Here is a 43,640-nt window from a genome sequence, read left to right as displayed (position 1 = left end):
AATAATATTATTATGAAGTTTAACAAGTATTTTATGCTGGGTTTGGCCGGTTTGGCATTCGCGGCATGTAGTAATGATGAAGACATTACAAATCAAAAAGATGGTGACAAGGTATTGCTTAAGTTATCATTGGGTAGAACGGAACAAACCAGAGCGGTAGAAACATCTGCTGCCGGATTATTCAACAATGTGTTGGATTTAAAAGCTTATTTTTTCACCTCTGATAGTAGAAGATTGGAAATTGATGCTGAATCGCAAGCAAAGAACGAAGCCGAACTTGCAGCAGCAGTTGCTACTTTAAATAATGCGGGGACAACCGAACGTGTTGCTACCATCGCTCTTACAGGTGTGCCTGCAACTGCCACCCAAATCTATGTGGTTGCCAATGAAAACACACCCATTCAAACAGGAAACTTGGATGCGGCAAGAAACACTACTATTTATTTGAAAGGACTGGTTAAAAGAGCTGATGAAATGGAACATGTTTTCGCTCAACAAAACTCTTTAATGACAGGACTTGCAGGTATTGCGGACGGAGGAGACGGCGCAGCAACTGCAAATGTACAGATTACTCCTGTATCATCTCGCTTGGAAATCCAAAAGCTTACAGCTATGAAAGTTGAGGGAGCCGATGTGGTGAACATTGAAGATTTCCAATTGAAGGGCATTTACGTTAATCGTTTTTATTCTGAAGGTAAATTGGATCCTGAAAAGAATGCACCTGCAGAAGACCGAGCAACTACAAGAGAAGAGCATGGTTCTGTTACGACAGAATACACAGCAGAGACCTACGAAACTGATGGTTTTGGCTTTATGTGTGACGAATATACGACTCCTATCGGAAGTACGGTATCTACAACAACAGGTGCTATCTGTGAAGTTAACTGCCCGACGGAAAATAAATGTTGGGGATATCCTGTGCTTGCAGGTAAACAAAATGGAGAGCAAGTTGATGGTGTTTATGACGTAGCAAATATCGTTATTGAGTTAAGTGTTAAAATGGAAGGTGTTGCTGAACGAAGAAATAAGTATCTAACTATCATTGGATATAAGCAAGCAGATGGACAGAATACACCTGTGTTGACATTCGCAAGACGTAACGTATATCGTATCAATGATTTGCAGTTCGATATCAATGATTTGACAGACGTTCCTTATGAAGGAACAAAGAGTGTAACTGCGACCGTAACAGTTATGCCTTGGATTGGTGTTCCTGTAACTCCTGATTTCCATTAATCCTTTTTCTTACAAAAGAGAAATTGACCTATAGACCCTAAAGGCGAGGATGCACCTGCCGGAAATCGCGGTGCATCCTCCCTTTCCAATCTCTTTATTTTGATTTACATAGATTTATACAACTACAGATAAACTACTTGCGATGAAATATTCAATCAAGACAATGCTTCTGACAACTGCCTTGCTCTGCGGCTTTTCGGGTTGCATCAAGGAAGACCGCTCCGAATGTAACCCCGGAGTGCTGCTGAAGTTTGATTACTCGCTTAACCCGGACTACACCAACCTTTTCGGGGACGAAGTGGGCAAGGTTACCGTTTACGTATTCGACGAGAATGGACTTTACTACGACCGTTTTTCCGATGAGGGCAAGCACCTCACCAACGACTGGAAGATGTTGCTGCCGCTACCGCCGGGAAACTACACCACCGTGACGTGGGGAGGTCCGCTGGGCACCATGTACCGCATCGGCGAGACCAATGCCGACGAAACGGCGTTTCAGAGCGAGTTGAAGAAAGGGGTTACACACATTAGCAACTTCATGCTCACTGCTGAAAACAACGGACAGCCTCTGGTAGAGCTGGATGACCTTTACCACGGAAAGGCTGACGTGACCTCGGTCTATTGGCCTGAAGAGTTCACCACCGTTGACCTGATGAAAGATACCAAACTGCTCACCGTCACCGTAAAGGATAAGAGGGTGGGGCAAAGCAGGGCAGACGCTACAGACGTGCCCTACGAAGTATATTGTACGGGTACCAATGCCCGCTACCTGGCCGACAACAGCTTCGGCAAGAAAGCGGAGACCATCACCAACCTCCCGTATAACACCTACATCACCCCCGGAAGAGCCATCTCGGAGCTTAATCTGATGCGCCTGACCATCGGCCGCTCCTTCCGCTTAGTGGTGAAGGACAAAGAAGGCAAGATCGTCTTTGACAAAGATCTGGTGGAAACCATGCAAGCCACCGGACACTACAACACGCAGGAGGATTTCGACCGCGAACCAAGGTACGATGTTGTCATCAACATGGATGGAGATACCAACATTGTTATTACTATCAATGGGTGGGAAGTAGTATATATCATACCGATTTTATAAAGTAAGGAAAGGAATTGAATTATGATCCATATATCCCCCAACAAATATGCTCCGCTGCTGCTTTTCTTGTCGCTGGCACTATGGCTGGCCGCATGCAATCAGGACGAATACCCCGACAGCGCGGAAGCCGCAAAGGAAAACATTACGATAAAACTTCAGGCAACGTCGCGTGCCACCGATAGCGACACTTGGATGCGCGATGACGATGACCAATTCTCAAGCCTGGCCATATACGTATTTGACCAAGCCGGAGATTTTCTGGCTTTGCATAAGGTTTCTCCCGAGGAAAGCGTCAACGTGTTGACGGAAGTGTTCACTTGCAGCCCGAAAGCACGCTCGCTCTATGTGGTGGCAAACTATGCTGCCTACACGGGGTTGGATGCCGCGTTGACCCCCAAATCGAAAAAACAGGTCAAGGCACTGGTCGCCAACCAGGCGGGCGGAACCCAATTGGGCAACCAAAACATCCTGATGGCGGGTGAAGCGACCATCGAGCCGTTTGCAGAGGACGAACGGGACGAGACAAGAAGTGTGGCGGTGGAACTGCATCGCCTGGCCGCCCGTGTGGATGTCTTCGTCTTCAAAGAAGCGGGTTGGGAAAGCGAGGTAAAGGTGACCAAGGTGGAGTTCAGCGGAGGCGTAAAGAACACCACGTTGGATACGGAAACAACGCTGCCTTCCACTCCGGCACCCGAAGCGACCTTGAGCGAGACCTTCGCCGACGGCAAGACTTTGGTAGAACATAGCGGTGAAGCGGAACGCTTATGGTTTACAGACGACTACCTGCGCGGACGCTTCTACACCTACCGCACTCCCGCAACGCAAACAGCCACCGTCAGCGTCAGCGTACTGATTAACGGTACGATTGCGCACACCTACTCGGCCGACCTCACTCCATACCTCACGCCTGACAAGGATGTCGCCCTCCAAGCCGGACATGTCTATCAGGTGAAAGCCGTCCTGACAAGTATCGGATTAATCATAGAAATCGCCATAGCCGATTGGGACAAAGCCGACGATTATACGCTTACGTTCGACTACCCTCAATACACACAGATGACTCCGCTTGTTGGTGGAGGAACCACGCCCTATGCGCAACCCACGGTCTATTATGCCAACGAAGGCTCCACAGAGGGAGCTTACACCTTCAACTTCCGCATCACCGGTCCCCAGGGGCAGGTATGGACTCCGACCCTGAACGGAAACCCCGCTTACTTTGACGTGGAGGTGTTGCAAGGCGGAGCGGTGGTAACTCCCGCGGACGGCAAATATCCGATATCCGATCAAGACTACCAAATCCGGGTAAAGGCACTGAAACCCTACGAGGGCACCGAGATGGAAACCGCGCTCGGCATCTCCTGTCCGCCCGCATGGGCTCCGCAGGAGAACCTTTTGCTCTTGATTGGAGGAACCACGGACAAGTTGAACTGGAAGGGTAGCACGATGCCCGAATTGATTAAAATAAAACAGATTGAACGACCGACTAATTAGAAGAGCTATGAAACGGACAGCAATATATAATATGATTATAGGATGTATGGCAGCCTTTTCTTTTGCCGCTTGTATCAGCGAAAACGACGCATTGGTTATAGACGGAAACGAAAAAGGGGACGGCAACAGCATCATACTCGATATCTCGTCAGCCGCATTGCCGGTAAGCCGTGCGGCCACCGAAGAAGCCGTTGGGGCAGAAGTGAAAGTCAGCCATATCGATGTGGTGATTTTCAATGCGGATGACGATCAACTGGAACATCACGAACGGGTGACAAGCCGCATCGACGGCAAGACCGGCACCATCACCATATCGGCTACGCGAAACAGCTTCGAAGCGGATAAGGCATACAAAGTCTATCTGATAGCCAACAGCACGCTTGCGAAGGATGTGTACGCCGGCATCACCGGTCTGAACGAACTGCGTGCCCTCGAACAAGAAGACCGGGAGATTCACATGACCGGTCTGGAAAATGTCACCAATGCACCGCAGACCTTCCTGATGGACGGCATGGCCCGCCTCAAAGGGACGGCAGAGACCGACAACCCTACCGTGGTGCTGAACAGCGGCAACCAGACGGACGACACCGTGCTGCAGGCCACCCTTCGCCGGGCAGCGGCTAAAATCGTCGTCCGCCTGATGCAGGGAGGCGACGTGCAATTCACCACTACTCCGACTGCCGATGGAGCCGTCTATTATCTCCGCAACATGCCTTATTCCACTTCCGTCCTGTCGGGAATAGATGGAGAAGCGAAATTGAGGGCTACCAGTCCCAGCCAAGGTGCTTACTTCAACTGGGGTACTCCCGATGAAATCACTCTCACCGCCTATGCCTACGCCCACGACTGGAACGACAAAAGTTCGTTGGAGAACGAGGTGCGTTTCATCGTGAATATCCCGCTGACCTACCAGGGAGTGGAAGTTAAAAGCAGCTACTACCAGATTCCGGTAAGCAAGGAGAAACGGTTGAACCGAAACACCTATTATTATGTCACCGCCACCGTGAACGCTCCCGGTGCGGAAGACCCGTCTGAACCGAAAACCTTGGAAAACATCCAATACTCTGTGGCTTCTTGGGAAGAGCAGACGGTCAATGTAGGTGGCGAGACCGACCGCCCCAGATACCTCTACGTAAACGAAGAGGAGATGGAGATGCACAACATCACGGATGACAACACAACGCTCTCTTTCTCTTCCTCGTCAGCCGTGCAGGCTCGTGTTGTCCGTGCTTACTTCATCGACAAGTTAGGCCAGACACAAACCATATCCACCAATGGGATTACCGCCACGCCCAGTGCGGGATTGAACGGAGGAATCGACATACACAGCCCGATACCTACCAACAACACCATCCGATATATAGAGTTGGAAGTGACCAACGAAGACGGTGTAACGCCCCGCAAGGTGACTGTTAAGCAGTATCCGTTGGAGTATATTACCAATATACAAAGTTGGTATTCGTATCGGGACGACTTTAAAAATAACAATTCACAACCAACGACGTATGAGTTTCAAGGAGATGGGATTGTGGGTATAAGCTATAATAGCCGAAATGAGACTTATTCGAAGAGCCAAAATTCTAGCGGTTTTTGGCGTTCTAAAGTGGCAAGTAGCCACAACAACGATGGTAGCTCTACCATTTCCTATTATCGATGGCAAGCAGGAGGAGGTTGGACTGGCTGGACCAACGATGGTTCAAACCGTTCCATCCAAACAGCGCAAAGTAATGGTAATGCCAGAATGTATCATATACGGATTACGGCTTCTTCCGGAGACTATACATTGGGTAAACCTCGTTTGACACAGGAGGGTTATACAGATTCCGGTGCAGATAATGCCAAGTTGGTATCACCCTCTTTCATGATTGCTTCACGTTTGGGCTTTTTGAATACAAGCGGCAATATTGACCTTTCACAAAGTTATGCACAGAATGTTGTAAGAGACCATTGCGCTAATTATGTAGAAGTCTATAAAGACAAGAACGGAAATACCGTAACGTTGAACGATTGGCGCCTGCCTACAGAAGCTGAGTTGAACATTATCATGAAGTTCCAAGGTGGAGAAAAAGATAATGCCGATGCAATTGACTACCTTCTGAACGCAAACTATTACTGGAGTGCCAGTGGACGGATTTTGAACTCTAAATCTAATTCCAGTGGAACTTCCGTCCGTTGCATCCGCGATGCCTACGACGACGAAACCGTCAACCAATAGTGATAAGATGATATATTAAAGATAAGAGCTATGATAAAGAAAACGATACATACAGCAATAGCCCTGCTGGCCTTGTCGGTGGCATTCGTTGCCTGTCAGGATGAGCGTGAACCGGAAATGCCCCGTGTGCCCGACGGTTATGTCAACTTGCAGTTCAACACCGATGTGCCGGCCATGCAGGAAGTGGTGACCCGCGCCGTGGACGATGACGGAAAAGGGGTGCAGGACATGACCCTCTTCTGCTTTGACAACTACGGGCTGTTCATATCCACAACGACAGCTACCCTGGCTTCCACCAGCGAAACAACCGGCAGCTTCAACGCCCAGGTGCCCGACCATACACGCACCATCCATTTTGTGGGCAACCAGAACATGAGCCAGTTTCCGGAGAACAGCTTCGCCAACAAGTCCGAAGCAGAAGTGATGGCCTTGCTGCAAGGCTCCTCCGGCAGAATGATTTATTGGGCGCGTTTCGCTTGCGCCCCGGACAATGAGGCAAAGATTGACGAACAATTGCGGGAGGCCGGTAATCAGATTACGCTCATCCGCAACCATGCGTTGGTGACGGTGGCCGAAAACGCCGCAGGGTTCACGGTAAAAGGGTTCAAGGTATATAACACGAATGCCTTCGGTACGGTAGCCCCCTACCACCCCACAAAAGGCTTCGACTTTGCATGGCCTTCGGCCGATGACGCCTTCGTCACCCTTCCCGACAACAAGGCGAAAATGAGCGATGTCCGCGAAGTGACTACCGAACTGGAACAATACGTGTTCGAATGCGAGAACAAAGAGGACGACCCTGTCAGCGTCATCCTTTACGGACGGAACAATGGAGATGCGCAGGACCTGTATTACCGTGTGATGATGGTGGACGCCAACGGCGAGCAAATCCTGATACGCCGCAATCACAAATATATTGTGACCATCACCGGCAAACTCTCTTACGGGCAGGCCACGTTTGAGGAGGCTTTGACAGCCGCCGCCACCAACAACGTGTGGGTGGCCATCTCCGACGATGTGAAAGAAGTGAGCAACGGGGCATACAGCCTCTCTGTGGAGCAGACCTCCTACGTGATAGACAGCGAGCAGGCTCCGGGCACGGGTTATAACAACATCCGCTACACGGTGACGGCCGCTGCCGGCACTCTGGATGCCGAAGCCGACAAACCCACGGTGACCTGGCTGGAAGGAAACAACGTGGCCTCCGCAACCATCGGAAACTCCTTCACCGTGAACGGTGCTACCGGAGAGGGACAAATCACCATCACCACCTTCCCGCTGGGAGAGGATGAAAACCGCCTGGAAGGTACGCTGCTCGTCAAGAAAGGACGGCTGCAACGCAAAATCAAAATCATCAAGATGAAGAAGCAGACGTTCAAACCGGCTTGGATGGGTGCCCAGCTGTACGGAAACATCGGCGATGCCACTCCGGACAAACGTCCCAAGGCGACAGCCGTATTCACCATCCCCGAGACCTGTCCGCAGGAGCTCTTCCCCATGAAGGTGTTGATTTCCGCCAACGACTTGGACGTGCGTGCCGCTTCCGGCATGAAACTGTCTGTCATCAATAAAGGAGACGAGGGATATGGTACGGACGGCACGCTGGAAGGATGGAACACGTGGGGATACAAGTATGTCTATATCGCGGAAGCGCCCGGCGTGCAACGCATCTATCTGGAAAGTATCCTGACGCAGACAGACGGGGCGGAACGACAGCTGACCATCGAAGCGGACCACTTCGAACGGATGAATCTGAAGTTCCGTTTCTCGGAGAAACTGGCTACCATCACATTGGACGGATTGAACGAGTATGACGGCAATGACAACCCCAACGCACCAAATGACGAACCTATCCTCTACCGGTTGGTTCCACAGAAGAAACACGCGAACGTACAGTTCAACATGCAGATGAGGAACCTGACCGCGACGTATCAGCCGGGCGAACCGTTCAATGCCGGCGCGAATGATGAGTTCCTGATTTACACGAGCAACCTGATGCACTATGCGGAGGGTGAGGAAGCGAAAGCGGGCGTGAAGGAATTCGAATGCGATTTCCATCATAGCGAGGCAACCGCCTGGTCGCAGATAAACAACGCCAATGGCGGAACGGCCTGTATGTTTACTCCGAAACGTCCGGACAATCCGGCACAGGGTACGGGTAAATACAGTGTGTTTATGTACACCGCCAAGGCTAAAAGTGCGGAAGTGATCCGTATCGCCTCCAACCTGAACACGTTGCCTGCGGTATTGGCCAAAAACAACGATAATGCGGGCAAGTATATGGGAAATACCTACCGCAGCGTGATTTTCGAGCTGGCCAACTACAATCCGTTCCGCTTTGCCGCACGCGTGACGTACAACAACACCGCCGCCGCGGGTACGGACGCCACCGGCGACGCCGCAGAGCCTACAGACGCTTTGGAATGGGATTACACCCCCGGACTTCCGGTGGACATTGAGATAGACGTGACCAGCTTCGCGGGTTCGGATGGCAAATCGGCCGATCCTTTCGGAGAGCCGTTCGATATCTACATCGACGCTCCGATGCTGGAGATTGACAATGCCCGCCTGGCCGACTGCAAGCTTACCACAGAAAAACTGCAAGCCGCTCCGGGCGTTCCGGGACGCTTCATCTACCGGGTGGATGCCGACAGAGAGAAAGAACGCGCGTTTGGCATATCCGCAGCCATGAAGACTGACAACACTGCCGGAAACCAATCCGGCGAGCGCAAGAAGCTGCCGTTCAAGGTAAAAGAGGCGGTAAGCGCGGGCGACATCACCGTATCTTCCGACAAAGAGTGGGTGGTTTATTTCGACAAGACGTTCCGCGTGAACAACCGTTCCATCACCGGCACCTTAAAGTATCGGAAAGCGGACGGTGCGGTATCGGATGTTCCGGCAAGGACATTCGTTCCTTTCGAGCGTGTGAGCAACAACAGCCGCATTGGTGCGGTGACGGTGCCCACAGACGGGACTTTCGATTTGCGCCTGCGTAAGGAGTATGAGTTCAATTGGAATACGGACAAGGTGGAATTCCGTTGCGAGATCGACGGAGTGACCTACAGAGCCGAAGTGGCAAGTCTGGCCATCCTGTCCGGCAACCGCCAAGTGGTGCTTGAACCGGCCGACTGACCGTTGGAATCACTGACAGAGAAATAACTTTGTATGAATATTCCACGTATTCTGCTCTTCGTATGCCTTTTCGGTAACCTCTTCTCCTGCCTGTATGCGCAGGTTCCGCAGGAGCAGTCGTTCCGCCTGCCCCATATCCCGGAGATATTGGTCACTCCGGAAGAACGCGCCGCCTACCTGTCGCTGCACTACTGGGACCACTTCGACTTTACCGATGCGGTTCTGATTGACCGCCCGGAGGTTACCGAACAGGCATTCGTCGATTTCATCGGCCTCCTGCCCTATGCCCCCAATGCGCAGGAGGCCGTCGATACCCTTTTCCGTCGTGCCTCAGCCGCAAGAAGAATGTTAGACCATTTCATCACGCTGACCGACAAGTATCTCTACGAGCCCAACTCGCCCATGCACAACGAAGAGCTGTACATCCTCGCGCTGCGGGCACTGGTGAACCATCCCGGCCTGAAGGAGACAGACAAGCTACGCCCCCGCCAACGGTTGAAGACAGCCATGAAGAACCGCCCGGGCGATGTGGCGGCGGACTTTGCCTTCATTTGCCGGGACGGCACGCGCCGACGCCTCTCCGAACTGAAAGCCGATTACCTCCTCCTTTACTTCAATGACCCGGACTGCGACAACTGCCGGCGTGTGAAGGCACGGCTCTCTTCGTCCCAACCGGTGGACCGGCTTTTGGCATCCGGCCGGTTGAAAGTGCTCTCCGTCTGCGTGGAGGGCAGGACGGACGTATGGGAAAAGACAGCCTTTCCTGCCCGCTGGATAGACGGCTACGATGAAGGACTGCAGCTCACCCGCAAACAGATATACGACCTGAAGGCCATGCCTACGCTCTACCTGCTCGATGCCCGAAAACGGGTAATACTGAAGGACGCCTCTGTGGAGCAGATTGAAGCACGGCTGAAATTTTAGCCTGCTGTTGAAAGAGAAACTTCCGCTTTCAATCGGAACGCAGGTGTCGGATTATTATATCATCACTATACAGGCGCTGTTTAAATCAAGATGCTGGTCGTGTGTGGAAACAGCAAATATTCGCAAAAGGAAACTGAAATTTTTGAAGTTTGATGCAAGGTTGTAAATGAATAAGAACGAGAAAACTCTCAGTAACAATTAATTTTCAGGGTTTTCTTGTATCTTATTGCAGCGTTATCACTATCGGGTCGGGAAGCGCCTTCACAAGATTGACCGGAGGAAGAATGATATTGGCAATTTCGGAACCTGCTTGCTCACAGCGTGCGTGTATTTCTCCTCGGGCTGCGCCCACGTTGATAGTGGATAGGTATTGCGAGAAAAACGGTTGAAGCGTGAATGTGTTTCCTTCAAGCATCGTTTGGAAGGCATCAGGCTTAACGTCGAAGGTGCTGACAAGTGTCATTTGTAATAGTTCAGTTTCGGCTTGAAGGTAGGTGTATGCAAGTCTGGCCATAACCAGGTGATTGTCGGGATTCACGCCGAACTCATAACCGGTACGTACTTCTACAGGTATCTCTTTCTGTAGCTTATTGCCTGTCAGTTGAAAAGATTCCACCTGAAGACCTACAACACGAAAAGGAATTTGTTCACTCATAAATATATATTATGCGGCAATGGCATAAAATGCCTCTGACTGGGTTTGACGGAAATTCTTGCCGGCAGGTGCGGTGGTGCGGACTGATGATGAAGTCCATGAAGCAACTGCCCGTTGTGGCAATGCTGAGATACTTGTAGAATAATGCAAAGGAGCGCTTGCGGAAACAAACGAACGGACTGCGATTGTTTCTGCATTAGGAGAAAGCGAGAACAAACTCTCTTCGTCAGTGAACAGGGGCGCTTCGTCGCCATAGGTGGCATTCATCTCATCAGCAAATTGCATGGCATCAAGATTGAACTCGTCTGAAAGTTCGATTTGGTTTAATGGTGAAAAAGATACCATAAACACACCGCGGCTCTCGCAGAATTCGAATTTGATAAAGAGCCAAGTGTATTTTTTAGTCATCCGGGAAGCCCAAGCACGTAACTGCTTCTCAATATTTTCTTTGTTCATAGGTTTCCGGAATATGTTTTGAGGTTGGTAATTAATGTATTCGCAAGGTCCCTGCAAGTGATACTCTCTTCATCGGAAAAATCTTTGTGATGATAGTCGGCATCTACACGGTTGTTTTTTAGCAGTCTTACCGTTTGAGTAAATGTACGAATCATTTGAGGTTTTGCATTGATTCTGTTCTTTATTTCCGTGAGGATATATTCATGTGAGGACTCTCCGCTATGTGCATCTTGTGTTGCAAATGTTATGGGCCTATCAGATGTATTGGCAAGCATGTATTTCATATACTGAAATACGGCATAATAAGAACAATGTACACTCGATGTGAATTGTTTATTATCAATCAGTATTTGAGCTGACAGCATATTATTATCAGACTTGTTTTTCATTACCTAATGAGCTCATTTCCTTTTTTATGCATACAATCGGCGCACAAATCTACTGCTTTTTTCTTGAGAAAAGGCGAAGATATGCTATTAATCGATTGATAATCACGTTTTTTAACATTATAAACTTTTGGAATGCTTTTTGTTGCTATTCAGCCGTTTACGTGGCTAAACTTCAATCCTTGTCGGACTATTCCCGATACAGCCGCCCTCATTTGCATGCCGGCAATCGGTGTCACGGATGCACCGGGGGATATCCCTGCATTGATAATGAATACGTTATATGCGTTGCGACGGGTGAATGTTGCCTCCTTCGCGAATCGTAAAAAAGAAAGGAAAACGCGTCTCGCATTGGAAAAAGCGCTATATTTGCACCAATCAACAGACATTGACTCAAGTTTCGCAAGTTTCTGAACTTGCTTTCAGTGAACAAGTAAACAAGGGTACAAGATTCTCCTATCTGCCTGTTTCATGAATAGGATGCAGATAGACTCCTGGGTGACTCCGCCTCGTAGCCTCGTCAACTTGTATCCTGACACCCTATCAGAGATATGCGAAACTTAGATTAAAGTCCCAAAATCTGCTAACTGATGAAACCAACTACTGCTTTCTCACTCTTTTCGATATGCCTCCTGTCTCTCCTCATCGGCAACATGAAGGCATGTCCTCTTTGGAAGGTTCCGACAACAACCGCCGCAGGCAGTCTCCCGCCCGATACCCTGGCTCTTGACCTGCCTCTGCCTGCCATCCCCTCTACCTTGCGCACTCCCCACGAGCGTGCAGCCTACCTGCTGGCGCACTTCTGGGACTGCATGGACTTTGCCGACACCTTGCGCAGCCGTCATCCCGACTTCGTGGAGCAGAATATCGTCAACTACCTCTCCCTCTTCCCTCATGCGCAAGCCGATGCACGCACCCAAGCTGTGCACTCCCTGATGCAGCGTGCCGAGGCCGACAAACCTGCCTACCTGCTGCTTGCCGAACTGGCGGAGAAGTACCTTCATACTTCCGATTCGCCCATGCGGAACGAGGAACATTTCATCCCTTTTCTGGAAGAACAGGTCCGCACCTCTCTGCTGGACGAAACCGAGAAGTCGCGTCCACGCTTCCTGCTTGCCGCCGCCCTGAAGAACCGTCCCGGCACCCCGGCAACCGACTTTGCCTACCGCACCCGGGACGGGCAGAGCCAAACGTTGCACACCACTCCTTCCGCCTCCCGGTTGCTCCTGCTGTTCTATAATCCCGACTGTCGCCACTGCCGTGAGACCATCGCACAGTTGCAAGCCGACCGTCTCTTAGGCGAGCTGTTGCGCGACCAACGCCTCACCGTACTTGCCATCAATACCGAAAGCGAGCACGAGACGGACACCTCCTCCGGATATCCCCTCCCTGCCGGGTGGATAGCCGGAACGGCCGACACCTCCTTCACCGACAAGGAATTGTACATCCTTCCCGCCATGCCTACTCTCTACCTGCTGGATAAAGAGAAAGTCGTGCTCCTGAAAGAAGCATCGCCGGTGGAGATACTGACACAGCTGGAGACGGAACCCCGATAGCACCTGAAGGGGCCGGACTCACCGTAGATTCCACCGGTTGATGCAGAGGTGTCTTCAGCGGCAAGGGTGGGGAAGACTAATCAACCGGCAATGTCCGCTTCGCCCCTTTGTCGCCCACTACCACATACTTGTCGCGCTCAATCAGCACCGCACGTCCGCGTTTCTTCTCGCGGTTCTCCTTGTTGTCCACATTGACACCGATGACCTTTCCGCCATAGAAGGTGGAGATGTCCTTGAAGATGGTGTGTCCTACGATGATGCGGCGCACCTTGTAGCGTTTCAGCAGCAGTTGCAGAGAGTCGGCAGGCAAGGGGTGGTACTTCGCGTCCTTCCTCACCAGCCCTCTGTACCAGATGGGACCGTTGTTTCCGTAAAGAAAGGCCGTGAGGGGCGACAATGCCTTGCGTTCCTTCTTGCTTAGGAACAAGGCACGGCTCATTTCGCGGTTCACTGTCGGGATGTCGAGGTTGCGGTCGTAGAACTCCTTTCCCAGTCCGGCGTGTACATAGAGGTCTTTCCCGATGACCTGCATCGTGTTGCGGGTGCCCAGCCAACGTCCCAGCTCCGTGTCGGCGCCGAACAGCTTGCGATAGCTGATGCCTAATTTCTCGGCAAGCGCCTTATACTTCTCCTTCGCATAGCGCAAATCTCCGGCAAGCACCATCGGTTCGTGGTTGCCCAGCAGGAACGAGACGCGCCCGCCTGCCTGCTCCGCTTCCGCCTCCAGTTTGTAGAAGAGCCAGAAGATTTGCGGCACGTCTTTGCCACGGTCGAAGATGTCGCCGATGACCACCAGGTGATTCTTGCCGAAGTCCCAGCGATACTCCTTGTTGATGATGCCGTTTCCTCGGAGCAGGCTGATGACGCAGTCCAGCCTGCCGTGCGGGTCGGACATCACAAATACCTTGTCCGGTTGACGGTAGTTCCAGTCGGGACATTTGATGGGATGCAGCTTGACATCGAACGACGATTTCCCTTTGTGGTCGGTCACGTGCAGCCGGAAGTCCTTCGGCAGCACCGTGTAGGTGGTGTCGCAGATTCTTCCTTTGACATCCACGCTGACGATGCGCGTCTTGCCGTCCGGGCGGTAAATCACGTAGGGACCGTCTGCCGACAGTTCCACTTCCTTCTTCTCCTTCTCTTTCTTCTTGCCGTCCAAACCAAGAGTTCCGGCAGAGATGCCGGAACTCATAAAGGTCAGAATAGATACCACAAGAGAAAGCTTCACTAAACTTATCTTGTTCATAGGTTATTTATTTAAGGGAGTGTGTCAGAAACATGCTTTTCATTTTCTTTTAGGCACGGAATTACACGGCTTTCTTCTTAATTAATTCCGTGAAATCCGTGCCTAAGATCTATCATTTCATTCTCTTTTTCGTGTTTTGAGACCTCCTTGAGTTATCAATAGCCGGGGTTCTGCACCATGTTGGGGTTCGCATCCATCTCGCGTTTGGGGATGGGAAGCAGGATTCTGAAGAAGTCCCAGTTGATGTCTTTCATGTACTTCGCGCTATGCTTGGTTTTCGACAGTTTCTTGTCCGTCTCGTTCAGGCGTTCTATCGAAAGTCCGTTTCTTACGGCATCGTACATGCGATGTCCTTCGCACACCAGCTCCTTGCGGCGTTCGTTCAACACGCGTTCCAGCGTGACGGTGGTTCCCTCTACCGTATTGTCGGGGTTCGCCCTGCGCACGATGGGGTCAAGGTATTTCACGGCAGCGGTGTTGTCGTTCAGCTTCACGGCAGCCTCGGCAGCTATCAGATAGGTTTCGGACAGACGGATAAGCGGGATGTTGGCATCCTCGATGTTCTCGCCCTCCTGCGGCTGGTACTTATTGACGTAGGCATAATAGGTCTTGTCGAAGCTCAGCAACTTCAGGCGCACATCGTCCGGGTCTTCCAGCAGGAAGTGATAGAAGGAGCAGGTGATGCAGATGTCATCGTAACCATCTTTGGAACTCAGGTAGCCCATGCTCTCCTTGCCCGGGCTGTCGGTGGTCAGGTTGACAATCTCGAACAGCACTTCGCCCGGTTTCGAGGCGGAAGCGTCGTTTGCCCAGATGGTGGGATACTCTTCGTTGGTCCACAACGCATACTTCTGCTTCTCGGCTCCCTTGATGGCTTCCGTCGCATACTTGAAGGCATTCTCATTGTCGTTTTTGTACAGATAGACGCGGCTCAGCAGCGACATGGCCGCCCACTTGTTGAACTTACCTTTCTTAAACTTTCCGCTCAACAGGCTGACGCTCTGCTCCAGGTCGTCTATCACTTGGGTGTAGCACTCTGCCACAGTATTGCGCTTCGGCTTGCTGTCGATGGTGGAGAGTCCTTCCACGATGGGCACACCGAGGGAGGCGCCGTTGTCCTTCGTATAAGGATAACCGAAGAGACGGGTCAGGTCGAACAGTGCCAATCCGCGAATGGCAAGTGCCTCTCCCTTCAGGTCGTCGCGATAGCTGGCATCATCTTCGTCAATGGCAATCTTGTCGATGTTCATCAGAATCAGGTTGCAGTTCTGAATGATGGAGTAGAGATAGGACCAGTGGCTGCTGGGACCGTTGTCGGCAGAAAAGCCGAACAGGTAGTAATTGCCCACACGCTTGGTGGAGCTGACTGCCTGCATGTCATCGCCCGTAGCGTCTGCATAATAGACCAATCTGCCCGAATAGGCATTCGAATTCTGCATCGTGCTGTAGATGCCGTTCAGCGTAAATTCCACGTCCGACAATATCTTGATGCTGGTTTCCGTATCCACCGAAGTAGAGGGTTCCAAATCCAGCCAGTCGTTTCCGCAGGAAGTGGCGGTAAACAGTACGGAACTAATCAATAAGTATTTAAATATCTTCATAACAGTTCGTTTTTTTAAGGGTTAGAAATTTACGTTTATACCGAAAGTAACCGTCTTCAGAGGAGGTGTTCCCCAGATGGCAGTACCGCTGCGCACGGCTTCGGGGTCGTAGTAGTCGAACGCCGCCCATGTCCACAGATTGTTTGCCGAAGTGTAGAGGCGTACATTGTCGATGCCAATCCGGCGAGTCCACTCCTTCGGCACGGTAACGCCGAATGTCAACGTCTTCAGACGGATGAAGTCCGTGCTGTGCAGACGACGTGTAGAGGTAATCTTGTTCATGGCGTATGCCGAAGACTTGTCATAGAACAATTCATATCGGGTTACATCGCCCGGCTTCTTCCAGCTGTCTCTATAGTAGGTAGGAATATTGGCTTCCAGGTCATAACCACCGTGTTCGGTCTTCTGCGCCCACGTGTCGTACGAATAACCGCCAAACTGATAAGAGAACATGAAACTGAAGTCGAACCACTTGTAGCGCAGCGTGTTCGTCAAGCCACCGATGGCGGTAGGTTCGGCATGCTTATCCAGTACGATGGCACGAGCCTCCGTGCTTTCCTCCGTGATGTCTTTCTTGTAGCGACCGTTTTCATCCAATTCGTTGGTATAGAATTGCGGAGCACCGGTCTCAGGATTGATGCCTGCAAACTCTTTCATGTAGAAGGTACGGTAGGAGTGGCCCACTTTGTGAATCTGCGTACCGCTGATAATCTCGGTCTGCATGCCGTCCAGCGTCACCACCTCATTCTTGTTGTGCGAGATGTTGAAGGTTGTGTTCCAGCTGAAATCCTTGGTACGGATGTTCGTGGAGCTTATTTCCAGTTCCACACCCTTGTTCTTCACCTCGCCGATGTTCATCAGGTAACTGCTGAAACCGGTGGTCATGGAAACGGGACGGTCCATCAACAGGTTCTTGGTGGTACGTGTGTAGTATTCCAGCGTCACGTTGATGCGGTTCCACAAAGCGAAGTCCAGACCTAAGTTGAAGTTATAGTTGGTCTCCCATTTCAAGTTGTCGTTCCTGATTTGAGACTGGCTGATGCCCGGTTGCTCCATATAGCCGTTGGTCAGGCTGCTGAGTCCCATATAGCCGAAATAGTCGGAAGGAAGCGTACCGTTCACACCGTAAGAGGCACGCAGCTTCAAGTCGGTCAGCCATCCCTTGACAGGCTCCATGAAATTCTCTTCGATGGCACGCCATGCAGCAGAAACAGACCAGAAGTTACCCCAACGGTTGTCGCGCTGGAAACGCGAACTGCCGTCGGTACGGAAGCTGGCGCCCAGGTAGTAGCGGTTCTTATAGTCGTAGTTCAAACGGAAGAGGTAAGACACCATACGGGTACGGGTGTCGCTACCGCCTACCGATTCGGTCTTCATACCGTTGCTGATTTCATTCTTGTCGTAGGTCGCGAAATTGGTGGCATAGCCCGACAGGTAGTCGCGATACTGGTCGTCAATCTCGTAACCGGCCAGGGCGTCGAAGTGGTGGTCGTTGGCAATGTTCCAGCTATAGGTCAAGCGGTTGGCCCATACCATTTTCTTGTATTCATAGAACTTCTTGCTCATACCTCCGTTGACATCGTCACCGTTGGAAGTACGTGGGTCGCTCCAATCCTTGCCCTTGGTATTCACATAGTCGTAGCTGAAGGTAGAACGGAACTTCAAGTTCTTCAGGAACTCGTATTCACCGTAAATGGTATTGAAAGAGCGGGTCACGTATTCGCGCTGGTAGTCGTAAGCGGCCGACAGAGCCGGGTTACGGTCTCCGTTGCGGATAAAACTGCGGTTCCAAGAGCCGTCCTCGTTGTAAACGGCATCCGAAGGAACTACCGCATTACGGGACGAGTAGAAAGGAGAAGTATAAGAAGTACCTTCGCCATACACATCCTGATTGACTGTGGCAAACAGCATGTTAGCCCCTACCTTCAGGCGGTTGGTAGCCTGGTAATCCACATTCAGGCGGCCGCTGATGCGCTCCAGACCTGAATTGATGGCAATACCCTCTTGCTTCAGATAAGAGAGTGAAGAGTAGTATTTAAACCGATCCGTACCTCCCGAAAGAGATGCCTCGTAAGATTCATGGTTTCCTTTCTGGAACATGACATCGTCCCAGTTCACATATCCGCACCAGGGCACGGGTGCAAAGTCATCGATTTCTTTATCGGCAGCTGCCGTAGCCTCTTCTTCGCTCTTTCCTTTCAGCAACTGGGCTGTCTTCAAGCCATCGTAGATATACTGGCGGCGTTCTGCTCCACCCATCACCGGACGGTAGTCCATCGCGAAGTCCGACTTACCCCAATCTGCCTTGAGCGAGATTTTGGGTTTGCCTGCCTGGCCATTCTTGGTGGTAATCACCACCACGCCGTTGGCAGCACGTGAACCGTACAGAGATGCGGCAGCGGCATCCTTGATGACCGTAACCGACTCAATATCGGAACTGTTGATGGTGGACATGATGTCGAGCCCTGCATCCGAACTCATGGTGTTGATGCTTCCCGAGCGCACAGGCACCCCGTCGATGACATAGAGCGGCGAGTTGCTGGCGTTGAACGAACCCATACCACGGATGCTCAGCGATGTGGAAGCACCCGGCTGTCCGGACGGAGAGGAGAACTGCACACCCGGCGCATTGCCTTGCAGCAGGTCCTTGAAAGAGGTGGCCGGAATGTCCTGCAACTTATCCGACTTCAGGTTGGAGGCCGAACCGGCGTATGCCGACTTCTTGAACGTACCGTAACCGGTCACCACCACTTCCTCCATCAGGTTGGCATCGGAGTGCAACTCCACCTTCACCTGCCGGCCGGCAGTGGCTTTCACCTCTTGGCGCACATAGCCCACATAGGATACCACCAATGTCACTGTAGCCTGTTCCACCTTGATGGAGAAATGTCCGTTCAGGTCGGTAATCTGTCCGTTGGCGGTTCCCTTCACCAGGACGTTGGCTCCGATGACCGGTTCGCCCGTTTCGTCCACCACAGTACCGGTGACAACGCGTTCCTGCTCCACCGCCTTCACTTCGTGGGCAGGACGGATGGCTATCGCACCGTCTTTCACCATATAGGCCAAACCGCTATCCTTGAGGCAGCGGTCCAGCACAGCCGAAATCTTCTCGTTCTTTACATTCAGATCCTCCACCTTCACCTTATTCACGTCACTGGTGCTGTAGATGAAGGTAAAGTCCGTCTGACGCTGAATTTCCCACAAGACGTCACTCAACGTGACATCCTTTAAATTTACTGTGACTGTTGCCTGCGCAAACGCCGTATTGGCAGCCTGCACAAAACCAATCATAATGAAACTGAAAAACAGGAATGCAATCCATATACGTTTTCCACTTTTCCAAAAACTGGTGTAGCTCTGTTCTTTAGTCATAATTGAACAATGATTAATGGTTAGTTATGAAATGTAATTGTTTTCCCGTCTATTCCGGCATGTATGTTTCCCGTCGCCTCCAGCAGTTCGAGGAAAGGGGTAATCTCTTCGTAACGGTTCACGTTACAGCCGAATCGTTTGTTCTTCAAAGCCTCGTTGGCATACTTCACCTCGATGTTATACCAGCGCGACAAGGTCTTCATGATCTCCTCCAATCTCCGGTCCTTGAAGTTGATTTTCCCCTTCACCCACGAGGTGTAGAAGGTGGTATCCACCGTACGCACCTGCATCTCTCCGTCGCCCGGCATCCACAAAGCTTGCTGTGAGGGACGCAGCACCAAACTCTCGCCTCCGTCGGCATTCACTTTCACCGAGCCGCAGACAAGGGTGGTCTGGTACTCTTCTCCCGGATAGGCCGAGACATTGAAAGCGGTTCCCAGCACCTCTATCTGCATGCCTTTTGTACACACCACAAAAGGAGTCCCGGCTTTGCTTACCTCAAAAAAGGCCTCTCCCACCAGCTCCACCTCCCGTTTTCCGGCCTCAAACGTAACCGGAAAACGCAGGCTGCTCAGTGAATTAAGATGCACTTTCGTGCCATCGCTCAATACCAGCTTATATTCTCCACCCTGAGGTATTTCCACCTTATTATACATAGGAGCTGACTGCTCCACCTTTTGCGCAGCATGGTAGCTCAATGTGGTAGAATCCACCAGCATCTGCTCGCCCAACAATCGTGCCTGCTGCTCACCGACGTTCTTGTCCAGAAAGACAGTCTCGCCATTGTCCAACGTAAGAATCGCCTTTGCCTCACCCGGCACTATCGACTGAGCGGCCAACAACGAATGACTTTCTGCCGACGGAGCTTCCGGACTGTTCTGAAGCGCCAGTGCCAATACCAAAACAGGCACCGCCAAAATGGCTGCATAACGCACCATCGTCAAGTACTTCCGCCTGAAATTCATACGCCTGATTCGCCGTTCCACTTCTTGCCATCCAGCTTGCGAATCATAGTACGTCTTGCGTGCCACTTGCTGCTTCCGGTACTCTTCATCGCAAATCCTTTGGAAAAGTGCTTCATGCTCCATGCTCTCTTTCCGCCATTCATCCAAATGCACACGCTCTTCCGGAGTGATGCTACCGGATAAATAACCGGAAATCAGACGGGCTATACGAAAATCCCCATTTATCATAATTTGACTAGTTTTAGAGTATCTTTTATTATAGAACAGGCTTATTTGAAAACATGGTGACTATTATTAAAACTTTTTTGTAGAGAAATAAATTCTAACCTATGGAAAACAACTTCTGTTTTGCCCAAAAACAAGTGGGCTGTCTATAGACAGCCAATTAGCTGTTTGCATACAGCCGATGGGCAGTCTATAAACAGCCTATTGGCTGGCTGCAAACAGCTCACTTATTTATAGGTAAAAGAGGAGTTATTTATCAACGTCATAACACTTGTTTTCAGGTACTCTGGAAGTTAGTAACGGCCTGAATGAAATTCGAATATTCTGCTTGATTCTAAGTTACAGAAAAAGAAGAAGGTAACAATAGTAGTAATCCGTAAGGTATTTACGCAGTTTCTTATAAGCTGTCTTTTTAAGTGTATGCACCGTTTCGGGAGAGATTTGGAGGGCTTCGGCAATCTCGGCATTCTTCTTTCCCTCCAACGCCAGCTGCATGATGGCCTTCATCTGCGGGGGCAGCTTCCCGATGGCTTTCGAAAGCATCCGGAGCGTCTCCTCTTCCACCACGGCATCATGGAAGAAAGCATCTGTCTGTTTCGCTTTGATTTTCTGTTCATATTCGTAGGCAACCTTGGAATGCTCCAGTTCGTTCAGCGAGCGGTTGCGCACTGTCGTGTAGAGAAAGGCTTTCACCTGGTGGCGGTAGTAGAAGTCGTTGCGCAGTTGCCACAGCTTGACAAAACCATCTTGCACAATGTCGGCTGCCAGCTCCGGGTCTTCCACATACTGGCAGGCAAACGAACAGAGTGAACCATAATATGCCTTGAAGACATCATGGTACTCCTGTTCGTTCAATTTGATGCTATTTCCCGGATTTAAAATCATTTTTTTCAGATTTAAGCCGCTAATATAAGGATTTATTGAGGAAAACCGCCTCTTTCCGGCAGAAAAACGGCACACTTCCGTACGACTTTCTCATTTGCCGGAGTATCACAAAAAGCCGTGTTTCTATCATGTATCTCATACAAAATCACTATCTTTGCGCCCCAAATAATAGGTATTTGTATGCAAAACATTCGAAACATTGCAATTATTGCCCATGTGGACCATGGGAAAACGACGCTCGTTGACAAGATGCTTTTGGCCGGAAACCTTTTCCGAAGCAACCAAAGCACAGGTGAATTAATGCTGGATAACAACGACCTGGAACGTGAGCGAGGTATAACGATTCTCTCGAAGAACGTCTCCATCAACTACAAAGACACCAAAATCAACATCATCGATACTCCGGGACACAGCGACTTCGGCGGCGAAGTGGAGCGTGTGCTCAACATGGCGGACGGATGCATCCTGCTGGTGGATGCCTTTGAGGGTCCCATGCCGCAGACCCGCTTCGTGTTGCAGAAAGCGTTGGAAATAGGACTGAAACCTATCGTGGTGGTGAACAAGGTGGATAAACCCAACTGCCGCCCCGAAGAGGTGTACGAAATGGTGTTCGACCTGATGTTCAGCTTGAACGCCACCGAAGACCAGCTGGACTTCCCCGTTATCTACGGTTCGGCAAAGAACAACTGGATGAGCACCGACTGGCAGCAGCCGACCGACAACATCTGCCCCTTGCTGGACTGCATTCTGGAGAACATCCCTGCTCCCGAGCAGTTGGAAGGCACGCCGCAGATGCTGGTGACTTCGTTAGACTACTCTTCTTATACCGGACGTATCGCCGTGGGCCGCGTGCACCGTGGCACGTTGCGTGAAGGCATGAATGTCTCTCTGGCAAAGCGTGACGGCAGCATCGTGAAGTCCAAAATCAAAGAACTGCATACCTTCGAGGGCATGGGCCGCGTGAAGGTGCAGGAGGTCTCCTCGGGCGATATCTGTGCGCTGGTGGGCATCGAAGGCTTTGAAATCGGCGACACCATCTGCGACTACGAGAACCCGGAGGCATTGCCGCCCATCGCCATCGACGAGCCTACCATGAGCATGCTCTTCACCATCAACGACTCTCCCTTCTTTGGTAAGGAGGGTAAGTTCGTCACTTCCCGCCACATCCACGAACGCCTGACGAAGGAATTGGACAAGAACCTGGCACTCCGCGTACGCAAGAGCGAGGAGGACGGCAAGTGGATTGTCTCAGGCCGTGGTGTGCTCCACCTCTCTGTGCTGATTGAGACCATGCGTCGCGAAGGCTACGAACTGCAGGTGGGTCAGCCGCAGGTTATCTTCAAGGAGATTGACGGCGTGAAGTGCGAGCCTATCGAGGAGCTCACCATCAACGTGCCCGAGGAATATGCCAGCAAGATGATTGATATGGTGACCCGTCGTAAGGGCGAAATGGTGAAGATGGAGAGCACCGGCGAACGGGTGAACCTGGAGTTCGACATGCCGTCTCGCGGCATCATCGGGCTGCGTACCAACGTATTGACCGCCTCTGCCGGTGAGGCCATCATGGCGCACCGCTTCAAGGAGTACCAACCCTACAAGGGCGAGATAGAGCGCCGCACCAACGGCTCAATGATTGCCATGGAGAGCGGTACGGCATTCGCATACGCCATCGATAAGTTGCAGGACCGTGGTAAGTTCTTCATCTTCCCGCAGGAGGAGGTATATGCCGGTCAGGTGGTGGGCGAACATTCCCACGACAATGACTTGGTAATCAACGTCACGAAGTCCAAGAAGCTGACCAACATGCGTGCCAGCGGTTCGGACGAGAAAGCGCGCCTGATTCCTCCCGTACAATTCTCTTTGGAAGAAGCGTTGGAATACATCAAGGAGGATGAATATGTAGAGGTAACTCCGAAGTCCATGCGCATGCGCAAGGTTATCCTTGATGAGTTGGAGCGCAAGCGTGCGAACCGCAGCTGATAATAATTTTTATTAGATATCAAGTATAAAAGAAGGAGGGTGTCGAAACAGCGGCATACCTCCTTTTTTCATTTATTTTAAGCTCTCCCGATAAACAAACTCTTCATTTATTTGTTAGATTTGTATTGGTTCTGGAGTGTACAAAGTGCTTTCAGGACTTGTGTATGAAATAAATAATAGATTTTCAACTCTAAAAAGAAAGAATCATGAAGAAATTGACATTCCTCCTTGTGTGCCTGTTCACCTTGTGCACATCAGTCCTTCGTGCCGACAACGAGAAGCCCATTCAGGTGAACCAACTTCCCGCCACGGCGCAACAACTCATCAAACAGCATTTTGCCGACCGTAAGGTGGCGCTTGCCAAAGTAGAGACCGAACTCATGTCGAAGAGCTATGAGGTAATCTTTACCGACGGTGCACACATCGATTTTGACAGTAAGGGCAATTGGGAAGAGATAGACTGCAAGGCATCGTCCGTCCCCTCTGCCATCGTGCCGGCCCAGATTCAGGAGTATATCCGGAAGAACTATCCCGATACTACGGTCAAAAAGATAGAGAAAAACCGCCGGGAATATGAGGTAAAGCTCTCCAACCGTGTGGAACTCTCGTTCGACCTGAAATTCAACCTGACGGACATAGATATGTAATCTGTTTGGATAAATTTGGATAAAACGAATCACCCTTGTCACAGCTGACTGCGGCAAGGGTGATTTGTTTTATAGTGGAATTGTTTTCCGCTTATTTCTTCGGATGTATATCCAGTTTCACGGGGTGCAGCATGTTTTCGGGGCTTAAGATGGTGTCGAGGTCTTCCTTGCTCAGGATGCCGTGCTCCAATACCAACTCATAAACGCTTCGTCCGGTTTCCAAGGCTTCCTTGGCTATCTTGGTCGAATTCTTGTAACCGATGACGGGGTTCAGTGCGGTGACAACGCCGATGCTGTTGTGCACGTATGTTCTGCAACGTTCCGCATTGGCTGTGATGCCTTCCACGCAGCGGGTGCGCAGGGTGTCCAGACCGTTAATCATCAAATCTACCGATTCGAAGCAGCATTGTGCCATGACAGGTTCCATGGCGTTCAGCTCCATCTGGGCGGCTTCGCCGGCCATGGTGACGCAAAGCTCGTTGCCGATGACTTTGTAGCAAATCTGGTTCATCACTTCCGGGATGACCGGATTGACCTTGCCGGGCATGATGGAGGAGCCGGGCTGCATGGCGGGCAGGTTGAACTCTCCGAATCCGCAGCGCGGACCGCTTGCCAAAAGGCGCAGGTCGTTGCAGATTTTGTTCAGTTTTACAGCCACTCTCTTCAAGGCAGAGGCGTAGCCTACCAGGCAGGAGGTGTCGGAAGTGGCGCCTACCAGGTCGTTGGATAGCTTGAACGGGAACTTTGTTATCTCTGCCAGTGCTGCCACGCATTTCTCGGCATAGCCCGGTTCGGCGCAGATACCGGTTCCGATGGCGGTAGCTCCCATGTTCACGGTCAGGAAGTCTGCTGCCGCTTCGTCCAGGTGGTGGATTTCATCTTCCAGGATGCTGGCGAAGCCGTTGAATGTCTGTCCCAAAGTCATGGGAACAGCATCTTCCAACTGGGTGCGTCCCATCTTGATGATGGAGGCAAATTCCGTTCCTTTCCGGCGGAATGCCTCTATCAGTGCCTGCAAGTGGGGCAGGAAGCGGAGGTGTGAATAGTACATGCCGATGTGGATGGCGGTGGGGTAGGCATCGTTGGTGGATTGCGAGCCGTTCACGTGGTCGTTGGGCGAACAGAATTGGTATTCGCCGCGTTGGTGTCCCATGATTTCCAGTGCGCGGTTGGCAATCACTTCATTGGCGTTCATGTTGGTGGTGGTTCCTGCGCCGCCTTGAATCATGTCTATGGGGAATTGTTCATGGTGTTTGCCGTCGATGATTTCTTGGCAGGCGGTAATGATGGCATTTTTTTGTGTTTCGGTCAGCAAGTCCAGTTCATAGTTGGCTTTGGCGGCAGCCATCTTGGTGATGGCAAGTCCGTTGATGAACAAAGGGTATTCGTTCAGATGAAATTTGCTGATTGTGAAGTTTTCAATGCCTCTGAGCGTTTGAACTCCATACAGGGCACTGGCGGGTATTTCGCGGGCGCCGATTAAGTCGCTTTCTATGCGAGTGGCTTCTATTCTTTTTGATTCCATGATTAGATTGTTTTAAAGTTTCATTCTTATTTGTACGGCAAAAGTATGAACTATCATTTTGAAATCAAAATATAAATGAAATATTTAATTTTATTGTGTGTTGTTTCTTTGTTGTACTGTCTGGCGGCTTGTCTTGTTGCAAAATGTCAGTCCGACCGTCTTTATACTGCCGGCAGACTGTTTCCGTTTATCTTTCGGTAGAGGTCGAGCGCGAAGACGTCGGTCATGCCGGAGATGTAGTCCAGTACGGCCTGTATCCTTTCGTAGAGCGCGGTTGCCTTTATGTGATATTGGCTCGATACACGGTTGATGAGCAATTGTGAATACGCCTTTTCCGGTGAGGCGACCGCGTCCATCATCAGTTCGAGCAGGGTGCTGATGATGCGGAATCCGGCAAGCTCTATGTCCAGCACATCGCGTGAGCGGTAAATCCTCTCTTGCGAGAGGGCGGAGCAGTGGCTGTAGGCATTGGCGGGCAGTTCGGAGATGTGTTTGATGAGGCTTCCTTCGAACTCCCCTTCCAGGATAGCCTCTTCGTTGTTGACGAAGGCCTGCACGCACTCTTCGATAAGCAGTCCGATGACGCTGGAACGCAGGTAGGCTATCTGCTCGTTGGTGTCGCTCACAATCTCCATTGTCCGGAGCCGATGTGCCCGGCGCTCTTCCGAGAAGTAGGAGAGAAGCAGCTCTTTGGTCTCCTGCGTGGTCAGGATTTTCAGCTTGTGGGCATCTTCGATGTCCATCATCTGGTAGCAGATGTCGTCGGCGGCCTCTACGAGATAGACCAATGGATGGCGGGCATATTTCAGCGGAGAGTCGTTCTGCTTCTTCATGCCCAGCTCTTCGGCGATGCGGCGGAAACTCTCTTCCTCGGTGGTGAAGAATCCGAATTTTGACTTCTTGCCGGCAAGACTTGCCGAAAAAGGGTATTTCACGATGCTTGCCAGGGTGGAGTAGGTGAGGACGAATCCTCCCTTCCGTCTTCCTTCAAACTGGTGGGTGAGCAGGCGGAAGGCGTTGGCGTTTCCCTCAAAGTGGGTCAGGTCTTCCCATTGGGCGGATGTCAGTTGCTCTTTCAGGGAGATTCCTTTCCCTTCGGAGAAGAAGGTGGAGATGGCGCGTTCGCCCGAATGTCCGAAGGGCGGATTGCCCAAGTCGTGTGCCAAGCAGGCGGCGGAGACGATGGAGCCTATCTCGGTGAGGTAGCTGTTTTGCAGTTCCGGGTGGCAGGCAATGAGGGCTTTGGAGACATCATTGCCTAATGAACGGCCTACGCAAGAGACTTCCAGACTGTGCGTCAGTCGGTTGTGTACAAAGATACTGCCGGGCAGCGGGAATACCTGAGTCTTGTTTTGCAATCGTCGGAAGGGGGCGGAGAAGATAAGGCGGTCATAGTCCCGTTGAAATTCCGAACGGTTTTCGTGACGTTCCTGGTGAAACTCTTCCAGTCCGAAACGTTTGGCAGATAGGAGGGTATTCCAATTCATCATGGTTCTTTTGCGTTGAAGTTACTATTATTTAACTGCAAATGTATCACTATTTTCCTTTAAAAGCCGTATTTTCGCCCAATTAAATAAAGAATAAGAACTTACAAAGAAGAAAACATATCATGCTGAACGTGCAGATCATCAATAAATCGAAGCATCCGCTTCCGTCATACGCCACGGCGTTGTCCGCAGGGATGGACCTCCGTGCTAACCTCGATGAACCTCTATTACTGGCCCCTATGCAGCGGTGCCTGGTGCCTACAGGCCTTTATATAGCCCTGCCCGCAGGCTTTGAGGCACAGGTGCGCCCCCGCAGCGGACTGGCTATCAAGAAGGGAGTGACGGTGCTGAACTCCCCCGGGACGATTGATGCCGATTACCGCGGCGAGATTTGTGTCATTCTAGTGAACCTTTCTGCCGATACATTTGTGATTGAAGATGGAGAACGTATCGCCCAACTGGTGATAGCACGCCACGAACAGGCGGTGTGGCAGGAAGTGGAAACACTGGACGAGACGGAACGGGGTGCCGGAGGCTTCGGTCATACGGGCAAGAAATAGGTATATATTGACTCGTTTGACAGACACTTGTGTCTGTCGTCTCAAACACTTGCGTCTGTCTCGTCAAACACAAGTGTCTGTCGTCTCAAATACAAGTGTTTGTCAAACGCAATATTATGGTCTAAAAAACTTATAGCTAAACAGATGAAAATCAGTCTGAAAACAATACTCTTTCTTTTGGCCTGCTCTTTCAGCCTCTCTTCGTACGGAGCGTTGTTGGGCGGGGTGACAGGCGGCGTTGTCGGCGGAGCGGCTCCTCTGGCTGCGGCGAATGCGCCTGGAAAGGAGAAAAAGAGAAGCAAGAAACCGAAAAAGACGGTTGTGCCTACCATACAGGAACTTACTCCCGAACAGCAACGGCGCTACGACTACTATTTTCTGGAAGCGGCACGTCTGAAGGTGAAGAAGGAGTATGGCGCCGCTTTCGACCTGTTGCAGCACTGCCTGGCGATTAACCCGAATGCATCGTCGGCCTTGTATGAGGTGGCGCAGTATTATATGTTTCTCAAGCAGAAGGCGTTGGGACAAACCGCTCTGGAGAAAGCGGTGGAGAATGCACCCGACAACTACTGGTACAGCCAGGGATTGGCGAACCTTTATCTGCAACAGAACGAAACGGAAAAGGCCGCCGCTCTGCTGGAAGGGATGAAAAATCGCTTCACCGACAAGCTGGATCCGCTGTACAGCCTGCTGGACATCTACAACCGGCAGGAGGAGTACGACAAGGTCATCGGCATACTGAACACGCTGGAGGAGCGGATGGGTAAGAACGAGCAGCTCAGCATGGAGAAGTTCCGCATCTACCTGCAAAAGAAGGACGACAAGAATGCCTTCCACGAAATAGAGAGCCTGGTGGAAGAATACCCCAACGACATGCGCTACCGGGTGGTGTTGGGCGATGTCTATATGCAGAACGGCAAGAAGGAGCAGGCCTACGAAATCTATAAGACAGTGCTGGCGGAAGAGCCGGATAATGCGATGGCGATGTATTCGCTCGCCTCCTATTATGAAGAGACGGGGCAGAAGGAGCTGCACGAGCAGCAGCTGGATGCCTTGCTCCTGAACAAGAAGGTGGCTTCGGCCACCAAGCTGAACGTGATGCGCCGGTTCATTGTGCAAGGCGAGCAGGAGGGCAGGGACAGCACACGTGTCATCACGCTTTTCGACCGAATCCTGGAGCAGGAAGCCGACAATGCCGACCTGCTGATGCTGTATGCGCAATACCTCCTTTCCAAAGAGATGAACGAGGAGGCCGCTCCCGTCCTGAGGCAGCTCCTTGCCGTGGAGCCTACCCATACGGCGGCACGCATGACGCTGCTGGGCGAAGCCGTGCGGCGGGAAGACTACAAAGAGATAATAGCCCTCTGCGAAGCCGGTGTGGAGTCCAATCCCGATATGTTAGAGTTCTATTTCTACCTTGCCATCGGCTATAACCAGGCGGAGCGGATGGACGATGCCCTCGCCGTCTGCCAAAAGGCACTGGCACACGTCAACGAGAACAGTAGGAAGGAGGTGGTATCCGACTTCTATGCGATTATCGGCGATGTCCATCACAGCCGGAACCGGAACGAAGAGGCGTATGCCGCCTACGATTCGGCTTTGGTCTATAACCCCTCGAATATCAGTGCCCTGAACAACTATGCGTACTACCTCTCCGTGGAACGCCGCGATTTGGACAAGGCGGAGGAGATGAGTTACAAGACGGTGAAAGCGGAGCCGAACAACGCCACTTACCTCGATACCTACGCCTGGATATTGTTTGAAAAGGGCAATTATGCGGAAGCCCGTCTCTACATAGACGATGCGATGAAGAGCGACGAAGAGAAAAGCAATGTCATTGTAGAGCATTGCGGCGACATCTATTACATGACAGGAGATGTGGAGGGTGCCTTGAAGTACTGGCAGCAGGCGCTGGATATGGGCAGCGAGTCGAAGACATTGAAACAGAAGATACAAAAAAAGAAATATATAGCAGATGAAACCAAACCTGTTGAATAAAGAGCCGGTGAGGGCGTTCCGCCTTTTGCCGCTGCTGTTCGTGCTGGCCGTGTGCCTGGCCGGATGTAAGACCTCCCGCCAGGGAGGTAGTGCTTTGGGCGATACGGGCTACCTCTCTTCCAAAGTGCAACTGACCGTTCCTCACAAGGATGCGGCGCTCACGGTGAACGGCACCATGAAGCTGAAGAGCGGCGAACGGATGCAACTCTCCTTCCTGATGCCGATACTCCGGACGGAAGTGGCGCGTATGGAGGTCACTCCGGATGACATCCTGTTGGTGGACCGTATGGGGAAACGCTATGTGCGGACCACACGCAAGGAACTGAGGCGGCTGCTGCCCAAGAAAGCCGATTTCGCCCATCTGGAGAAACTGCTCTATGCCGCTTCCAAACCCGGCGGTAAAAGGGTGCTGACGGCAAAAGAGCTGGGAATCGCCTCTCTGGAGGAGGGAAGAGTAGAACTCTCGAACTTCTCCAACAAGGAGTTTTCAATAACCCCTACGCAGCTTTCACAGAAATACAAGGAAGTGGAACTGAAGGAACTCCTGAGACAATTGACGATTGCAATTGATAATTGACAGTTGATAATTGATAATTGAGAAATCTAAATCATAAATCTGAAATCTGCCCCTTCCCATGAACTCCCGTTTCCTTCTCCTCCTCTTCGCTTTCTTCTTGCAGGCTTCCCCGCTTCTTGCCCAGTCCAACAAGCTGATCAAGGAGCTGGAGAACAAGCGTGGCATTTTGCAGAAACAGATTGCGGAGTCTGAATCTTTGCTGAAGACCACCAAGAAGGATGTGGGCAGCCAACTGGGCGGACTGGCGGCATTGACAGGACAGATTGAAGAGCGGAAGCGTTATATCCTGGCCATCAACAACGACGTGGAGTCCATCGAACGGGAATTGACCTCTTTGGAACGGCAGTTGGCGCGTCTGCAACGCGAACTGAAGGACAAAAAGAAGAAATACGAATCGTCTGTCCAATATCTGTATAAGAACCGTTCCATTGAAGAGAAACTGATGTTTATCTTCTCTGCCAAAAACCTGTCGCAAACGTATCGGCGGATGCGCTATGTGCGCGAATATGCCACCTATCAGCGTTTGCAGGGAGAAGAACTGCTGAAAAAGCAGGAGCAGGTGAAGCACAAGAGGCAGGAGCTTCGTCAGGTGAAGAGTGCCAAAGAAGAGTTGCTGAAGGAGCGCGAGGCGGAAAAAGCCAAGCTGGAAGAACAGGAGAAAGAGAAAAAGGTGCTGGTAGCCAATTTGCAGAAGAAGCAGCAGGGATTGCAAAACGAGATTAACAAGAAACGTCGCGAAGCCAATCAGTTGAACACCCGCATCGACCGCTTGATAGCGGAAGAGATAGAAAAAGCCCGCAAGCGTGCGGCGGAAGAGGCACGCCGTGAAGCGGCCGCCCGCAAGAAGGCCGAGGAGAAGAGTGCGGACAAGACCACCGCTTCTGCCACTCCCAAAAACACCACCGCTCCTGTGGAGGCTTTTTCAATGAGCAAGGCAGATCGTGAACTCTCCGGAAACTTTGTCAACAACCGGGGCAAACTGCCCATGCCCATTACGGGTGCTTATATCATTACCAGTCACTACGGACAATACGCCGTAGAAGGCTTGCGCAATGTCAAACTAGATAACAAGGGCATCGATATTCAGGGAAAGCCCGGTGCGCAGGCGCGTGCCATCTTCAACGGTAAAGTGGCGGCGGTCTTCAAACTGAACGGATTGTTCAACATCCTCATCCGTCATGGCAACTACATTTCCGTCTATTGCAACCTCTCTTCCGCTTCCGTCAAGCAGGGGGATGATGTCACCACCAAACAGACCATCGGCCAAATCTTCTCCGACAACTCGGACAACGGACGCACCGTGCTGCACTTCCAGTTGAGGAAGGAGAAGGAGAAACTGAATCCGGAGCCGTGGCTGAATAGATGATGAGAACGTATTTTTGCCAACTTAGGAAATGAAAATGTGCCAACTTGGGAGATACTGCTGAAAAATATTGTCTTTGCGCTGATTATAAATAATTTGTTCTGTTGTATAAGCAAAAGATAGCAGATAGGATTTCCCGGTTCTATCTTCAAGGAGCGGTATTGATATCATCTTTGATTCGTAAAATCACAGGAAGTAGTTTGGGAAGATGAATTTTGACGATTCTAAAGATTTCAGTTGGGTCTATTGATAGATATTCGTGAGAAATAATGTTGCGCAAACCGATTATGCTTTTCCAAGGGATGTTATCGTAATCAGCCAATAATTGGTGATTAGTCAGATTATCAATATTCTTTATAGCTTCTCCTATTGTTTGCAAACGCATACATGTTACATCAAAAACATCCATTTTATCAGGGGAAGATAAAAAATCATTCACCGAAACAATGCGGTTGCATCTTTCAATAGTCAATGTAATCCGTTCTTCTACAAATAGAAGCATATCCAATATGTCTATCTTAGATATAGATTGCATCTTTTTCAATATGATTCCGGAACAAGGTACGCATCATTGCGCTCAGAGAAACAACATCTACTTTAACCTCCAAACGTTGCTCTAAGAACTCTTTTATTTCCATTCGGGTGAAGTAATCTGGGGTTTGAAGTTGCACACAAACATCCACATCGCTATCTTCCTTTTGCTCGCCACGAACTGCAGAACCGAAAAGCCCTAACTTTTCGATTCCATATTTCTCTCCAAATTCATCTTTGAACTTACGGAGGATAGCTATTATTTCATCTGTTGTTTTCAATTACACAATATGTTTTATGCAAATATTGCAATTTATATTGGAATGAACAAATCTTCGGCAAGTTTTATTTCCAATCGTTTACAGCAGTTTTGCCCCATCCAACAGCTCCAGATACATCCCGATCGCCTCTTCAATCTCCTTCACAAAAATGAACTCATCCGCCGTGTGCGAGCGGGCACTCTTTCCCGGTCCCATCTTCAGAGAAGGGAAGGGCATCAGCGCCTGGTCGGAGAGGGTGGGGGAGCCGAAGGGGGTGCGCCCTATGGCTACGGCTTTCCGAACAATCGGATGCTCCGGTGCCACGTGCGAGGAACTCAGACGTGTGGAGCGGGGTACAGCCGTGCAGGTGATGTGCTTCTGGATTTCGTCGAACAGCTCTTGGTTGCTGTAGCACTCGTTGCTGCGGATGTCCACTACAAAGGTGCAGCGGTCGGGGATGACGTTGTGCTGCGTGCCGGCGTTGACCATTGTCACGCTCATCTTCACCGGACCTAACAGGGATGATTCTTTGGGAAAGCGGTAGTTGCGGAACCAAGCGATGTCTTCCAGTACCTTATAGATGGCGTTGTCTCCTTCGTTGCGTGCCGCGTGTCCCGACCGTCCGGTGGCGGTTACGTCCAGCACCATCAATCCTTTTTCGGCAATGGCGGGCTGCATTTCGGTAGGTTCGCCCACAATGGCGAATGTTATCGGCGGCAGTTCCGGCAGTACGCACTCGATGCCGCCTTTGCCCGACACCTCCTCCTCGCACGAGGCCAGGAATATCAGGTTGTAGGCCTGCGTGGTGCGGCACAGTGTCAGGAATGCTTGCAGCAGGCTGACCACGCTTGCACCGGCATCGTTGCTTCCCAGTCCGTAGAGTTTTCCATTGCTCTCCAGGGTCGGTTTGAAGGGGGGCTTCCGCCATCCGTTTACGGGTTTCACGGTGTCGATGTGCGAGTTCAGCAGCAGTGTCGGTTTGTGGAGGTCGAACATCGGGCTGAGGCACCAGACGTTGTTGCCTTTGCGTCCTGTTGTCATTCCTTGCATTTCGATGTAGTTTTGCAGGCAGTCGGCTGCCTGCCCCTCGTCCCGGCTTGGGGAAGGGATGGCTATCAGTGATTGTAGCAGTCCGATGGCTTCGGATGTCAGGGTAGGTAGGTCGTAAGTCATCAATGGTTAAATGGGTTTATACGATGCGTCTGATGCAGCATCCTTCTGTGAGTTGTTTATTTGGGTTTGGGGAGTACTTGGAGCATCCTTAAAAACAACCTTCCGCATGTCAATTCTCCTCCTCCCAGAAGGAGAATTGACATGCAGCATGGTAGCTTTAACAGCATGCGGTCTGTGTGCTATCGCTTATTGAGCTTGCGCCAAGTTCTTGCAAATCTTCAATCCGTTTAGAAGAGGCAACTGAGCGATAGCATCAGGTTCCGGTTCTTGTTGCCCGAGTCCTTGATGTTCTCTATCATTCCCCAGTCATAGCCGATGGCAATTTGGAACTTTTGGTTGAACTCCACGCCGGCCTTCAGCCCGAGGCCCAGGTCGAAACGGCTCATGGCATCGTCGCCGAACACATTGGTAGAGTTGCCCTCCACGTCAAGCTCGTCAATAAGATCTCCTTCCACTTTGGCCTTGCCGAAAAGACCCACGGCCAAGTAAGGGCCGGCATTGCCGAATATGGCAAAGTTCTCGTTCACTGCATACTTGTAACCGATGTGCACCGGTACTTCCAAGTAGTAAGGATTGAACTTGATAGAAGCAGCAGAGCCTCCGTCTATCTTGGCTCCCTTCAGCGTAAGCAGGGCGCCCAGGTCGAGGTAGACCCCGTCAGAGACTTGCGGCAGTCCCACTTCCGCCTTTACTCCGGCATGGAAGCCTACCTTGCTGTCGAAGCCCGTGATAGAAAAATTACTGGAGTTCATACCGATTGTTGCTCCCCATTTCAGATTGTCTTGGGCATGGAGACCGCTCAACGAAGCAGCCAAGATGACCACTGATGCGAAAAACCTTTTCATGTTAGTAAGCATTTGGTTTATGATAATTTATCGAGGACAAATATAGAGCGAATCTGATATATGGACAAGAAATATGTGATAAAAAACGGCTGTATTTCCTTTTCGTCAGAGATTTCATTCTTTATATCGAAGTTGTTTCAAATGAAACTATTACCTTTGCACCATATTTACCAATATAAAGAGTCATGAGTTATCATCATTTGTCTGTGCTGGTGCATCGCCAGGCAGAGAAGTATGGAGACAAAACAGCCCTGAAATACAGGGATTATGAAACTTCGCAATGGATTCCTATCTCTTGGAATGAGTTTTCACAAACCGTGCGGCAGGCGGCCAATGCTTTGGTGGCTTTGGGCGTGGAGCCGCAGGAGAATATCGGTGTCTTTTCGCAGAACAAGCCGGAATGCCTTTTTATGGACTTCGGCGCGTATGCCAACCGGGCGGTGACCATTCCTTTGTATGCCACCAGCGCACCGGCACAGGTGCAATATATTGTCAATGATGCGCAGATACGCTATCTGTTTGTAGGCGAGCAGTTTCAGTACGATGCCGCATTTAGCGTGTTCGGATTCTGTCCCTCCCTGCAACAACTTATTATATTTGACCGTTCCGTGGTTCGCGACCCGCGCGACACGACTTCCATTTACTATGACGAGTTTCTGGAGAAGGGGAAAGGCTTGCCCTACAATATCCTCGTGGAGGAGCGTACGGCAACCGTTTCGGACAATGATATCGCCAATATCCTTTATACTTCCGGCACCACCGGCGAGCCGAAAGGCGTGATGCTGATGCACTATAATTACATGGAAGCGTTCCGCACGCACGACATCCGCATCCCTGTACTGACTGATAAGGATGTTTCTATGAACTTCCTCCCCCTGACCCACATCTTCGAGCGCGGGTGGACATACGTCTGCTTGCAGCGAGGAACGCAAATCTGTGTCAACCTGCGTCCGCAGGACATCCAGACAACCATCAAGGAGATTCGCCCCACAGTGATGTGCAGTGTGCCCCGTTTTTGGGAGAAGGTTTATCAAGGCGTGCAGGAGCGCATCGGGCAGGAGACGGGCTTGAAGAAGACCTTGATGCTGGATGCCATCAAGGTGGGACGGGTGCACAACCTGGACTACGTGCGCAAAGGGAAGAACCCGCCCCTGATGCTTCACCTGAAATACAAGTTCTACGAAAAGACGGTGTATGCCTTGCTCAAAAAGACCATCGGCATAGAGAACGGCATTTTCTTCCCTACGGCAGGAGCGGCTGTATCCGACGAGGTGTGCGAATTCGTGCATTCGGTGGGCATCAATATGGTGGTGGGTTACGGACTGACGGAGACGACCGCCACGGTCTCGTGTTTCCCCACCAAGAACTTTGTGATAGGTTCGGTAGGCGTGTTGATGCCTGACCTGGAGGCCAAAATCGGTGAGGACAACGAGATATTGCTCCGTGGAAAGACCATCACTCCGGGATATTATAAGAAAGCGGAAGCCACAGCGGCAACGATTGATGCCGATGGCTGGTTCCATACCGGTGATGCCGGCCGCATAGAGGGGGACACGATTTACCTGACGGAACGCATTAAGGACCTGTTCAAGACCTCTAACGGCAAGTACATCTCTCCGCAGGCACTGGAGGCGAAGCTTGCCATTGACCGTTACATCGACCAGATAGCCATCATAGCCGACCAGCGCAAGTTCGTTTCGGCTCTGATCGTGCCCGTCTATGGCTGTGTGAAGGAGTATGCCAAGGAGAAGGGAATTGAGTACAACTCCATGGAAGAGTTGCTGCAACACTCTAAGGTGCAGGCCCTATTCCGTGCCCGCATCGACACCCTGCAACAGCAGTTTGCCCACTACGAGCAGGTGAAGCGATTCACGCTGCTGCCCGAGCCGTTCAGCATGGAACGGGGTGAGCTGACGAATACATTGAAGCTGAAGCGTGCGGTTGTGGCGAAGAATTATAAGGAGATGATTGATAAAATGTACGACTGATACGCCGTCGCCGAAGTGAGGGCGACGGGCATCGGTTGCCGGTGAGGCTTCTGAGAAAAAGTAAAGAAAGAGCCCGTTGGCAGAATCGAACGGCAAGGGAACAACCCTCGCAATCGGCCTCAATATACCCCTATTTGACAGACACTTGCGTCTGTCCTCTCAAACACTTGTGTCTGTCTTCTCAAACACAAGTGTTTGTCGTCTTGAACACAAGTGTCTGTCAAGCTGTTTTTCTGTGCCTGATAATCAATGCGTTGGCTCCTTTGAAAAAGTGGGCTTGCGGATGAGGCTTCGTCTGCGGGCCAAAGAGGGGCTTGTTGAAACGTTCATGGCGGGTGGACGATAGGCGGAAAAAGCCATTCCTCGCTATTTCAGTCCTTTGCCTTTTGAGTAATTGCGTTTTTTTCATACCTTTGCCGTCCGAAAGACAGAAGAGGAAAAATATATGATTACCGTAGAACAACTGAAGAATATCAAGGAGCGTACCGAAGCGTTGAACCGCTATCTGGACATCGAAGGAAAGAAGATACAGGTGGAAGAAGAGCAGCTTCGCACGCAGGCTCCCGGATTTTGGGACGACCAGAAGGCTGCCGAAGCGCAGATGAAGAAGGTGAAAGGCTTGCAGCAATGGATTGAGGGCTATCAGGAAGTGGCTACGCTTGCCGAAGAGTTGCAACTCTCCTTCGACTTCTATAAAGATGAATTGGTGACCGAAGAAGAGGTGGATGAGGCGTATGCCAAGGCAGCTGCGGCTGTGGAGGCGCTCGAACTCAAGAACATGCTTCGCGAGGAGGCCGATCAGATGGATTGTGTGCTGAAAATCAACTCCGGAGCCGGTGGCACGGAGAGCCAGGACTGGGCAAGCATGCTGATGCGTATGTATCTGCGCTATGCCGAGACCAACGGCTACAAGGCTGTCATCGCCAACCTTCAGGAAGGAGACGAGGCGGGTATCAAGACCTGTACTATCGAGATTTCGGGCAGTTATGCCTACGGCTATCTGAAGGGGGAGAACGGAGTGCACCGTCTGGTGCGTGTGTCGCCCTACAACGCGCAGGGCAAACGTATGACTTCCTTCGCTTCCGTCTTTGTCACTCCGCTGGTGGATGATACGATTGAGGTGAACATCGAGCCGGCACGTATGTCGTGGGATACTTTCCGAAGCGGCGGAGCCGGCGGCCAGAACGTCAACAAGGTGGAGTCGGGTGTCCGTCTGCGTTATCAGTACAAAGATCCTTATACGGGCGAGGAAGAGGAAATCTTGATTGAGAACACCGAAACCCGCGACCAGCCTAAGAACCGTGAGAACGCCCTTCGCCTTCTCCGCTCCATGCTCTACGATAAGGAGCTTCAGCATCGCATGGCGGAACAGGCGAAAGTGGAGGCGGGCAAGAAGAAAATCGAGTGGGGCAGCCAGATACGAAGTTATGTGTTCGACGACCGCCGCGTGAAAGACCACCGCACCAATTTCCAGACCAGCGACGTGAACGGCGTGATGGATGGCAAGATAGAAGGCTTTATCAAAGCATATTTAATGGAATTTGCAGGAGAGGGAGAGTAATTTCTCCCTTTTTTATTTGGAAACTCCCCGAAATTACTCTTACTTTGCTCATCATTGAATTTTAAACTATCAGAAACACTATGGGAAAAAGTAAGAAGAAAGCGGCATACAGCCGGAAAGAAGAACAACAAGCCAAGAAAGTGATGATTACCATCGGCATAGTAGCCATTGTTTTGGTAATCGCCATGTTTGTGGGTTATTCTTATTGGGCTTGATAAAACGCACTACGACATGCCGCAGGAAATAGAACGTAAGTATCTTGTGACGGGTGAGTACAAGTCGCAGGCATACGCGCGGAGCCGCATCGCGCAGGGCTATATTTGCAGTGCGCAGGAGAGGACTGTCAGGGTGCGCATCTGCAACGGGAAAGGCTATCTCACCATCAAAGGAGAGACCGATGCCACGGGCATCAGTCGTTACGAATGGGAGAAGGAGATTCCGTTGGAGGAGGCCGAAGAATTGATGAAGTTGTGCGAGCCGGGCATCATCGACAAGACGCGCTATCTGGTGCGTAGCGGTCGGCATGTCTTTGAAGTGGATGAGTTTCATGGCGAAAACGAAGGGCTGATTGTCGCCGAGGTGGAACTTGCTTCAGAAAAGGAGCCTTTCGTAAAGCCTGACTTCATCGGACGGGAAGTGACGGGAGATGTCCGTTACTATAATTCGCAACTGAAAGCCCGTCCTTTCACCAAATGGAGGCAGGCGGGGGACTCCCACTAGCAGGACTATTGGCCTTTAACTTCCGAATAACTTCCTCTAACTCCCGATAACTCTTTCAGAATCTATGGAACAACTTTATCACTACTTGCCACGCGAACTGGTCATTTTTGTATTGGTCACCCTGTTCTCTCTGCTTATCGGGCTTTCGCAGCGTAAAATCAGCTTGAAGCGCGAAGGGGAGACTACGCAATTCGGCACCGACCGTACTTTTACCTTCATCGGCATACTGGGCTATCTGCTCTATATTCTCGACCCTGCGGATTATCGGCTGTTTATGGGAGGCGGGGCTGTGCTGGGGCTGCTGCTTGCACTGAATTACTATGTGAAGCAGTCGCAATACCACGTTTTCGGAGTAACTACCATTATTATAGCGCTTATCACCTATTGTATAGCCCCCATCGTGGCCACACAGCCCTCTTGGTTCTATGTGATGGTGGTGGTGACGGTGCTGCTTTTTACCGAACTGAAACATACGTTCACCGAATTGGCGCAGCGGATGAAGAACGATGAGATGATTACGCTTGCCAAGTTCCTTGCCATCAGCGGCATCATCCTTCCGATGTTGCCCGATAAGAACCTCATCCCCGGCATCAACCTGACTCCCTATAGCATTTGGCTTGCCACGGTGGTTGTTTCCGGTATCTCGTATCTTTCCTATCTGTTGAAGCGCTATGTCTTTCGTGAGTCCGGCATTTTGGTTTCGGGCATTGTAGGAGGGCTGTATAGCAGTACGGCTACTATTTCCGTGTTGGCGCGGAAGAGCCGCAAGGCTTCTGCGAAAGATGCGCCCGAATACGTGGCGGCGATGTTGTTGGCCGTAAGTATGATGTTCCTTCGCTTTCTGATATTGATAGGCATTTTCAGCCGGGAGACGTTGTTGAGCATTTATCCCTATCTGTTGGCTATGGCGGTTGTCTCGGCCGGTGTGGCGTTGTATCTGCATTCCAAGCGTGAACGGGGAGAGCGTGGCGCCGATGCGGATGAGGAAGAGGACAGCAGCAATCCGCTGGAGTTTAAGGTGGCGCTGATTTTTGCGGTGCTGTTTGTGGCTTTCACCATCCTGACGCATTATACGCTGATATATGCGGGGACGGACGGATTGAACTTGCTTTCTTTTGTATCGGGGTTCAGCGATATCACTCCTTTCATCCTGAACCTGTTGCAGGGCACGGGTAGCGTGGCGGTATGGGTGATTACGGCTTGCTGCATGCAGGCGATTGTCAGCAACATTGCCGTGAACATGTGCTATGCGCTCTTTTTTGCGGGCAGCAAGAGCCCGTTACGTCCATGGATAGGACGTGGATTCGGCCTTGTGATTGCGGTTAATGTCTGTTTGTTATTGTTCTTTCATTTCCTCTAAACTCCTTCCTTTTTCTTTTTTTTAACTACGGATTGTTCGTAAAAATATGAAAAGAGGCTAATTTTGTCCACTCTATTGTGACAAAATATAGGCAGATAACGTCTAATGTAAAGACAATAAACAGAAATGATAACTAAAAACTAAAAATGAGATGAGAACAAAATGGATGGTGCTGTTATGGATGCTGATGGTGTCCGGTCTGGCAATGGCACAAAACACGGCAACTTCTTCTTTCCAGATTAAAGGAGTTTTGCTAGACTCGCTAACCAATGAAGGTGAACCGTATGCTACCATTAAAGTTGTGAAGAAAGAGGCTCCCGCGAAAGCGTTGAAGATGCTGGTGACGAACATGAAAGGTCAATTCCAAGAGAAAGTGCCCGGTACAGGCAACTTTGTGCTGACCATTACTTCCGTGGGACGTACGCCCATCGTGAAGGAGTTTTCGGTGAAGGCGGGAGAGAAGTTGGTGGACTTCGGTACGCTCTACATCACGGATGCCTCCAACGAACTGGGCCAAGTGGAAGTGGTCGCCCAAAAGCCTTTGGTGAAAGCGGATATCGACAAGATAGAGTATAACGTGCAGGATGACCCTGATTCTCAATCGAATTCTCTGTTGGAGATGCTTCGCAAAGTGCCGCTGGTGACGGTGGACGGCGAAGACAACATACAGGTGAACGGAAGCAGCAGCTTCAAGGTCTATGTCAATGGAAAGCCCAACAACATGATGAGCAACAACCCTACAGAGGTGCTGAAGAGCATGCCTGCCAACAGCATCAAGCACATCGAGGTAATCACCAATCCCGGTCCTAAGTACGATGCCGAAGGGGTGGGCGGTATTCTGAATATCGTCACCGTGGGCGGCGGGCTTGAAGGCTACACCGTGACCTTCAGCGGAAACGCCAGCAACCGTGGCGCGGGAGGCGGTGCCTTCGGTACGATAAAGAGCGGCAAACTAACGGTCAGTGCCCGCTACAACTATAACTATAACAACCAACCGCGCTCTTATAGTAGCGGTAGCCAGCTCGTGACATCGGAAGCCGTAACCGAAAATTCCTCTAACTTGAACTATAGTGGTAATAGCAAGGGAAACGGTTCTTTCCAGTCGGGTAGTATGGAGGCCAGCTACGAGATAGACACGTTGCGTCTGGTCACCATGTCCTTCGGTCTGTGGGGTGGCGGAAACAAGAATAGAGGAACTATGGACTATCTCGCTTCTTCACCCATGTCTGTGGGTGCGGATCCTCTCTATGATTATTCCACATATTCTCACAGCAAGTCATCATGGTACTCTATCGATGGAGGCATCGACTACCAACGCCTGTTCAAGGTGAAGGACCGTATGCTGACCTTCTCTTATAAGATTAATACCCGTCCGCAAACCTCTAATTCTTACACGGAATATGATATAGAGGAGGGCTATAGCCCCAATTGGGAGGATTACTTGAACCGCCTGCGGAACCTGCATAATGACGGAAATCAGAACACTACCGAACATACCTTCCAGGCCGACTACACTACGCCCATTGGTAAACTACATACACTGGAAGCCGGTGCCAAGTATATCTTGCGCAACAACTCTTCGGAGAACGACCGCTTCGATGAGGACGATGCCGGGAAATATGAGTACAATAAAGATCAGAGTTCGCATTACAAGCACCTGAACGACATTCTTGCCGCTTATTTGGGATATGGTTTGAAGGTGAAGAAATTCTCGGGTAGGTTGGGATTGCGTTATGAGCATACCATCCAAGATGTGAAGTACCTGGTGGGTAGAGGTGAGGATTTCACGAAGAACTTTGATGATGTGGTGCCTTCCGCCTCCATAGGTTACAAACTGACGGACATGTCCAACCTGCGCTTGGGCTATAATATGCGTATCTATCGCCCGGGCATCTGGTCGTTGAATCCCTATTTGGACGATTCCAACCCTTCTTACATCAGCCAGGGTAATCCGGAGCTGGATAGTGAGAAGAGCCACTCCTTAAATTTGAGTTACAGCAACTTCACACGGAAGTTTAATATCAACCTTTCGGCCCGCTACTCTTTTACCAACAATAGTATTGAAAGCGTGACTGTGCTCATGCCTGATACAGAAATCGAAGGCTTGAAGAATCCTACGGGCAAGGATGTGCTCTATTCTACGTATGCCAATATCGGCAAGAGCCGTCGTGCCAGCATGAGTGCCTATGTCAATTGGAATGCCACTTCTCGCACACGTATCTACATGAATATGAGTGGTGATTACTCTTACTTAAAAGGCGGTGAGGGCATGTGCAACGATGGTTGGAGTCTTTTTGCGTTCGGTGGTGTGCAACAGACATTGCCCCACGATTGGCGCGTCAGCTTGAATGTCTTTGGGCAGACTCCGTGGATTATGCTGCAAGGCAAGGGAAGCAGTTTCTTCGATTACAGCCTGAATGTCAACAAGTCGTTCCTGAAGAAGCGTCTCACTTTGTCCGCTTTTGCCAGCAACTTCTTCAAGAACTATATGGAGCAAAGTTCTACTACCGAAGGTAATGGCTTCTTGCGTGAAAATTGTTATAAGTATAGTCGCCAGCGCTTCGGTATCAGCGTCAGCTACCGCATCGGCGAGCTGAAGGCAAGTGTGAAGAAAGCGGCGCGTACCATCAGCAACGATGATGTGAAGAGCGGCGGCAGTGGAAACGGTGGCGGTGGAGAGTAAGTATCTGGAAGAGGACAGGGGAAGTGCTGTTCCAAAAAAACACTTCCCTGTTCTTGCCTTTTCAGAGTATTTCCTTATCTTTGTGGCAGTCCTAATGAAAAGAACCACAACGTTATGAGTAAGTTTATCAATCCGTTCACCGATTACGGATTCAAAAAAATCTTTGGTCAGGAGATTTCAAAAGACCTGTTGATAGATTTCCTGAATGACCTGTTGGAAGGCGAGCGCGTGATAACTGACCTCACTTTCCTGAATAACGAGCAGCTGCCCGAATGGGAAGACGCACGTGCCTTGATATACGACATCTTCTGCACCACCGATACGGGCGAGAAGATTATCGTGGAGATGCAAAACAAATCGCAAGTGCACTTCAAGGAGCGTGCCTTGTTCTATCTGTCTCATGCTGTGGCACGGCAAGGGCAGGCGGGCGACAATTGGCGGTTCGACATAAAAGCCGTCTATGGTGTGTTCTTCATGAACTTTCTGCTCAACGATAACGTTAAGTTTCGTACAGACGTTATCCTTGCCGACCGTGAAACAGGAGAGCAATTTACCGATAAGATGCGGCAGATTTTCCTTGCTCTGCCTGTTTTCAATAAAGAAGAGGAAGAGTGTGAGACTGATTTTGAACGCTGGATTTATACTTTAAAGAATATGGATACCCTGAAACGAATGCCTTTCAAAGCACGCAAAGCCGTATTTGAGAAACTGGAAGAAATCGCCGATGTTGCTTCTCTTAATAAGGAGGAGCATGAGCTGTATTGGAAAAGTATCAATGCGTATCGTACCTTTTTGAGTGTGCAGGAAGCCTCAAAAGAAGAAGGTCGTGCGGAAGGTCGTGCGGAAGGTCGTGCGGAAGGTCGTGCGGAAGGTCGTGCTGCCTGACCACCGTCTCTATGGGAGGTAGTTAGGCGTGATGTATCGCAGGAGTTAGTGAG

General features: G+C 50.7%; 33 protein-coding genes and 1 pseudogene. 20 read left to right on the top strand and 14 right to left on the bottom strand.

The window, feature by feature from the left end:
* The 6 genes and pseudogenes from K2G43_RS12535 to K2G43_RS12510 all read left to right on the top strand — a co-directional run.
* Positions 1-1,236: pseudogene (locus tag K2G43_RS12535) on the top strand (hypothetical protein); the annotation flags it as partial.
* Positions 1,237-1,378: 142 nt separating this feature from the next.
* On the top strand, positions 1,379-2,335 hold the full coding sequence (locus tag K2G43_RS12530) for a FimB/Mfa2 family fimbrial subunit (protein WP_297642050.1): 957 nt from the start codon (positions 1,379-1,381) through the stop codon (positions 2,333-2,335).
* Positions 2,336-2,356: 21 nt separating this feature from the next.
* Entirely contained in the window at positions 2,357-3,826 is a 1,470-nt protein-coding gene (locus K2G43_RS12525) for a FimB/Mfa2 family fimbrial subunit (RefSeq protein WP_300155748.1), read from the top strand.
* A gap of 31 nt (positions 3,827-3,857) precedes the next feature.
* Positions 3,858-6,041 (top strand): hypothetical protein, encoded by a 2,184-nt coding sequence (locus K2G43_RS12520; protein ID WP_300155745.1) that lies wholly within the window; start codon positions 3,858-3,860, stop codon positions 6,039-6,041.
* A 30-nt stretch (positions 6,042-6,071) separates the two neighbouring features.
* The gene (locus K2G43_RS12515) at positions 6,072-9,173 is read left to right on the top strand and encodes a hypothetical protein (protein ID WP_300155742.1); all 3,102 of its coding nucleotides are present in this window, start codon (positions 6,072-6,074) and stop codon (positions 9,171-9,173) included.
* Positions 9,174-9,206: 33 nt separating this feature from the next.
* Positions 9,207-10,097 (top strand): DUF5106 domain-containing protein, encoded by an 891-nt coding sequence (locus K2G43_RS12510; RefSeq protein ID WP_300155739.1) that lies wholly within the window; start codon positions 9,207-9,209, stop codon positions 10,095-10,097.
* A 223-nt stretch (positions 10,098-10,320) separates the two neighbouring features.
* Here K2G43_RS12510 and K2G43_RS12505 read toward each other — a convergent pair whose 3' ends face one another.
* From K2G43_RS12505 to K2G43_RS12495, 3 genes are read right to left on the bottom strand one after another with little or no spacing between them, the layout of a single operon-like run.
* On the bottom strand, positions 10,321-10,752 hold the full coding sequence (locus K2G43_RS12505) for a hypothetical protein (RefSeq protein WP_300155736.1): 432 nt from the start codon (positions 10,750-10,752) through the stop codon (positions 10,321-10,323).
* 9 nt (positions 10,753-10,761) lie between these two features.
* Positions 10,762-11,208: a hypothetical protein gene (locus K2G43_RS12500; RefSeq protein ID WP_300155733.1), complete on the bottom strand. Its 447-nt coding sequence runs from the start codon at positions 11,206-11,208 to the stop codon at positions 10,762-10,764.
* Positions 11,205-11,597, bottom strand: a complete 393-nt coding sequence (locus K2G43_RS12495) for a HEPN domain-containing protein (RefSeq protein WP_297642042.1) — start codon at positions 11,595-11,597, stop codon at positions 11,205-11,207. Before K2G43_RS12495 ends, K2G43_RS12500 begins: the two co-directional genes overlap by 4 nt.
* Positions 11,598-12,184: 587 nt before the next feature.
* On the opposite strand from K2G43_RS12495, the gene K2G43_RS12490 reads away from it, so the two are divergent.
* On the top strand, positions 12,185-13,150 hold the full coding sequence (locus tag K2G43_RS12490) for a DUF5106 domain-containing protein (protein ID WP_297642041.1): 966 nt from the start codon (positions 12,185-12,187) through the stop codon (positions 13,148-13,150).
* A 76-nt stretch (positions 13,151-13,226) separates the two neighbouring features.
* Here K2G43_RS12490 and K2G43_RS12485 read toward each other — a convergent pair whose 3' ends face one another.
* The 5 genes from K2G43_RS12485 to K2G43_RS12465 all read right to left on the bottom strand — a co-directional run bounded on the left by K2G43_RS12485 (position 13,227) and on the right by K2G43_RS12465 (position 21,444).
* Positions 13,227-14,396: a metallophosphoesterase gene (locus tag K2G43_RS12485; RefSeq protein WP_297642039.1), complete on the bottom strand. Its 1,170-nt coding sequence runs from the start codon at positions 14,394-14,396 to the stop codon at positions 13,227-13,229.
* 155 nt (positions 14,397-14,551) lie between these two features.
* On the bottom strand, positions 14,552-15,997 hold the full coding sequence (locus tag K2G43_RS12480) for a RagB/SusD family nutrient uptake outer membrane protein (RefSeq protein ID WP_297642037.1): 1,446 nt from the start codon (positions 15,995-15,997) through the stop codon (positions 14,552-14,554).
* Positions 15,998-16,018: 21 nt separating this feature from the next.
* Complete coding sequence (locus K2G43_RS12475) at positions 16,019-19,369, bottom strand: TonB-dependent receptor (RefSeq protein WP_300155728.1); 3,351 nt, start codon at positions 19,367-19,369, stop codon at positions 16,019-16,021.
* Positions 19,370-19,389: 20 nt separating this feature from the next.
* Complete coding sequence (locus K2G43_RS12470; RefSeq protein ID WP_300155726.1) at positions 19,390-20,562, bottom strand: FecR family protein; 1,173 nt, start codon at positions 20,560-20,562, stop codon at positions 19,390-19,392.
* Positions 20,563-20,898: 336 nt separating this feature from the next.
* Positions 20,899-21,444: an RNA polymerase sigma-70 factor gene (locus K2G43_RS12465; protein WP_300155723.1), complete on the bottom strand. Its 546-nt coding sequence runs from the start codon at positions 21,442-21,444 to the stop codon at positions 20,899-20,901.
* A gap of 180 nt (positions 21,445-21,624) precedes the next feature.
* Here K2G43_RS12465 and typA point away from each other — a divergent pair, with 180 nt between their 5' ends.
* Complete coding sequence (gene typA, locus K2G43_RS12460; RefSeq protein ID WP_297642030.1) at positions 21,625-23,424, top strand: translational GTPase TypA; 1,800 nt, start codon at positions 21,625-21,627, stop codon at positions 23,422-23,424.
* A 206-nt stretch (positions 23,425-23,630) separates the two neighbouring features.
* The gene (locus tag K2G43_RS12455; RefSeq protein WP_297642029.1) at positions 23,631-24,071 is read left to right on the top strand and encodes a PepSY-like domain-containing protein; all 441 of its coding nucleotides are present in this window, start codon (positions 23,631-23,633) and stop codon (positions 24,069-24,071) included.
* Positions 24,072-24,162: 91 nt separating this feature from the next.
* On the opposite strand, the gene aspA is transcribed toward K2G43_RS12455, so the two are convergent.
* Both aspA and K2G43_RS12445 read right to left on the bottom strand, forming a co-directional pair.
* The gene (gene aspA, locus K2G43_RS12450; RefSeq protein WP_297642027.1) at positions 24,163-25,596 is read right to left on the bottom strand and encodes an aspartate ammonia-lyase; all 1,434 of its coding nucleotides are present in this window, start codon (positions 25,594-25,596) and stop codon (positions 24,163-24,165) included.
* A gap of 161 nt (positions 25,597-25,757) precedes the next feature.
* Positions 25,758-27,086: a deoxyguanosinetriphosphate triphosphohydrolase gene (locus K2G43_RS12445; protein ID WP_297642025.1), complete on the bottom strand. Its 1,329-nt coding sequence runs from the start codon at positions 27,084-27,086 to the stop codon at positions 25,758-25,760.
* Positions 27,087-27,208: 122 nt separating this feature from the next.
* On the opposite strand from K2G43_RS12445, the gene dut reads away from it, so the two are divergent.
* The 4 genes from dut to K2G43_RS12425 all read left to right on the top strand — a co-directional run bounded on the left by dut (position 27,209) and on the right by K2G43_RS12425 (position 31,584).
* A complete protein-coding gene (dut, locus tag K2G43_RS12440; RefSeq protein WP_297642054.1) occupies positions 27,209-27,643 on the top strand; it encodes a dUTP diphosphatase in 435 nt (144 codons plus the stop codon).
* 144 nt (positions 27,644-27,787) lie between these two features.
* Entirely contained in the window at positions 27,788-29,641 is a 1,854-nt protein-coding gene (locus K2G43_RS12435; RefSeq protein WP_297642023.1) for a tetratricopeptide repeat protein, read from the top strand.
* A complete protein-coding gene (locus tag K2G43_RS12430; protein ID WP_297642021.1) occupies positions 29,619-30,218 on the top strand; it encodes a DUF4292 domain-containing protein in 600 nt (199 codons plus the stop codon). Before K2G43_RS12435 ends, K2G43_RS12430 begins: the two co-directional genes overlap by 23 nt.
* 58 nt (positions 30,219-30,276) lie before the next feature.
* Entirely contained in the window at positions 30,277-31,584 is a 1,308-nt protein-coding gene (locus K2G43_RS12425; protein WP_300155683.1) for a peptidoglycan DD-metalloendopeptidase family protein, read from the top strand.
* Positions 31,585-31,729: 145 nt separating this feature from the next.
* Here K2G43_RS12425 and K2G43_RS12420 read toward each other — a convergent pair whose 3' ends face one another.
* From K2G43_RS12420 to K2G43_RS12405, 4 genes are all read right to left on the bottom strand, one after another.
* The gene (locus K2G43_RS12420; protein WP_297642017.1) at positions 31,730-32,116 is read right to left on the bottom strand and encodes a HepT-like ribonuclease domain-containing protein; all 387 of its coding nucleotides are present in this window, start codon (positions 32,114-32,116) and stop codon (positions 31,730-31,732) included.
* Positions 32,100-32,393: a nucleotidyltransferase family protein gene (locus tag K2G43_RS12415; protein ID WP_297642016.1), complete on the bottom strand. Its 294-nt coding sequence runs from the start codon at positions 32,391-32,393 to the stop codon at positions 32,100-32,102. Before K2G43_RS12415 ends, K2G43_RS12420 begins: the two co-directional genes overlap by 17 nt.
* A 78-nt stretch (positions 32,394-32,471) precedes the next feature.
* The gene (locus K2G43_RS12410) at positions 32,472-33,545 is read right to left on the bottom strand and encodes a M20 family metallo-hydrolase (protein ID WP_300155678.1); all 1,074 of its coding nucleotides are present in this window, start codon (positions 33,543-33,545) and stop codon (positions 32,472-32,474) included.
* A 227-nt stretch (positions 33,546-33,772) separates the two neighbouring features.
* Positions 33,773-34,390: a porin family protein gene (locus K2G43_RS12405; RefSeq protein ID WP_297642014.1), complete on the bottom strand. Its 618-nt coding sequence runs from the start codon at positions 34,388-34,390 to the stop codon at positions 33,773-33,775.
* A 185-nt stretch (positions 34,391-34,575) separates the two neighbouring features.
* Here K2G43_RS12405 and K2G43_RS12400 point away from each other — a divergent pair, with 185 nt between their 5' ends.
* The 7 genes from K2G43_RS12400 (at position 34,576) to K2G43_RS12370 (ending at position 43,587) form a co-directional block, all read left to right on the top strand.
* Positions 34,576-36,378 (top strand): long-chain fatty acid--CoA ligase, encoded by a 1,803-nt coding sequence (locus K2G43_RS12400; protein ID WP_300155675.1) that lies wholly within the window; start codon positions 34,576-34,578, stop codon positions 36,376-36,378.
* A 445-nt stretch (positions 36,379-36,823) separates the two neighbouring features.
* Entirely contained in the window at positions 36,824-37,939 is a 1,116-nt protein-coding gene (gene prfB / locus K2G43_RS12395; RefSeq protein WP_297642012.1) for a peptide chain release factor 2, read from the top strand.
* 80 nt (positions 37,940-38,019) lie between these two features.
* Complete coding sequence (locus K2G43_RS12390) at positions 38,020-38,154, top strand: hypothetical protein (protein WP_297642010.1); 135 nt, start codon at positions 38,020-38,022, stop codon at positions 38,152-38,154.
* A gap of 16 nt (positions 38,155-38,170) precedes the next feature.
* Positions 38,171-38,659, top strand: a complete 489-nt coding sequence (locus K2G43_RS12385) for a CYTH domain-containing protein (protein ID WP_297642009.1) — start codon at positions 38,171-38,173, stop codon at positions 38,657-38,659.
* Positions 38,660-38,723: 64 nt separating this feature from the next.
* A complete protein-coding gene (locus tag K2G43_RS12380) occupies positions 38,724-40,019 on the top strand; it encodes a DUF4010 domain-containing protein (RefSeq protein WP_297642008.1) in 1,296 nt (431 codons plus the stop codon).
* Positions 40,020-40,170: 151 nt separating this feature from the next.
* The gene (locus K2G43_RS12375) at positions 40,171-42,702 is read left to right on the top strand and encodes a TonB-dependent receptor (RefSeq protein ID WP_297642007.1); all 2,532 of its coding nucleotides are present in this window, start codon (positions 40,171-40,173) and stop codon (positions 42,700-42,702) included.
* Positions 42,703-42,816: 114 nt separating this feature from the next.
* Positions 42,817-43,587, top strand: a complete 771-nt coding sequence (locus K2G43_RS12370) for an Rpn family recombination-promoting nuclease/putative transposase (RefSeq protein WP_300155670.1) — start codon at positions 42,817-42,819, stop codon at positions 43,585-43,587.
* The last annotated feature ends 53 nt before the right edge of the window (positions 43,588-43,640 follow it).

The sequence above is a fragment of the Bacteroides sp. genome (assembly GCF_029057325.1).
In the GTDB taxonomy this organism is placed as follows: domain Bacteria; phylum Bacteroidota; class Bacteroidia; order Bacteroidales; family Bacteroidaceae; genus Bacteroides.
This window is presented reverse-complemented; position numbering and strand designations above follow the sequence as displayed.

Excerpts from the sequence above, each read along its gene's own strand:
- K2G43_RS12480 (WP_297642037.1), bottom strand. The coding sequence starts at position 15,997 with ATGAAGATATTTAAATACTTATTGATTAGTTCCGTACTGTTTACCGCC.
- K2G43_RS12375 (WP_297642007.1), top strand. The coding sequence starts at position 40,171 with ATGAGAACAAAATGGATGGTGCTGTTATGGATGCTGATGGTGTCCGGT.
- K2G43_RS12520 (WP_300155745.1), top strand. The coding sequence starts at position 3,858 with ATGATTATAGGATGTATGGCAGCCTTTTCTTTTGCCGCTTGTATCAGC.
- K2G43_RS12495 (WP_297642042.1), bottom strand. The coding sequence starts at position 11,597 with ATGAAAAACAAGTCTGATAATAATATGCTGTCAGCTCAAATACTGATT.
- K2G43_RS12405 (WP_297642014.1), bottom strand. The coding sequence starts at position 34,390 with ATGAAAAGGTTTTTCGCATCAGTGGTCATCTTGGCTGCTTCGTTGAGC.
- prfB (WP_297642012.1), top strand. The coding sequence starts at position 36,824 with ATGATTACCGTAGAACAACTGAAGAATATCAAGGAGCGTACCGAAGCG.
- K2G43_RS12370 (WP_300155670.1), top strand. The coding sequence starts at position 42,817 with ATGAGTAAGTTTATCAATCCGTTCACCGATTACGGATTCAAAAAAATC.
- K2G43_RS12505 (WP_300155736.1), bottom strand. The coding sequence starts at position 10,752 with ATGAGTGAACAAATTCCTTTTCGTGTTGTAGGTCTTCAGGTGGAATCT.
- K2G43_RS12475 (WP_300155728.1), bottom strand. The coding sequence starts at position 19,369 with ATGACTAAAGAACAGAGCTACACCAGTTTTTGGAAAAGTGGAAAACGT.
- K2G43_RS12445 (WP_297642025.1), bottom strand. The coding sequence starts at position 27,086 with ATGATGAATTGGAATACCCTCCTATCTGCCAAACGTTTCGGACTGGAA.
- K2G43_RS12500 (WP_300155733.1), bottom strand. The coding sequence starts at position 11,208 with ATGAACAAAGAAAATATTGAGAAGCAGTTACGTGCTTGGGCTTCCCGG.
- K2G43_RS12525 (WP_300155748.1), top strand. The coding sequence starts at position 2,357 with ATGATCCATATATCCCCCAACAAATATGCTCCGCTGCTGCTTTTCTTG.
- K2G43_RS12510 (WP_300155739.1), top strand. The coding sequence starts at position 9,207 with ATGAATATTCCACGTATTCTGCTCTTCGTATGCCTTTTCGGTAACCTC.
- K2G43_RS12385 (WP_297642009.1), top strand. The coding sequence starts at position 38,171 with ATGCCGCAGGAAATAGAACGTAAGTATCTTGTGACGGGTGAGTACAAG.
- K2G43_RS12390 (WP_297642010.1), top strand. The coding sequence starts at position 38,020 with ATGGGAAAAAGTAAGAAGAAAGCGGCATACAGCCGGAAAGAAGAACAA.
- K2G43_RS12380 (WP_297642008.1), top strand. The coding sequence starts at position 38,724 with ATGGAACAACTTTATCACTACTTGCCACGCGAACTGGTCATTTTTGTA.
- K2G43_RS12465 (WP_300155723.1), bottom strand. The coding sequence starts at position 21,444 with ATGATTTTAAATCCGGGAAATAGCATCAAATTGAACGAACAGGAGTAC.
- K2G43_RS12400 (WP_300155675.1), top strand. The coding sequence starts at position 34,576 with ATGAGTTATCATCATTTGTCTGTGCTGGTGCATCGCCAGGCAGAGAAG.
- K2G43_RS12410 (WP_300155678.1), bottom strand. The coding sequence starts at position 33,545 with ATGACTTACGACCTACCTACCCTGACATCCGAAGCCATCGGACTGCTA.
- K2G43_RS12420 (WP_297642017.1), bottom strand. The coding sequence starts at position 32,116 with ATGCAATCTATATCTAAGATAGACATATTGGATATGCTTCTATTTGTA.
- K2G43_RS12455 (WP_297642029.1), top strand. The coding sequence starts at position 23,631 with ATGAAGAAATTGACATTCCTCCTTGTGTGCCTGTTCACCTTGTGCACA.
- K2G43_RS12485 (WP_297642039.1), bottom strand. The coding sequence starts at position 14,396 with ATGAACAAGATAAGTTTAGTGAAGCTTTCTCTTGTGGTATCTATTCTG.
- K2G43_RS12425 (WP_300155683.1), top strand. The coding sequence starts at position 30,277 with ATGAACTCCCGTTTCCTTCTCCTCCTCTTCGCTTTCTTCTTGCAGGCT.
- aspA (WP_297642027.1), bottom strand. The coding sequence starts at position 25,596 with ATGGAATCAAAAAGAATAGAAGCCACTCGCATAGAAAGCGACTTAATC.
- K2G43_RS12490 (WP_297642041.1), top strand. The coding sequence starts at position 12,185 with ATGAAACCAACTACTGCTTTCTCACTCTTTTCGATATGCCTCCTGTCT.
- K2G43_RS12470 (WP_300155726.1), bottom strand. The coding sequence starts at position 20,562 with ATGATAAATGGGGATTTTCGTATAGCCCGTCTGATTTCCGGTTATTTA.
- K2G43_RS12430 (WP_297642021.1), top strand. The coding sequence starts at position 29,619 with ATGAAACCAAACCTGTTGAATAAAGAGCCGGTGAGGGCGTTCCGCCTT.
- K2G43_RS12530 (WP_297642050.1), top strand. The coding sequence starts at position 1,379 with ATGAAATATTCAATCAAGACAATGCTTCTGACAACTGCCTTGCTCTGC.
- typA (WP_297642030.1), top strand. The coding sequence starts at position 21,625 with ATGCAAAACATTCGAAACATTGCAATTATTGCCCATGTGGACCATGGG.
- K2G43_RS12435 (WP_297642023.1), top strand. The coding sequence starts at position 27,788 with ATGAAAATCAGTCTGAAAACAATACTCTTTCTTTTGGCCTGCTCTTTC.
- K2G43_RS12515 (WP_300155742.1), top strand. The coding sequence starts at position 6,072 with ATGATAAAGAAAACGATACATACAGCAATAGCCCTGCTGGCCTTGTCG.